Source organism: Alloalcanivorax mobilis (assembly GCF_002864685.1).
Classification (GTDB): domain Bacteria; phylum Pseudomonadota; class Gammaproteobacteria; order Pseudomonadales; family Alcanivoracaceae; genus Alloalcanivorax; species Alloalcanivorax mobilis.
The window spans coordinates 1-55,778 of sequence record NZ_NMQZ01000022.1 but is presented as its reverse complement, the minus strand read 5'-3'; the positions used below and the strand labels follow the sequence as shown (position 1 = coordinate 55,778).

55 protein-coding genes and 1 pseudogene (1 of these 56 running past the window's edge) are annotated in these 55,778 nt (G+C 63.2%); 29 read left to right on the top strand and 27 right to left on the bottom strand.

Annotated elements, in window-relative coordinates:
• The 10 genes from CGS25_RS12160 to CGS25_RS12120 form a co-directional block, all read right to left on the bottom strand.
• On the bottom strand, positions 1–672 hold the 5' portion of the coding sequence (locus CGS25_RS12160) for a major capsid protein P2 (RefSeq protein ID WP_101675631.1). The gene continues 177 nt to the left of window position 1, outside the view; only the first 672 of its 849 coding nucleotides appear in the window; it begins with the start codon at positions 670–672; its stop codon lies beyond the left edge, outside the window.
• A gap of 12 nt (positions 673–684) precedes the next feature.
• Positions 685–849 (bottom strand): hypothetical protein, encoded by a 165-nt coding sequence (locus CGS25_RS19020; protein ID WP_157933821.1) that lies wholly within the window; start codon positions 847–849, stop codon positions 685–687.
• A 296-nt stretch (positions 850–1,145) separates the two neighbouring features.
• Complete coding sequence (locus tag CGS25_RS12155; RefSeq protein ID WP_101675630.1) at positions 1,146–1,784, bottom strand: type IV secretory system conjugative DNA transfer family protein; 639 nt, start codon at positions 1,782–1,784, stop codon at positions 1,146–1,148.
• Positions 1,771–2,262 (bottom strand): hypothetical protein, encoded by a 492-nt coding sequence (locus tag CGS25_RS12150; protein ID WP_101675629.1) that lies wholly within the window; start codon positions 2,260–2,262, stop codon positions 1,771–1,773. The genes CGS25_RS12155 and CGS25_RS12150 overlap by 14 nt, the downstream gene beginning before the upstream one ends.
• 7 nt (positions 2,263–2,269) lie before the next feature.
• The gene (locus CGS25_RS12145; protein ID WP_101675628.1) at positions 2,270–2,638 is read right to left on the bottom strand and encodes a hypothetical protein; all 369 of its coding nucleotides are present in this window, start codon (positions 2,636–2,638) and stop codon (positions 2,270–2,272) included.
• Positions 2,622–2,783, bottom strand: coding sequence for a hypothetical protein (locus CGS25_RS12140; RefSeq protein WP_157933820.1), 162 nt, complete (start codon positions 2,781–2,783; stop codon positions 2,622–2,624). The genes CGS25_RS12145 and CGS25_RS12140 overlap by 17 nt, the downstream gene beginning before the upstream one ends.
• Before the next feature lie 56 nt (positions 2,784–2,839).
• Positions 2,840–4,636: a replication endonuclease gene (locus CGS25_RS12135; protein WP_198588779.1), complete on the bottom strand. Its 1,797-nt coding sequence runs from the start codon at positions 4,634–4,636 to the stop codon at positions 2,840–2,842.
• A gap of 246 nt (positions 4,637–4,882) precedes the next feature.
• Complete coding sequence (locus tag CGS25_RS12130; RefSeq protein ID WP_101675625.1) at positions 4,883–5,260, bottom strand: hypothetical protein; 378 nt, start codon at positions 5,258–5,260, stop codon at positions 4,883–4,885.
• The gene (locus tag CGS25_RS12125; protein WP_101675624.1) at positions 5,253–5,567 is read right to left on the bottom strand and encodes an ArdR protein; all 315 of its coding nucleotides are present in this window, start codon (positions 5,565–5,567) and stop codon (positions 5,253–5,255) included. The genes CGS25_RS12130 and CGS25_RS12125 overlap by 8 nt, the downstream gene beginning before the upstream one ends.
• Positions 5,560–5,814: a hypothetical protein gene (locus CGS25_RS12120; RefSeq protein WP_157933819.1), complete on the bottom strand. Its 255-nt coding sequence runs from the start codon at positions 5,812–5,814 to the stop codon at positions 5,560–5,562. The genes CGS25_RS12125 and CGS25_RS12120 overlap by 8 nt, the downstream gene beginning before the upstream one ends.
• A 221-nt stretch (positions 5,815–6,035) precedes the next feature.
• Here CGS25_RS12120 and CGS25_RS12115 point away from each other — a divergent pair, with 221 nt between their 5' ends.
• Positions 6,036–6,323, top strand: a complete 288-nt coding sequence (locus CGS25_RS12115) for a hypothetical protein (RefSeq protein ID WP_101675622.1) — start codon at positions 6,036–6,038, stop codon at positions 6,321–6,323.
• A gap of 273 nt (positions 6,324–6,596) precedes the next feature.
• Complete coding sequence (locus CGS25_RS12110) at positions 6,597–7,514, top strand: universal stress protein (protein ID WP_101675621.1); 918 nt, start codon at positions 6,597–6,599, stop codon at positions 7,512–7,514.
• 9 nt (positions 7,515–7,523) lie between these two features.
• Here the strand turns inward: CGS25_RS12110 and yaaA are convergent, their stop codons facing one another.
• Complete coding sequence (gene yaaA / locus CGS25_RS12105; RefSeq protein WP_101675620.1) at positions 7,524–8,306, bottom strand: peroxide stress protein YaaA; 783 nt, start codon at positions 8,304–8,306, stop codon at positions 7,524–7,526.
• 126 nt (positions 8,307–8,432) lie between these two features.
• Between yaaA and CGS25_RS12100 the strand changes: the two genes are divergently transcribed.
• Both CGS25_RS12100 and CGS25_RS12095 read left to right on the top strand, forming a co-directional pair.
• The gene (locus CGS25_RS12100) at positions 8,433–8,909 is read left to right on the top strand and encodes a hypothetical protein (RefSeq protein ID WP_101675619.1); all 477 of its coding nucleotides are present in this window, start codon (positions 8,433–8,435) and stop codon (positions 8,907–8,909) included.
• 125 nt (positions 8,910–9,034) lie between these two features.
• Positions 9,035–9,868: an MBL fold metallo-hydrolase gene (locus tag CGS25_RS12095; RefSeq protein WP_101675618.1), complete on the top strand. Its 834-nt coding sequence runs from the start codon at positions 9,035–9,037 to the stop codon at positions 9,866–9,868.
• Between the two features lie 89 nt (positions 9,869–9,957).
• Here the strand turns inward: CGS25_RS12095 and corA are convergent, their stop codons facing one another.
• A complete protein-coding gene (corA, locus tag CGS25_RS12090) occupies positions 9,958–10,908 on the bottom strand; it encodes a magnesium/cobalt transporter CorA (RefSeq protein ID WP_089031993.1) in 951 nt (316 codons plus the stop codon).
• A gap of 290 nt (positions 10,909–11,198) precedes the next feature.
• Here corA and CGS25_RS12085 point away from each other — a divergent pair, with 290 nt between their 5' ends.
• On the top strand, positions 11,199–11,825 hold the full coding sequence (locus CGS25_RS12085; protein WP_089031994.1) for an alpha-ketoglutarate-dependent dioxygenase AlkB family protein: 627 nt from the start codon (positions 11,199–11,201) through the stop codon (positions 11,823–11,825).
• Here CGS25_RS12085 and CGS25_RS12080 read toward each other — a convergent pair whose 3' ends face one another.
• Positions 11,826–13,049, bottom strand: coding sequence for a nucleoside recognition domain-containing protein (locus CGS25_RS12080; protein WP_101675617.1), 1,224 nt, complete (start codon positions 13,047–13,049; stop codon positions 11,826–11,828).
• A 253-nt stretch (positions 13,050–13,302) separates the two neighbouring features.
• Between CGS25_RS12080 and CGS25_RS12075 the strand changes: the two genes are divergently transcribed.
• The gene (locus tag CGS25_RS12075; RefSeq protein ID WP_089031996.1) at positions 13,303–15,411 is read left to right on the top strand and encodes a carboxy terminal-processing peptidase; all 2,109 of its coding nucleotides are present in this window, start codon (positions 13,303–13,305) and stop codon (positions 15,409–15,411) included.
• Between the two features lie 118 nt (positions 15,412–15,529).
• Here CGS25_RS12075 and CGS25_RS12070 read toward each other — a convergent pair whose 3' ends face one another.
• Both CGS25_RS12070 and CGS25_RS12065 read right to left on the bottom strand, forming a co-directional pair.
• Entirely contained in the window at positions 15,530–16,672 is a 1,143-nt protein-coding gene (locus tag CGS25_RS12070; protein WP_101675616.1) for an oxygenase MpaB family protein, read from the bottom strand.
• A 44-nt stretch (positions 16,673–16,716) separates the two neighbouring features.
• Positions 16,717–17,526: an alpha/beta fold hydrolase gene (locus CGS25_RS12065; protein WP_101675615.1), complete on the bottom strand. Its 810-nt coding sequence runs from the start codon at positions 17,524–17,526 to the stop codon at positions 16,717–16,719.
• A gap of 60 nt (positions 17,527–17,586) precedes the next feature.
• On the opposite strand from CGS25_RS12065, the gene CGS25_RS12060 reads away from it, so the two are divergent.
• From CGS25_RS12060 to CGS25_RS12045, 4 genes are all read left to right on the top strand, one after another.
• On the top strand, positions 17,587–19,017 hold the full coding sequence (locus CGS25_RS12060; protein WP_101675614.1) for an ABC1 kinase family protein: 1,431 nt from the start codon (positions 17,587–17,589) through the stop codon (positions 19,015–19,017).
• Positions 19,018–19,229: 212 nt separating this feature from the next.
• The gene (locus CGS25_RS12055) at positions 19,230–20,465 is read left to right on the top strand and encodes a Re/Si-specific NAD(P)(+) transhydrogenase subunit alpha (RefSeq protein WP_408608728.1); all 1,236 of its coding nucleotides are present in this window, start codon (positions 19,230–19,232) and stop codon (positions 20,463–20,465) included.
• A complete protein-coding gene (locus CGS25_RS12050; RefSeq protein ID WP_089032000.1) occupies positions 20,465–20,740 on the top strand; it encodes an NAD(P) transhydrogenase subunit alpha in 276 nt (91 codons plus the stop codon). The genes CGS25_RS12055 and CGS25_RS12050 overlap by 1 nt, the downstream gene beginning before the upstream one ends.
• 3 nt (positions 20,741–20,743) lie before the next feature.
• Positions 20,744–22,126, top strand: a complete 1,383-nt coding sequence (locus CGS25_RS12045; RefSeq protein WP_089032001.1) for an NAD(P)(+) transhydrogenase (Re/Si-specific) subunit beta — start codon at positions 20,744–20,746, stop codon at positions 22,124–22,126.
• Between the two features lie 131 nt (positions 22,127–22,257).
• Here CGS25_RS12045 and thpR read toward each other — a convergent pair whose 3' ends face one another.
• A complete protein-coding gene (gene thpR / locus CGS25_RS12040; protein ID WP_101675613.1) occupies positions 22,258–22,782 on the bottom strand; it encodes an RNA 2',3'-cyclic phosphodiesterase in 525 nt (174 codons plus the stop codon).
• 71 nt (positions 22,783–22,853) lie between these two features.
• On the opposite strand from thpR, the pseudogene rimO reads away from it, so the two are divergent.
• The 6 genes and pseudogenes from rimO to CGS25_RS12010 form a co-directional block, all read left to right on the top strand.
• Positions 22,854–23,021, top strand: a pseudogene (rimO, locus tag CGS25_RS12035) (30S ribosomal protein S12 methylthiotransferase RimO); the annotation flags it as partial.
• 47 nt (positions 23,022–23,068) lie between these two features.
• Positions 23,069–23,917, top strand: coding sequence for a DMT family transporter (locus CGS25_RS12030; RefSeq protein ID WP_089032003.1), 849 nt, complete (start codon positions 23,069–23,071; stop codon positions 23,915–23,917).
• A 144-nt stretch (positions 23,918–24,061) separates the two neighbouring features.
• Positions 24,062–25,024, top strand: a complete 963-nt coding sequence (locus tag CGS25_RS12025; RefSeq protein WP_101675612.1) for an alpha/beta fold hydrolase — start codon at positions 24,062–24,064, stop codon at positions 25,022–25,024.
• 79 nt (positions 25,025–25,103) lie between these two features.
• Positions 25,104–25,757: a class I SAM-dependent methyltransferase gene (locus tag CGS25_RS12020; protein WP_101675611.1), complete on the top strand. Its 654-nt coding sequence runs from the start codon at positions 25,104–25,106 to the stop codon at positions 25,755–25,757.
• A 107-nt stretch (positions 25,758–25,864) separates the two neighbouring features.
• Complete coding sequence (gene lon, locus CGS25_RS12015) at positions 25,865–28,246, top strand: endopeptidase La (RefSeq protein ID WP_101675610.1); 2,382 nt, start codon at positions 25,865–25,867, stop codon at positions 28,244–28,246.
• Complete coding sequence (locus CGS25_RS12010; protein ID WP_332872160.1) at positions 28,230–28,940, top strand: pseudouridine synthase; 711 nt, start codon at positions 28,230–28,232, stop codon at positions 28,938–28,940. The genes lon and CGS25_RS12010 overlap by 17 nt, the downstream gene beginning before the upstream one ends.
• A 67-nt stretch (positions 28,941–29,007) precedes the next feature.
• Here the strand turns inward: CGS25_RS12010 and CGS25_RS12005 are convergent, their stop codons facing one another.
• A complete protein-coding gene (locus tag CGS25_RS12005; RefSeq protein WP_089032008.1) occupies positions 29,008–29,331 on the bottom strand; it encodes an SET domain-containing protein in 324 nt (107 codons plus the stop codon).
• Between the two features lie 144 nt (positions 29,332–29,475).
• Between CGS25_RS12005 and CGS25_RS12000 the strand changes: the two genes are divergently transcribed.
• Together CGS25_RS12000 and CGS25_RS11995 are read left to right on the top strand one after the other, a co-directional pair.
• Entirely contained in the window at positions 29,476–31,140 is a 1,665-nt protein-coding gene (locus CGS25_RS12000; RefSeq protein WP_089032009.1) for an ABC1 kinase family protein, read from the top strand.
• Positions 31,141–31,172: 32 nt separating this feature from the next.
• The gene (locus tag CGS25_RS11995; protein ID WP_089032010.1) at positions 31,173–31,955 is read left to right on the top strand and encodes a M48 family metallopeptidase; all 783 of its coding nucleotides are present in this window, start codon (positions 31,173–31,175) and stop codon (positions 31,953–31,955) included.
• 60 nt (positions 31,956–32,015) lie between these two features.
• Here CGS25_RS11995 and nfuA read toward each other — a convergent pair whose 3' ends face one another.
• On the bottom strand, positions 32,016–32,609 hold the full coding sequence (gene nfuA, locus CGS25_RS11990) for a Fe-S biogenesis protein NfuA (protein ID WP_089032011.1): 594 nt from the start codon (positions 32,607–32,609) through the stop codon (positions 32,016–32,018).
• A gap of 268 nt (positions 32,610–32,877) precedes the next feature.
• Here nfuA and CGS25_RS11985 point away from each other — a divergent pair, with 268 nt between their 5' ends.
• From CGS25_RS11985 to CGS25_RS11975, 3 genes are all read left to right on the top strand, one after another.
• Positions 32,878–33,105, top strand: a complete 228-nt coding sequence (locus tag CGS25_RS11985; protein WP_089032012.1) for a DUF2970 domain-containing protein — start codon at positions 32,878–32,880, stop codon at positions 33,103–33,105.
• Positions 33,106–33,272: 167 nt separating this feature from the next.
• On the top strand, positions 33,273–34,922 hold the full coding sequence (locus tag CGS25_RS11980) for a nitrite/sulfite reductase (RefSeq protein WP_101675608.1): 1,650 nt from the start codon (positions 33,273–33,275) through the stop codon (positions 34,920–34,922).
• The gene (locus CGS25_RS11975; protein ID WP_101675607.1) at positions 34,915–35,442 is read left to right on the top strand and encodes a DUF934 domain-containing protein; all 528 of its coding nucleotides are present in this window, start codon (positions 34,915–34,917) and stop codon (positions 35,440–35,442) included. The genes CGS25_RS11980 and CGS25_RS11975 overlap by 8 nt, the downstream gene beginning before the upstream one ends.
• Before the next feature lie 154 nt (positions 35,443–35,596).
• Here the strand turns inward: CGS25_RS11975 and CGS25_RS11970 are convergent, their stop codons facing one another.
• The 6 genes from CGS25_RS11970 to CGS25_RS11945 all read right to left on the bottom strand — a co-directional run bounded on the left by CGS25_RS11970 (position 35,597) and on the right by CGS25_RS11945 (position 42,037).
• Positions 35,597–36,655, bottom strand: a complete 1,059-nt coding sequence (locus CGS25_RS11970) for a zinc transporter ZntB (protein WP_101675606.1) — start codon at positions 36,653–36,655, stop codon at positions 35,597–35,599.
• Positions 36,656–36,698: 43 nt separating this feature from the next.
• Positions 36,699–37,691 carry a YhdH/YhfP family quinone oxidoreductase gene (locus tag CGS25_RS11965; protein WP_101675605.1) on the bottom strand — a complete coding sequence of 331 codons (993 nt, stop codon included), beginning with the start codon at positions 37,689–37,691 and terminating at the stop codon, positions 36,699–36,701.
• Between the two features lie 29 nt (positions 37,692–37,720).
• Positions 37,721–38,773 (bottom strand): protease SohB, encoded by a 1,053-nt coding sequence (gene sohB, locus CGS25_RS11960; protein WP_101675604.1) that lies wholly within the window; start codon positions 38,771–38,773, stop codon positions 37,721–37,723.
• Between the two features lie 74 nt (positions 38,774–38,847).
• On the bottom strand, positions 38,848–39,495 hold the full coding sequence (locus tag CGS25_RS11955) for a hypothetical protein (protein WP_101675603.1): 648 nt from the start codon (positions 39,493–39,495) through the stop codon (positions 38,848–38,850).
• 12 nt (positions 39,496–39,507) lie between these two features.
• Positions 39,508–40,353, bottom strand: a complete 846-nt coding sequence (gene nudC, locus CGS25_RS11950) for an NAD(+) diphosphatase (RefSeq protein ID WP_232802389.1) — start codon at positions 40,351–40,353, stop codon at positions 39,508–39,510.
• Entirely contained in the window at positions 40,346–42,037 is a 1,692-nt protein-coding gene (locus tag CGS25_RS11945) for an Hpt domain-containing protein (protein ID WP_089032020.1), read from the bottom strand. The genes nudC and CGS25_RS11945 overlap by 8 nt, the downstream gene beginning before the upstream one ends.
• 420 nt (positions 42,038–42,457) lie before the next feature.
• Here CGS25_RS11945 and nhaB point away from each other — a divergent pair, with 420 nt between their 5' ends.
• Positions 42,458–44,062 carry a sodium/proton antiporter NhaB gene (nhaB, locus tag CGS25_RS11940; protein WP_101675602.1) on the top strand — a complete coding sequence of 535 codons (1,605 nt, stop codon included), beginning with the start codon at positions 42,458–42,460 and terminating at the stop codon, positions 44,060–44,062.
• A 30-nt stretch (positions 44,063–44,092) separates the two neighbouring features.
• On the opposite strand, the gene dnaQ is transcribed toward nhaB, so the two are convergent.
• From dnaQ to CGS25_RS11925, 3 genes are read right to left on the bottom strand one after another with little or no spacing between them, the layout of a single operon-like run.
• Positions 44,093–44,812, bottom strand: coding sequence for a DNA polymerase III subunit epsilon (gene dnaQ / locus CGS25_RS11935; protein ID WP_101675601.1), 720 nt, complete (start codon positions 44,810–44,812; stop codon positions 44,093–44,095).
• Entirely contained in the window at positions 44,809–45,252 is a 444-nt protein-coding gene (gene rnhA, locus CGS25_RS11930; protein WP_089032023.1) for a ribonuclease HI, read from the bottom strand. Before rnhA ends, dnaQ begins: the two co-directional genes overlap by 4 nt.
• Positions 45,249–46,055 (bottom strand): class I SAM-dependent methyltransferase, encoded by an 807-nt coding sequence (locus CGS25_RS11925; protein WP_232802388.1) that lies wholly within the window; start codon positions 46,053–46,055, stop codon positions 45,249–45,251. The genes rnhA and CGS25_RS11925 overlap by 4 nt, the downstream gene beginning before the upstream one ends.
• A 53-nt stretch (positions 46,056–46,108) precedes the next feature.
• Here CGS25_RS11925 and gloB point away from each other — a divergent pair, with 53 nt between their 5' ends.
• The 7 genes from gloB (at position 46,109) to CGS25_RS11890 (ending at position 55,317) form a co-directional block, all read left to right on the top strand.
• Positions 46,109–46,882 carry a hydroxyacylglutathione hydrolase gene (gene gloB, locus CGS25_RS11920; protein WP_101675600.1) on the top strand — a complete coding sequence of 258 codons (774 nt, stop codon included), beginning with the start codon at positions 46,109–46,111 and terminating at the stop codon, positions 46,880–46,882.
• A gap of 242 nt (positions 46,883–47,124) precedes the next feature.
• Positions 47,125–48,693: a LysM peptidoglycan-binding domain-containing protein gene (locus tag CGS25_RS11915; protein ID WP_101675599.1), complete on the top strand. Its 1,569-nt coding sequence runs from the start codon at positions 47,125–47,127 to the stop codon at positions 48,691–48,693.
• A 147-nt stretch (positions 48,694–48,840) separates the two neighbouring features.
• A complete protein-coding gene (locus CGS25_RS11910; protein ID WP_101675598.1) occupies positions 48,841–50,679 on the top strand; it encodes an extracellular solute-binding protein in 1,839 nt (612 codons plus the stop codon).
• Positions 50,679–51,764, top strand: coding sequence for a microcin C ABC transporter permease YejB (locus CGS25_RS11905; RefSeq protein ID WP_198588778.1), 1,086 nt, complete (start codon positions 50,679–50,681; stop codon positions 51,762–51,764). Before CGS25_RS11910 ends, CGS25_RS11905 begins: the two co-directional genes overlap by 1 nt.
• Positions 51,764–52,789: an ABC transporter permease gene (locus CGS25_RS11900; RefSeq protein WP_089032029.1), complete on the top strand. Its 1,026-nt coding sequence runs from the start codon at positions 51,764–51,766 to the stop codon at positions 52,787–52,789. The genes CGS25_RS11905 and CGS25_RS11900 overlap by 1 nt, the downstream gene beginning before the upstream one ends.
• Positions 52,786–54,399, top strand: coding sequence for an ABC transporter ATP-binding protein (locus CGS25_RS11895; RefSeq protein ID WP_101675596.1), 1,614 nt, complete (start codon positions 52,786–52,788; stop codon positions 54,397–54,399). Before CGS25_RS11900 ends, CGS25_RS11895 begins: the two co-directional genes overlap by 4 nt.
• A 108-nt stretch (positions 54,400–54,507) precedes the next feature.
• A complete protein-coding gene (locus CGS25_RS11890) occupies positions 54,508–55,317 on the top strand; it encodes an enoyl-ACP reductase FabI (RefSeq protein ID WP_101675595.1) in 810 nt (269 codons plus the stop codon).
• Positions 55,318–55,778: the final 461 nt, after the last annotated feature.

Here is a 55,778-nt window from a genome sequence, read left to right as displayed (position 1 = left end):
CTCCAGAATCACGCCGTTGTTGATCGCCCGGGAGCGGTCGAAAATGATCCGGTCATCCCGTTTGATTTTGATCCGGGAAATTTTATCGGTGGCCAGGAACATGCGGCGGATAAACGCCCGGTTGGGGCGGTTGTAATCCAAATCCTGGATGTCCAGCTCACCGGCGCCGCCGGCGTTGCGAGACGTTTTCACGAAGTGGCGCACAATGCCGGCGCCACCGGGCACCGCGTTGCTCACGGTGGCCCAAATTTTCAGTTGCGGGTCCACAGCCATGGCGCCGCTGATTTCAATCTGCACCTCGGCGTTAGTGATCTCGCCGGGTTGCGGATCGGCGCCAGCAGGGCGGCCCACGTTGAGCGCGGTTTCTTCCTCGGATTCGCGGATGCGACCGTGGATTTTATCGAACGGAACCAGCAGGTAACCGAGGTCACCGGCAGCCGGCAATTTGTCGGCCTGATTCATCATGTCCTGTTCGGTAAACGAGTAGCGGCGGACCGTCTCGGTGTTCGCCTTTACGCGGATTTCCGGGTAGTCGGCGAGCACGCCGGTGTACTCGATCCGCAGATGATGGAACCGCAGGCCGCGCGGCAACTGGAACGTGGCCACACCGCCCTTGCTCACCCCGTTCGGAGTGGTCAATTCAATTTCGTTACGCTCGATTGCGAGAGGCATTTTGCGTCCCTGCTATTTGCCGGCGGCGCGGGCCACCGCTTGGAGCGGGCCAACACCGGATTTACTCATTAACAACAGCACACCGCCCACGGCGATGGCTGCTATCACGGAACTGACCACGATCTTCGGGTCAGTGTTTTGTCGGACGTAGCCGACCGGATCGCTGAGCGCGTCCATTAGCCGTTCAGCAGGGTTTTACCCTGGCTAGTGCGGTTCAGCACGGCGATAACAGCAACGGCCATCGCGACGGTAATCAAACGTGACTTGTTCATCGGTAGTGTTCCCACGGTTGTTTAGCAAACCACCGGGTGAAAAAGGCGCACATCCCTGTGCCTCTCCATCCCTGTCCTGGTGCCGGCGGGTGCGAATCGCCGGCGGGTGCAGGACGCAGCGAACCATGGCGTTCAGGTTTCCGGTCAACAAAAAAAACGGCGCCGCAGCGCCGTTCACCTGTTTTTTAGGTTTAATTTAATTCAGCCGAGATATTTGAATTGCAGGTATTCGGGTGCTTCGCCATCCGACTTCCGCCAAAATCGCAACTGCTTGGGCGGGGTTTTCAGCAGGGTTTCCACCGGTATATCGGTCATCGCCATGGCCGCTTTTGCGTCCAAAGAACCCTGGAGCACGCCAATGTACTTGTGGGCGCTGTTCATGCGCATGGTGCTGGGAATCTCCGCTGCCCGCTGCCCCACCCCGTACAAGATGCCGCCGTATTTGCGCGACCGCAGGTAGAGGTTTGCCAGGGCATCGGTGGCTGGACCGCTGCCGCTTGTGAACTGCGCGGCCTCTTCCAAAATCACATGCGTATCGCGGTTGCCGTCCAGCACTGCCCACACACAGGAACAAAACCGCTGCAAATCGTCTGGACTGGTGGCGCCGGTGTAGGCCAGCCGATAATTGCGCCCCGACCGGTCCGCCCTCTTCAGCTCCCGGGCAAACGCCGGCAGGCTGGCGAACTCATGGCACCCGTGATCGCCGTCCGGATCGAACGCGATCACGCGCACACCCCGTCGCGGTATCAGGTTTTTAATGGCCTGAGATTTACCGGCGCCGGTGGCGCCCACCACCAGCGTGTGCCGGGCGTCGAGCGCTGGGTTTTTATTGACCGCCATCGCCCGCCTCCAGGCTGGCCGGTTCGGCTTGTTTCGGTTTTTCGTCCGGTTTTTTGCCACGATCCGCCAGGGTCAGCATGGCGCGGGGCGCGGTGATGATCGCCGCCGTCATCACCAACGTGAACTCCGGCCCCATCGCCATTCGGGCACCGTATTTGGCCAGCACAGCGTCGGTGGCCCGGCCCAGGTCATTGGCCTCGGTTTCGGTGATCGCCCAATGGGCGCCCAGGCGGGCCGCCGCGACGCCGTAAACCATGTGATACAGCATGGCCAGTTCCTTGGCGCCGACGCTGGCCGGTTCCGGTTTATCACCGCCCGGCTCCGGTTTGTAATCGTCGTTCGCGCTGTCTTCTCCGGCGATGGCCTCCAGCGCCGAGTAATCCGGTTTTTCCGGTATCGGTTCTGGCTTAGGCTCTGGTTTAGCGTGTTGGCCGTCCGTGGCCGGGGTTTCGGTTTTTTCCGGTTTTTTGGTCGCCATCCGTGGCTTACTCCTCGCTCAGTAGCGCGGACAGGAACCCGCGCCGTTTCGGTTTTTGATCGGTTTCCGCCGGCTCGCCCGGCGTGTATTCATCGCCGTTCGCCGCCGGCGCGGGATCGGCCACCGGTTCAGGGCCGGGCGCCGGGGCCGGATCGGCGGCGGGCGCGTCGATTGGCCGGTATCGGTCGCGGATAAACGCCTGCCCGGTGGGGCCGTAGGGCTGGATGCAGCCGCAGCCGTTCGAGACAGTCCCACACCGGATGTACAGCGCCTCACGCGCTCGCCCGCGCCCCACCATGCACGAATGCACCGTGGCGTTGCCGTTGCACAGCGGGCACTCGATGTGCCCTACCACCGCGTTATTTTTTACCGCCATCACCAATCCCCTTGCGTATCCGTTTCACCGTGAATCTCTCCCCGGGCTCCAGCGGCATTTCCGCGTATGCCCAGGCGTAGCAACCGCCGCGCCACCCGTTCGGTGGCGGATTGTCGGCCAGCCAGTGAATGACCCGCTCGACCATCAGCCGCTCCCCAAAATATTTTCTGTAATCCGCGTTCCGCATTGCTCACCGTACAGTTATTGACACAAGTCCAAGGCCGCGCCAGGGCGCGGCGGTCCAGCCCGCACCGCCGCGATTCTTTCGGCGGCGCGCAGCAGCTCCATGGGGGCGGTTAAAAACCACCCCGCAACAGGTTTAATTTCCGGTTTCTTTTCTGGTTTTCTGGCGTAGCTGATCGCCCAGCGATAAAACCGGGTCAGCACCGGTTTTGTGCCCGCCCATAAACCGAACAGCGCGCCGGCGGTGCGGTCGCCGTACTCGGTGGTCGCCCGGCCTGGTACTACCTCGCCGGTGTCGGTGTCGATTCCCGACTCCAGCCAGTAGCCGGGCGAGATAATCCGGTTTGCACGCGGCAGCTCCGGGCCGCCCATGGCCTCGACGTAAGCCGCCCAATCGCCGGCGTCGGCTGCCTCGCCGGCGGCCTCCAGGGCGTCTCCCGCGTCGAACAGGTCGCCGGTGGTGGGGCCACCGCTGGCCCACAGCCGGCGCAGCTCCCGCCACACGGTGACGCTGGGGCCGCCGATCTGCTGAAACTGACGGATGCCCCACCCGCTCGCCCATGCCTGGACGCGCTCGGCGGCGTTGCTCATGTCCAGGCCGCTATCGTCATCCTGCTCGCCCAGGGCGCCTCGCACGCCCCGGCCATCAATGTTTTTCGCGATGTACTTCGCGATGTAGCCGGCGGCAGTGCCCCGGCTGGCGTCCATCTGCACATGCTCGAATCGACGCCGGCGTGCACCGCGCTCGGTGGGGTTGTCGGCCATCACCAGCACCCGGCGAGCGATCCGGCGGGCGGCGCGCACGTCGCCCGGGCGCATGAACAGCAGCAGATGCCAATGGGGCGTGCCGTCATGGTGCGGCTCCGCCACCCGGAACCCGTAAACTCGGATTTCCGCACGGTGCAGCGCCGCCCGGATGCGCGCCCACAGCGTGCAGAGCTGGTTTTGCGCGTCGCGGGGCGTGCTGCCCTCCCACCGGCTGTTTTTCACAGCTTTGCCGGGTTTCGGTAGCCAGCGCATACGGTGCCAGCGGCTCGCGGTGGTGAACGTCCAGAACACGCCGGCGTGGCCCCTGGCGGTGGCCACTTCTTCGAATCCCCGAATGCGGGTCATCAGCTCATTGCGGCGGTTGCTCAGGTTCGCGGTGCCCAGATCGGCCAGCTCCGCCAGGGTGTATTCCTGGCCGTCATCATTGGTGGCGGTGGTGCTCTCCAGCATGTCGCGATTCCGGCGCGCCGCCGCCCGGCGGTTTTTCACCAGCCAATCGGAACAGTAGACCTCGCGGTATTTCGCGACGCGGCGGCGTTGCCGGGCGTATTGATCGACCTCCCGCGCCTGGAGCACGCGCACTCGGCGTCTCCACCATTTCGGGCACTGGAGCCGGGCGGCCAGTGGGAACAGGTCCACCGCCGGGCCATCAATCGGCGACGCCGGCGCGGGCCAGTCCAGTCCGTAGCGATCCAGGATGGCGGCGCAGTAGCGCAGCGCGTCTGTTTCGCTCTCGGCCATGATCCAGCGGCGACATTCCTGCACACGCTGATCGCAAAACGCCCGTATGCCGGCATCGGTGTCGGCCAGATACAGGTCATGGCGCACCAGGGGCGCGTAGTCGCTCAGGTAGCGGCTTGCGTCGGCGTAGCTGGCGCGCTGGGCGATGGCCATGTAGGGGCGCTGGAGCGCCGCCCAGGCCGGCCCGGCGGTGCGCTCGGCCCAGGTGCGGTTTTCATCCGCGAACCTCTGCTGGTCCAGCAGGTGCGCCCGGGCTCGGGCTGCCATCGCCGCCTGTTGGGTTTGTTGCCAGTGTGCGGTCAGCATCACGGCCCCACATAGGCGCAGGCCAGCATGCAGAGCACCAGGGTGATGCCGTGGCCGATCAGGCGGGCGCGGGTGATGGATTCGGGGCTGGCCATCATCGGCGCGTCCTCCGCCGGCGCGCCGCCCGCTTGGCAGCGGCAACACCGGTTTTTCCCGGGCGGCCCGGCCCCGGATGGTACGGGCCTGCCAGCAGGCGCGCCGGCGGCAGATACCCATCAATGATGCCGAGAGCCGAGTACATCGGGTTCATGCCGCACGCTCCCGGGGCGGTTGCTCGCCCTGGCCGCGCCAGTATTCCCGCAGGCGCGGGTCCAGGTCATGGCCGCGCACACGCTCCCAATGCGTTTCAAGGTTTTCGGTGGTGATCGACGCCATGAGGGTTTTCAGGCGATCAACGGTGCCCAACCACTCGGTGAGCACGCGCATGATGCGGTGGCGCTGGGCCACGGTGAGCACGGAATAGCTGTAACCGCACTCGGCGGGGCTCAGGCCCACGGCGCGCAGCAGCATGATGCGCTGGCGTATCGTCAGGTTGTCCCACAGGAGGGATTCAGATTCCCGGGCCGGGCGGCCCAGGCAGCGGTCAATTTCGGCGCGGCATTGCTGGTAGGTGGCGTCAGTCATCACACACCCCCTGAGCATCCAACTCCTGCTCCGGCATCACCTCGACCCACTGGCGGGCGCCGCTGTGATCGTCGCCGCCATGGGCACGCCACACACCGCCGAACTTTGTGACTGCCAGACAGCCAGGGCACCAATGCTGAGGATCGCGCAGCTTATCCATCCAGCCCGCCACCTCTGCGCCGTAAAAAATGACGACGCCGCCATTATGGCCCTCGGCCTCGCGCCACTCCCCAGCCCGCCGCAGCAAATACGGCAACGCCGCCTCTGCGATCAAAATACCCTGTTCGTGGAATTCGCGCTTATTCATCGGCCACCTCCACGCGCTCGACCACGACGCATTCGTAACGGCTGGCGAGCACCTGCACCCAGGTGGACATTGTTTTTGCGTCGTACAGGGCCGCATCGTCTACGGGCCTGTCCAGCGGGAACGGCTCGAACCTATCCCCGGTAAACGTCTTTTTGTTCGTTGGGTCCGAGTCGGGCATCAGGTAGGTGAACCCATCCTCTGGAAACTCGGTCCAGGGAACCCCCACTCGGTACATCGTTTTTTTCATGGCCGTGACCCCATGTTGTTTGTTTGAGGTGCCCCGGGTTCAGGCCGGGCGGCCATCCCCCGGGGTCACGGCAAACATCAAACGCCAAACGGCATCAGGTATGCAAACGGCGTCGCCCATTGGCTATGCGAGAGGAAACCACGTATTATTTTTTTCGGGTGCTCTACTCTTGACAGCCGGCGGGCTGTTTGTTCCTGGTGTAAAAACGAAGGTGCGATCACATGGAAATCATGACCACGGTTCAGCTTGCGGACCTCTGTAAGTCCGTGATTGGAAAGGAATCTTCCTATGCCCTGGCCAAGTGCTTGGACATGTCCCCGGAAGCCGTTCGCTGCTGGTATAAGCGCGGAACAGTGATGGATGACGAGGTAGGCTTAGACATCGCTGACCTGACCGGTTTAGACCCTGAGCTGGTCATTTTGTGGCTTCAAATTGAACGCTCCGAAAAGCGCGGCAGTGACAAAATGTCGCAGCACTGGCGCCACATTGCCCAGCAAATAGCCGCCTAAAATCAGTGGCTTAGCAATGGCCGGCCCCGCCCCCGGCCATTGACAAAACTATACATTACACGTAGTTATCGATGCCACGGCGGGGCTTACCCTGGGTTGTTCGGCCCCCGGCGATCTGGCCCGCCCGTGCCATGACACTCACCACCGCCATCGCCGTATGGCCGGTTGATATTTCGGGTCAGACGGACTCTATAATGGTTCACGCGGCTGGCATCCAATACGGCCACGCCGCAGTGCGCCAGATGGCGCTCGGCGAGCCTGCATGGAGGTCTTATGGCACAGTCACACGACGGTATTCTGGTGTTCCTCGATCGCGACTTGAAAGCGCCTCAGCCGGCGCTGAAAAAAGCGCTGCTGCTTGCTCAGGCGAGTTCTTTGCCGTTGACCGTGGCGGTGAACGCGGACTCCCCGGCAATGCGCCGGGCGGTGGGCGGTGACGAGCAGCGGCTGGAAGCGGCCGGCCAGCAGATACGCACCGCTTGGGAACGGCGTATCGAGGAGCTTGCCGGCGGCGCGGTGCTGGAGACGCGCGTCAATGTCAGCAAGGACGTGGAAGAAAGTCTGCGCGACACGGTGAAAGACTGCCGGCCCACTCTGGTGGTGGTCCACACCAGCGAAGAAGGCACCATTAAGCGCCACCTGTTCACCCCGCGTGACTGGATGCTGATCCGGCGCGCACCCTGCGCGGTGCTGTGCGTGCATTCGCGCCCCTGGTCGGCGGTGCCCAGGATCACCATGGCGGTGGAGCCGGAAGAACGGGAAGACGGCCTCGACGCCACCGTGTTCCACGCCGCCCAGCGCTGGGGCGACGCCCTGCAAGCGGAACTGGATGCGGTGCATGTGCTCGAGCACCCGGACGAAACCCTGTTGCTGGTGGCCGGTGAAGCGTTACCGGAATACGCCGCCAGCAGTGCCAATATCCGTGACTATCATCGCAAAGCGCTGGATCAGTTCGCCCACCGCCATCAGCTCGATGCCGACAAGACCCATCTTCTGGAAGGTCCGATCTCAAGCACTCTGGCGGAATACTGTGAGGAACACGGCTCCGACATTCTGGTGGTGGGCACGGTGCGCCGTAACACCTTTGAGCGCCTGCTGCTGGGTGCCACCGCCGAAGCGCTGCTGACCCGCGCCAGCAACGATGTGCTGGTGATCAAACCGGACGGCTTCGAGTCGGACTGGAGCGCCTGAGCCGCGAGGTCAGGCGCTTGCGCCCTCGGCGCGCCGGAACAGCGGTCGGTTGTCGGTGGAATGCTGCTTGTCGTAGCGGTAGCCCGCTTCCCGGAATTTTTTCAGATCGGCGGGCTGGTCGACGCCGTTGCGTAGAATCCAGGCGGCCATCAGCCCACGCGCTTTCTTGGCGTAGAAGCTGATCACCTTGTATTGGCCGTTCTTTTCGTCGTGAAACACCGGCTCGATCACCGGCCCGGGCAGGCGCTTGGGGCGCACCGCTTTGAAATATTCGTTGGAGGCCAGATTCACCAGCACATCGGTGCCGGCGGCGTTCATGTCCTTGCGCAGCAAATCGGTGACGATGTCACCCCAGAACTGGTAGAGGTCCCCTCCCCGCTCGTTGTCCAGCCGGGTGCCCATTTCCAGCCGATACGGTTGCATCAGATCCAGCGGCCGCAGCAGGCCATACAGACCACTGAGGATGCGCAGGCGCCGTTGCGCGGCTTTCAAGTCGTCGCCATTGAAGCGATTCACATCCAGGCCGGTATAGACATCGCCCTTGAACGCGAAGATCGCCGGGCGGGCGTTGTCTTTATCAAACGGGGTCGACCATTGGGCGAAGCGCTCCACGTTCAGATGCGCGATGCGGTCGCTGACTTTCATCAGGCTGGAAAGCTGCGCGGGAGAGAGCCGCCGGGCCCTCTCAATCAGAATGGCGCTATCCTCAAGCAGGCGCGGGCGGGTGGCCCGAAGGGCGGGTAACGGTGATTCGTAATCCAGCGTTTTCGCCGGGGATACCACGATCAGCATGCGACTTCTCCTTTGCGTGGCGAGGATTATAAGAAGGAATGGCGGATAAAAAAGCCGGATTCCTTCATCATGGCGATGGCGAGCGCCTATCCACACCCCTCACTGACCAGGGAGACCAGGCTCACCATGCGTTTTTTGTTGATTGCGATTGTGATTCTCGCCGTGGCGGTACTGCTGCGCGGAAGTTGGCAGGCCGGCCGACGGCCCTTCTACCTGACCCTCGGCGCGGTGGTGGTCGCCGCGCTGGTGTTCATCGCCGCCTGGCTGTTCACCGAACGTGAACGTCAGGTGGCCGCGGACCCGTCCACCGTGCAGGTGTCCATCGAACGGGTGCGCACCACCGAGACCGGCTTCCGGCTGGTGGGAGACGTAGCCAATCTCGGTGAACACGCGGTGTCCGGTCTGCGCGTGCGGGCGCAGGCTTTGCGCTGCCCGCCGGCCAGCGCCTGCGAGGTGCTCTATCAGCAGGAGGTGCCGGTGCTGATGCACATCCCTCCCGGCGGACGCTACCCGCTGTCCCTGTTGGTGGATCGGCCGGCGCAGCCGATCAGCCCGGATCGCTGGCGGGTCAGCGTGCTCAGTGTGAACGCCTACCAGGGCTGATCCTCATCCTGCCCTGCCCTACGTGATGCGCCGCGACCTGTCATCGGGGCGCGGGACTTTGCAATTATCGACTAAATGGTCACAATGCCGGCTCGCTGACCCTTTCACCGGCTGCAGGAGAGTTCATGGCGGCGTTGATTCCCGGGGAGCCGACTCCGATCGTCCCCCATGCCTGGCGTGTTCTGGGCCGTAATCCCGGCATGATGACCGGGCCGGGCACCAACAGTTATCTGCTTGGCGAACATGCCCTCACGGTGATCGATCCCGGTCCCGTGGACGAAGAACACACCCGCGCCCTGCTGGCCGCGGCAAAACAGATCGGGCGTCCGATCGAGCAGATTCTGGTGACGCATACGCACCGGGATCACTCCCCGGGTGCCCACGCCCTGGCGCGGGCCACCGGCGCCCGCCTTCTTGGCCCCACGGTGCCCGATGACGGCCTCCAGGACGATACCTGGCAAGCTGAGCGCGTGCTGCGGCACGGCGAGCATCTGGATTGTGGCGGTATCGACGTGGAAGTGATCGCGACCCCCGGCCACGTGGGCAACCATCTGTGTTATTTGATGGTGGACCAAGCGCTGTTGTTCACCGGCGATCATCTGATTCAGGGCTCCACGGTGGTGATCGCGCCGCCGTCCGGTTCGATGAGCGCTTACCTGAATTCCCTGGCGTTGCTCAACGACTATGCCATCACCCTGATGGCGCCTGGCCATGGCGACGTGATCAGCGACCCCAAAGGTACCGTGGAACACACCATTGCCCATCGCCTGGAACGCGAGAAAAAAGTGTTCGCCGCCCTGGACGCCAACCCGGCCACGGTGCAGGAACTGGTCACTCGGGTTTACGCCGACGTCCCGGCCTTCCTTCACGGCGTCGCCTGCCTGTCGCTGGAAGCGCACCTGATCAAACTGCGCGAAGACGACCGCGTGCGCCACGATCAGGGCAAATGGTCGGTGTGAAAAGCAGTTGAAAGTGACAAGTTAAAAGTTGAAAGGGGCACGGGTGTGATCCGAAGCCGCCCTTTTAACTTTTAACTTTCAACTCGCCTCTACAACCATCCCTTGCGCTTGAAATACCAATACGGCGCGCAGCCGGAGAGAATCATCAAACCGATCACCGCCGGGTAGCCGAATTCCCAGTTCAGTTCCGGCATTACCTGGAAGTTCATGCCGTAGATGCTGGCGATCATGGTGGGGGGCAGGAACACCACCGCGGCGATCGAGAAAATCTTGATGATCTGGTTCTGTTCGATGTTGATGAAGCCCTGGGTGGAATCCATCAGGAAGTTGATTTTCTCGAACAGAAACGTGGCGTGGGACATCAAGGTATCCAGGTCGTGCTGGATCTCCGAGCAGGTGCGGCGGCGTTCTTTGTCGGCGCGCACGTAGCGCTGAATGAAGGAGATCGAGCGCTGGGTGTCCATCAGACACAGGCGGATCTTGCCGTTGCTGTCTTCCAGGTGGGCCAGTCTCTCGATGCCGTCTTCGAGCTCCGACTCCTCATCCTCCAGCACCAGGTAGCTGACGTCTTCCAAATCCCGGTGGATGTCTTCCAGGGTATCCGCCAGGTTCTCGGTTTTCTGTTCGAGAATGCTCAGCAGGATATCCAGCGGCTCCTGCACCCGTACCCAGCCGCGCCGCATGCGCATGCGCATCAGACGGAAATCCGGCAGACGGGAATCGCGGAAGGTCAGCAGCCGGCCGGGCTGCAGAACGAACGCCACGGTGGAGGTGCGGTGGCGGCCCTCGGCCTGGTAGGCAAACAGGGAGTGAACGTGCAGGCCGTGTTCGTCGTGGAAAAACCGGGCGGACGCCTCGATCTCCTCGACGTCGTCGGACTCGGGCAGAGCCTGACGGAACAGGTGCTGAACCTGATGCCTCTCCTCATCGGTGGCATCAACCAGATCGATCCAGGCGGCGGCCTCCGCGGTGGCCGGAGTCAGTTCCGCCACGTCGCGCTCGCGCAGCACTCCTCTTTCGATGTCGTAGACGTGCAGCATGCTAGGGCCTGTTCACGTTAAGTTTGATGGTCTCGCCGAAGGTCGTTTCCGCGTAAGCCAAGGCGCTGGGCGGTAGTTTGGCTTGCCAGCCAGGCGAATCGCAACGCGGCATTGCGTGAAAATGGCTCCGGCGTTGCTCACCGTTCATTCCGCACGCTAAACTTTCCTCCTCGCGCCTTGCCAGGCCAGTCCGGGACGGCCCGTCCGGGACGGCCTGTCCGGGACGGCCCGTCTGGGACAGCCCGTAACGCAAGGGGCTTCCAGCAGCCTGCTAGATAGAGCAGTGCGCAATGACTGTCAACTCCACCGAACAACGACTTAACCGCCACGGCACACCGCTGGTGCTCGACGGTGGCGCCCGGGTATGGCTGATCACGGGGCTTTTGGGCGCATCGGCCACGGCGTTGTTCAACACGCTTTGTAACCAACTTCCTTGGCGGCAGCCACGGCTGAAACTGTACGGACGCGAACACCCGGTGCCTCGCCTGACCTGTTGGCTGGGCGAGGCCGGCGTGCGCTACCGCTATTCCGGCATCGATCACCACGCCGATGGCTGGCCGGCGGCGCTGTCGCCGTTGCTGGTGGCGCTTGGTGAATGCAGCGGCCGCCACCCCAACGGCGCCCTCGCCAATCTTTACCGCGACGGCGACGACGCCATGGGCTGGCACCGCGACAACGAACCCGAGCTGGGCGCGGCGCCGTGGATTCTGTCTTATAACCTGGGTGCCAGCCGCGATTTCGCTTTCCGCCGCTACGGCAGCGGCCGGCAAAGCCATGTGCTCAGCCTTGCCCACGACAGCCTGTTGGTGATGTCGCCGAGGGTCCAGCAGGATTTTGAGCACGCCCTGCCCCGCCGCCGCCGCGTCGTGCAGCCCAGGCTGAATCTCACCTTCCGCGACATCGTCGCGCGCCGCTGATCAGCCGAAAAACACATAGCTGAGCAAAATTGCTGAAACCAGCCCGGCCGCGTCGGCCGCCAGACCACACCACAGCGCATAGCGGAAATCGCGTATGCCGACGCTGCCGAAGTACACCGCGAGCACATAGAAGGTGGTCTCGGTGGAGCCCTGCATCACCGCCGCCATGCGCCCCGCCAGGGAATCCACGCCATGGGTCTGCATTACATCGAGCATGGCGGCACGGGCGCCGGAGCCGCTCAATGGTTTGAGCAACGCCACCGGCAGCGCGTCCACGAAGCGGGTGTCCCAGCCCAGGGCCGCGGCCCCTTGGCGAATCACGCCGAGCGCCAGTTCCAGCACGCCGCTGGCGCGCAGCATGGCGATCGCCACCAGCATCGCCACCAAATAGGGAATCAGCCTGACCGCCAGGGTAAAGCCCTCTTTGGCCCCCTCCACGAAGCTGTCGTAGCTGTCCACGCCGGCGCGCCAGGCGGCGATGAAGAACAGGGCGATCACCGCCAACAGAATCAGATTACCGACCAATCCGGAAAGGGTGGCGCCCAGTTCCGGTGGTGCCAGCCACACGCCCAGGCCCATCAGCGCCAGCAGCGCCAGCCAGCCCAGCGCCACCGCCAGCAATAACGGATCGCGCAGGGAAATGCGCTGAATGCGCGCCACCAGCCAGACGCCGACAAAGGTGGAGACGGTGGTTGCCATCAGCATGGGCAGATAGACCGCCGCCGGATCGGCGGCGCCCTGCTGGGCCCGGTAGAGCAGAACAGTGACCGGCACCAGGGTTACCGAAGAGGTATTGAGCACCAGAAACATGATCTGGCTGTCGCTGGCGCGGTGCGGCTGCGGATTGCTTTTTTGCAGGTCCTCCATGGCGCGCAGGCCCAGCGGCGTGGCGGCGTTATCCAGGCCCAGCATGTTGGCGGCCAGATTCATCGACACGCCGGCGCCGGCACCCGGGTTATCGTTCAGCGAGGGCATCAGCCGCGACAACAACGGCCGCACCCGGGCGGAAAGCCGGTCGGCCAGGCGGCTGTGTTCGGCAAGCCGGAACAGACCGCTCCACAACGCCAGCACACCGACCAGACCGAGGCTGACGGTGACCGCCAGATCGGCCGCTTCCCACAATGCCGCCACCACCCGCCCGGGCGCTTGCAAATCGCCGCCAATCAATTGGAACAAAGCGCCGGCAATGCCGATCAGAAAGAAAGTGGTAAACAGACGATGCACGAAAACTCCTGGGGGTCGGCGTTGCGCACAGTATGTCGTCAGCCCGGCCGTTTGCCTATGCGTGGTCACGGGCCCGTGCGATGATCCGCGGGCGCCAGGCGCGGCAACCGCCCTCACCAGCCGGCGATACCGCCAGCGGGGACGGTATTTTTACCGCCATTTAATAAAGTGGCCGTTTATCGGCCTGACCGGTCAGAGCGTTTTTTAAACGGCCTGCTATACTGCCCTACAAAACAAGCCATTGAGTCAGCCCATGTCCGTGTTTCGAAAGTTGTTTGGTGTGCTTCTGGCAATCGTACTGCTGTGTGGCGCCCTTCAGGTCGGCGGCAGCCTGCGCCCCGCTCCGGAGGTCGAGGGGGCTCTCAAGCCCACCGAGGTGCAGCGCGAAGCCACCGAGGAAATCGTTGACCGCCTGGACCTGCATTACCTGCGGCTGAAATTCAATGATGCACTCTCCGAGCGGATCTTCGCCCAGTATCTCAAGGACCTGGACCCCAATCGGCTGTTTCTCAGCCAGCAGGACATCCAGGCGTTCCAGGTGTATCGGGACAAGCTTGACGATCAACTCGGCGAGGGCGTGCTGGAGGGCGGCTACACCATTTTCAACCGTTACCAGAGCCATCTGGAAACAAGGCTTACCGCCATCGTCGCCGAACTGAACGCCGGGTTTGATGATTGGCGCTTCGATGATGACACGCCGGTGGAACTGGATCGCACCAAAGCGGATTGGGCATCGGATCAGGACGCTCTTGGCCGGATCTGGGATCGGCAGCTGAAAAACGCGGTGCTGTCCATGCGCCTCAACGGCACCGACGAGAAAGAGATTCAAAAGCGCCTGGTCAGCCGCTATCAAAGCCAGCTTGATCGGGTTCGCCAGAACACCTCCGAGGATGTGTTTCAGCTTTATATGAACGCGGTGACACAAAGCTTTGATCCGCACACCACCTACTTTACCCCGCACAATTCGGAAAACTTCGACATCAGCATGAGCCGCTCCCTGGAGGGCATCGGCGCGGTGCTGCAGTACGAAGACGGCTACACCAAGGTGGTGCGCCTGGTGCCCGGCGGGCCGGCGGCCAAGTCCGGCCAGCTTAAGCCGGCGGATCGCATTGTCGGTGTGGGCCAGGAAGACAAGGACATGGTCAACATCATCGGCATGCGCCTGGACGAGGTGGTGGACAAGATTCGCGGACCCAAGGGTTCCAAGGTGCGCCTTGAAGTGATCCCGGCCGGCGGCGCCGGCGAGCACGACACCCACACGCTGTCGATTACCCGCAACAAGGTGGTGCTGGAAGAACAAGCGGCCAAGAAGGCGGTGATCGATATCACCCGTGATGGCAAACCGATGAAACTCGGGGTGATTGAAATCCCGGCATTCTATCTGGACTTCAACGCCTTTCACCGTGGCGACCCGGATTACACCAGCACCACCCGCGACGTGGCGCAACTGTTGATGGAGCTGCGCAAGGAAAACGTCGACGCGCTGGCCATTGATCTGCGCAACAACGGCGGCGGCTCCCTGCTGGAGGTGAACAAGCTGGTCAGCCTGTTCATCAATCGCGGGCCGACCGTGCAGGTGCGTGAAGCCGGTGGCCGCGTCAGCGTCGAAAGCGATCAATACCCGGGGATTCTCTATGCCGGGCCGATGGCGGTATTGGTGAACCGCTACAGCGCCTCGGCCTCGGAGATTTTCGCCGGCGCGATGCAGGATTATGGCCGGGCATTGATCGTTGGCGATCAGACCTACGGCAAGGGCACCGTGCAAACCCTGCTGGATCTGAATCACGGCAAGCTGAAAATGACCAACGCCAAGTTCTATCGGGTGTCGGGCTCCAGCAACCAGAATCTGGGCATCGTGCCGGATGTCACCATGCCTTCGCTGATCAACAAGGATGAGGTGGGTGAGAGCACCCAGCCCAACGCCATGCCCTGGGATGAGATCGATCCGGCCAAATACACACCGGTGCACGACTTGGTGCCGTTGCTGCCCGATCTGCGCAAGCGTCACGAAGCGCGCATCAAGAGTGATCCGGAGTTTGTCTATGTGGAGAAGCTGCGTGGGTTGCTCGACCAGGCTCGCGAGCGTCGCGTGGTCACTCTGGATGAGAAAAAGCGCCGCGCCTGGCAACAGCAATTCGATCAGCAGCGGCTGGCCATCGAGAACGCGGTGCGCAAGGCTCGTGGTGAAGAGCCAATCAAAAAGATGGCCGATCTGCGCACCCTCGAAGAGCAGCGCGCTCTGGACCCGGAATCCGCGGAAGAGCCGATGAGCAAAGACCCCTACCTGAAAGAGGCCGGCGAGATTCTCGCCGACCTGGTGAGCCTGATGAGTCACCAGCGGGTGGCCGACAAAGGCGCCTGATCAAACCCGCCGCCGGGACAACCCGGCGGCCCTCCCCGTTATTCACGCCTCCCCGCCGGCCTTGGCCGGAATCCTGTTGGCTCGCCCGTTTGCCGTGCTTTGCCCTTCGATGGCGGCGTCAGGCCATTGCCTTGAATCCCCAGCGGGCCGGTGTTTTGCCCAGGCCCACGTTCAGCGTGCGCCGCCCAAGGCCATGGTTGATGTCTTCCAGGCGTCGTTTGGCGCGTTCCGGCAGCAGCCGTTGCCCCAGGCTGGCCACGCCCAGGGTGGCCCTGAGCATGCGCACCGCCGCCGCCGAAGAGACCCGGTTGTGAATGCGCAGATCATCGGCCATGGCATCGCCAATTAAGAAACGGCTGATCGCCAGCAGCACATCGTAGGGAAGGTGAAACGGAGGCTTGTTGGCCATGTCGCGGAGCAGCGCCTTGGCCAGCGCTTCGCTGTCGGCGGTGGGTTCATAGAGGTGGGAGGTCAGTTGCAGCGCCAGAATTTCCTGCTCTTCGATGGTGGCCGTCAGCAGGGCTTCGTCCACGCCGAGAAGATAGCCGGCATAGCGCCAGAAATAATGCATCGCCTCGTGCTCACGGCGGCTTATATACAGGCCCAGTCGCCGTAAGCCTCGCACCACCATGTAATCGAACTCCAGCACGGTGCCGGCCATGTCTTCCTGGTTGATCGGCAGGTCATAGAGATCGCTGTTCCAGCGGCCGCTGTCGTCAAGATGACGGCGCACAGCGGCGTGCAGCAGTCGCACTTCCATCAGGGTGCGGTGGCCAAGACCGCCCGGGCGCAGCCCCTCGGGCGCGGCGATGTTGTGCAGCATCTGGCCGGTTTCATAGATGCGCCGGGAAACGTCTTCCTGCAGACGCCCGGTGGCCACCAGCACCTGGCTGGGTTTGTTGTGGGCGTAGCCTTCCACCAGGCTCGAACACATCAGCACCAGCCCCTGCAAGGCGCCATGGCGGCGGTACATACGCCGCCCCAGGTCCATCGCCTGGAAATCCACCCAGGCCGGCACGCTGTGGCAGTGTTCGAGAAAATCGCGGTAAACGCCGCCCTGCTCCACCGCGCGCCGTTCCACCTCGTCCAATAAGCCGGAGGGCCGGCGAAACGAAATCGACGCCAGGCAGGCATCCGCCAGCGGGTCCTGCACTTGGCGCCAGCGCTGCAGATTGGGGTGGCTGTAACGATCAAACCAGATGCGCTCGCGCGGGTTGCGCGGCCCCAGGGTAAGGCGGCGTTGTTCCTCGGGGGTGGCCATTGATGTTCTCCGGCGGTCAGCGCAACGGGTCGGTTTTCATGAAGCTAGGCGAGACGCTTGGAGCCGTCAACCGGAGACATTTGGCCCTGCTCTGTCCACCAGCGGAGCAGGGTTCGCGCCAGCCATTCCGGGGCGTCCAGCGACAGGTCGTGGCCGCCGTCCGGGTGCGCCAGCAACGGCTGTTGCCAGTGGCGTGCCAGGTCCCGGGAGCAATCCGGGTGGACCAGGCGGTCGCCGGCGCCGTTGATCACCAGCACCGGCACCGCCGGTGGCAGCGCCACTGGCGCCCGGAAGCGCAGCGCCGCCCATAATTGCCGCACCGTGTTGGCGGCGCTGACCGGCCGCAGCCGATCCACCTCGGTGAACCGCTCGGCCAGGCGCTCGCGTTGTTCCGGGTTGAGCAGGTTGGTACTGATGCGCAGAATCATCCGCTCGCGGCGCAAACGGTCACGGCCCAACAGCCCCTGGAACACGATGCTCGCATAGTTCATCGGCCGCAGCCGCTTCCAGAACGGGCTGAAGCGCGCGGCGCTGGAATTGATCAACGCCACCGCTTCGATCTCGTCGGGGTGGTTGCAAAGCCACTGCACGGCCACCATCCCTCCCAGGGACAGCGCCACCAGACGCAGTGGCCCACGGATGCCCCGTTCACGCACCTGCTGGCGCGCGGCGTCGACCATGGCGTCAACCCGCGCCGGGCTGGGCTGTGCATGCAATTGCCCGTTGCCGGGCAGGTCCAGGCAGACAATCCGGTGGCCGCTGCCGAGGGCGTGAGCAAAGCGCTCGGGAAAGTCATCCCAATGGGCCTGCTCGCGCACCAGGCCGCGCAGCAGAATCCAGGTGGTGCCGGCCATACATCGATCCCCAAATCAGCTAGAATGCAGGGCGTTCAGCTGCCCTTCGCGCGAGGAACTATGGCACGAAAAACCGTTAAACGGGTAAAAACAGGCTCACTGGAACGTCGCTTTTCCATGGCCCGCGCCGGCTTTCTGGCCGGGGCGCGCTACGCGACCTCCAGCGCCGGAAGTCTGTTCGCCTCGGCTGACCAGCGCGAACAGCGGCAGCGGCAAAATCTGTCCCTGCGCGCTCGTGAACTGGTGGATGAACTGGGCCAGTTAAAGGGATCGGTGGTGAAGATCGGCCAGATGATGGCCCTGTTTGGCGAGCACTTTTTGCCCGAGGAAGTGACCGCCGCTTTGCACACCCTGGAAAACAACACCACGGCACTGGAATGGAGCGCCGTGGAGAAGCATCTGCGCAAGCAGCTCGGCGCCGTCAAATTGCGTGAGCTTGAGGTCAACCCGGAACCCCTGGGCGCCGCCAGCCTCGGCCAGGTGCACCGTGCGCGGCGCAAAAGCGACGGTCGCGAGCTGGTACTCAAGATTCAGTACCCGGGTGTCGCCGATGCCATCGACTCCGATATGCGCGCGCTGGTGCGGCTGCTCAAACTCAGCCGCCTGGTGCCGATCACCGAACAGTTCAATCAATGGCTCAACGAAGTCCGCGACATGCTCGGCAGAGAGGTGGATTACGATCTTGAGGCGCACACCACCCGGCATTTCCGTGAGGCGCTCAAGGACGATCCGCGTTTCGTGGTGCCGGAAGTGTTTGGCGAGTATTCCACCCACAACATTCTTTGCCTCTCCTACGAAGAAGGCGTGCACATCAGCGACCCGTCGGTGGTGTCGTTGAGCCAGGAGCGCCGCAATTTTCTCGGCCGCGCGATCATGGAACTGTGCTGCCGGGAGGTGTTCGAGTGGAACAAGATGCAGACCGATCCGAATTTCGGCAACTATCTGCTGCGGGTCGGCGACGACGGCAAGGACCACATAGTGCTGCTCGATTTCGGCGCCATCCGTGATTTCGATGACCAGGTGCTGGGCCCGGGCCGCGAGATGATCCGTGCCTCCTGGTATCATGACAGTGATCGGCTGCAACGGGCCATGCGAGCGTTGGAGTTTCTCTCCGGTGATGTGCCCAAGCGTTTGCTGGACGACTTCGCGGCGCTGTGTTTCGAGGCCATCGAAGCCCTTCAGGACCCGGACCGGTTCCCGCCTCCGGACGCGGTGATCAATGAGCGTGGTGAATACCTGTGGGGGGAAAGCGATCTGCCCAACCGGGTTATGAATCGGGCCAGCCGCACTGCTCTGTCGGTGCATTTCGATGTGCCACCGAAGGAGTTTATTTTTCTGTTTCGCAAACTGCTGGGGGCTTACACATTTTTACACGTGATCCGCGCGAAAGTTCGTGGAAACACCATTCTGGAGCCGTTCGTGCACATGCGCGAGGAAGAGGATCAGCAACGGGTTGCTCAAAAAATAGGCGCCAAGACGGAAAAAACATGATCATTTCGATCATTTATTGACCATTTATCAGTTCAATAACCATTTCTTATTTGCCAAGTTCGCAACTCCACCATATGGTTAGCACCCTGCTCTGCGGCCGGTTAAAAGTCTGTACGTTTGTACAGTCTCTATAAACCGGCCGTTTTTCGAGGTCCCCCGAAAAAACGGCTGCACTCAGCCGCTTTGGGGGCCCGTATTTACGAACCATACAAATGGGGGTAACGCAGGTGATTATCGGTGTTCCCAAGGAAATCTGCCCCGGTGAGGAGCGCGTCGCACTGACGCCCGCCAACGTCGGTGTGCTGCTGAAAAAAGAAGGCCTGGAAATTCTCATTGAGCGCGGTGCGGGCGAAGCCGCCGGCTTTACCGATGCCGAATACGAGAAGGCCGGCGCTAAACTGGCCGGTCGGGACGACCTCTTCTCTTCCGCTCAAGCTATCCTCCAAGTTCAGACCCCGGGTAGCAATACGACCAATGGCGATAAAGACCTGGACAGCCTCAAGGCGGGACAGTTCCTTATTGGCATGACCGATCCGCTGGCCAATGCCGCGTTCGCGCAAACCCTTGCCGAGCGTAAGGTCACCGGTCTGGCGTTGGAACTGGTGCCGCGCATCACTCGCGCGCAGTCCATGGACGTGCTTTCTTCCATGGCCATGATCGCCGGTTATAAGTGCGTGTTGCTGGCCGCCAGTGCCTCACCCCGTATGTTCCCGATGAACATGACCGCGGCCGGCACCCTGAACGCCTCCCGGGTGTTCGTGATGGGCGCTGGCGTGGCCGGGCTTCAGGCCTGCGCCACCGCCAAGCGTCTGGGTGCCATCGTCGAAGCCTACGACGTGCGCCCCGCCGCCCGTGAACAGATTCTGTCGGTGGGCGCCAAGCCCGTGGAGCTGGATCTGGACACCGGTGAAGCGGAAGGCAGCGGCGGCTACGCCAAGGCCCAGGGCGAGGATTTCCTCAAACGTCAGCGTGAGCTGATGACCGAGGTGATCCGCGAGATGGATGTGGTGATCACCACCGCCGCGGTACCCGGCGCCAAGAGCCCGATCCTGGTCACCGCCGACATGGTCAAGGCGATGAAACCCGGTTCCGTGGTGGTCGATCTGGCCGCCGAGCGCGGAGGCAACTGCGAGCTCACCCAGGCCGGTGAAACCATCGTCGAACATGGCGTGACCATTATCGGCCCCACCAACGTGCCCTCCACGGTGGCGTTCCATGCCAGCCAGATGTTCGGCAAGAACATGGAAAACCTGCTTAAGCTGCTGCTGGACGACAACGGTGACCTGCAACTGGACTTTGAAGACCAGATCGTCGCCGAAACCGTTATCAGCCACGATGGCGATGTGCCGCAAGCGCGCCTGCGCGAAATGCTGGGCCTGCCGGAAATCAAGAAAGCCGAACCCGAAGCCGACACCAGCGAAGCCGGTGCCGGGGAGGAGGAGAAGTAATGGATTTCGTAGCGCAACTTACTCTCTTTGTGTTGGCGATCTTCCTGGGTGTGGAACTGATCACCAAGGTGCCGCCGACTCTGCATACGCCGTTGATGTCCGGTTCCAACGCGATCTCCGGCATTACCCTGGTAGGCGCGCTGATCGCCGCCGGTTCCAATGACAGCGTTCTGGTCCAGGTACTGGGTTTCATCGCTGTGGTCCTCGCGACCATCAACGTGGTTGGCGGCTTTATGGTCACCAATCGAATGCTGGCGATGTTCAAGAGGAAGTAACCGATGAATCTTTCCCAGAACTGGATCGATATCGCCTACTTGATCGCCGCCGTACTGTTCGTTCTCGGCATCAAGGGCCTGACCAAACCGAAAACCGCGGTACGCGGCAATCTGTTGGCCGCCACCGGCATGGGCGTGGCCTGCGTGATCACCCTGCTCCACCACGACATCGTTTCCTACGGCACCATCATCGCCGGTGTGGTCATCGGTGGCGTGATCGGCGCCGTGATGGCGAAAAAAGTACAGATGACCTCCATGCCGCAAATGGTGGCCCTGCTCAACGGTTTCGGTGGCGGTGCCTCGTTCGCCGTGGCGGCGGCCGAGTTCTATCGCGGCGGTTACCCCGACACGGTTGGCATTATCGCCGCGGGCCTGGCGGTGCTGATCGGCGCGGTCACCCTGACCGGCTCGCTGGTGGCGTTCGCCAAGCTGCAGGAACTGATCGACGGCAAGCCGTTGGGGTTCCCGGGCATGAAGGCGGTCAACGCCGTACTGCTGCTCGGCTCCCTGCTGGCGATTGCCGTACTGGTGCAGAACCCCGGCGCCCACGGCATTTTCTGGGCCATGGCGGTGGCTGCCCTGGTGCTGGGCGTGCTGCTGGTGATCCCGATCGGCGGCGCCGACATGCCGGTGGTGATCTCCCTGCTCAACGCCTACTCCGGGGTGGCCGCGTCCGCCGCCGGTTTCGTGATGGGCAACAGCGCTCTGATCATCACCGGTTCCCTGGTGGGCGCGTCGGGCCTGATCCTCACCCAGATCATGTGTAAGGCGATGAACCGCTCTCTCACCAACGTGCTGTTCGGCGTGATGGCCGAAGGCGGCTCGGTGATGGACCAGGACGAAGTCTACGAAGGCAAGATCAAATCCACCTCCGCCGAGGAAGTGGCGATGCTGCTGGAAACCGCCCAACGCGTGGTGATCGTGCCCGGCTTCGGTCTCGCCATGGCACAGGCGCAGCATGCGGTGCGTGATCTGGCCGATACCCTGGAAGCGAAAGGGGTGGAAGTGGAGTATGCGATCCATCCGGTGGCGGGTCGTATGCCCGGTCACATGAACGTCCTGTTGGCGGAGGCGGAAGTGTCCTATGACAAGCTCAAGGACATGGACGCCATCAACCCGACCTTCGAACAGACCGACGTGGCCATTGTCCTGGGCGCCAACGACGTCACCAACCCGATGGCCCGCGAAGACAAAGGCAGCCCGATCTACGGCATGCCGATTCTCAACGTGGACAAAGCCAGAACCGTGGTGGTGGTGAAGCGCTCCTTGAGCCCCGGTTTCGCCGGTTTGCCCAACCCGCTGTTCGCCATGGACAACACCCTGATGTTGTTCGGCGACGGCAAAGGCGCGGTGGTCGACATCAACGCGGCCCTCAAGGAAGGCTGACCGAACCGGTCAACCCGACCTGGCAAGCCCGCGCAAGCAGGCCTGCACCGACAAAGCCCTGGCCATTGGCCGGGGCTTTGTCGTTTTCGGGCAGGTGTTCAGGGCGGTGCGGGCGACGGCGGCTGAGGATCTCATGCCGGGTGGAGGTGGCCAGCACCGAGCGGAAACACCGCCAGCGGGCGGTAGGCCTGCCCGGCGCCGGGGCTTTCATAAAAGATCACTTCCCGCACCGGCATGGTCCAGGGGCCGGGCAGCGGCGTGGCGGTGAGGGGCGCCCTGCCCCGCCCCAGGGTGACGTGGGGCGCGAAGTCGTGCTGGTCCGCCGGCACGCCAGCGTGATCCAGCACCCCACGCACCGCCCGGTGAAGGGCGAGCAGCGGCGCTTCGGCGAGCGCTCTGGCCGCCCAGATCGGGCCACCGTGGTCCGGAAACGCCATCACCGAGGCGAGAGTCAGGGTAAAAGGCGTCAGTGGCGCGACGGCTGCCTGCAGGTCGGGCCACAGGTGTTTCGCGCCGGTCTCGTTCTGGTCACCGAGAAACGCCAGGGTGAGATGGTAGTCAGCCAGCGGCACCGGCCGCACCCCGGCTGGCATCGGCAGGCTCCGCAGACGCCGCGCCGTCGCATCGGTGACATTGAGGCCGATAAAACAACGCATCGACGGGTTCGCTCCATGGTCAGGCCGGGACACTGGCGGTAGAATGCCGCACCCTGAGTTCGAGGTGGCGTATGTCCGGAAAAGTTGGCTTTAGCAGCCTGGGTTGTCCGAAGGCGCGGGTGGACTCCGAGCGCATTCTTACCCAGTTGCGCCCCGAAGGTTACCAGGTCACCGCCCGTTATGATGACGCCGACGTGGTGGTGGTCAACACCTGCGGTTTTATCGACGACGCCAAGGCCGGCGTTCATGATCTCTGGGCACGCCCGCTGACCGCGCGGTCGGAGCCTTGAAGGCGGATCAGCCCCTCAAAGGCGCCCTGCTGCTGATTCTCGGCGAGGGCTTGCTGGCGGTGATGGCGGCGCTGATCAAGCACCTGTCGGAAACGCTGCCCACCGAGACCATCGTGTTCGGCCGCAATCTGGTGGGCCTGGTGGTGTTGATTCCGGTGCTGATGGTCAGCGGTGGCATCCGCGACCTGGGCACCCGCCATCTGCGTCTGCATTTCGTGCGCGGCTTTACCGGCGTCGCCGCCATGTTCTGTTTTTTCTATACCATCGGCCACATTCAGCTGGCGGAAGCGGTACTGGTGAAAATGACCGTGCCGTTCTTTCTACCGCTGGTCGCCTGGTTGTGGCTGCGCGAAGGCCTGAGCCCGCGTACCGCGCTGGCCATCCTGCTGGGTTTTGTCGGCGTTGGAATCATCATGCGCGCCGATCGCGGTGTGATCGAGCCGGTCATGTTGGTGGCGCTGGCCGGCGCCGCCATCATGAGTGTCGCCAAGGTGAGCATTCGCCGCATGGCGGTCAGCGAGCCGCCGCATCGGGTGGTGTTCTACTTTTCCCTGTTCGCGACGCTGTTTTCCGCGTTGTCACTGCTCTGGCACCGTGACCTGCCTTCACTGGAACAAATGTTGTGGCTGCTGGCGATCGGCTCGGTGGCGATCGCCGGTCAGTTCGCCATGACCACCGCCTATCAAATCGCCCGCCCCGGCCAGGTTGGCGTGTACAACTACGCAGCGGTGATCTGGGCGGCGTTCATGGGATGGCTGTTCTGGGGCGAAACCCTGGCGCTTTCCACCCTGCTGGGCACCTTGCTGGTGATCGGCGCCGGCGTCTGGAACCTGAAGAGTCGCTAGGGAGCCTTGAAGTTTTACCTATTTTGTCCTCTTGGGCCGTATTGGCGCCGCGCCCGTTCCCTGAAAAGCCGCTACAGTGATGAGCAAAGGCGGTTTTCAAGCCGATAAGCAACAACAATCAAAAGCCATGAAGAGGGACATTTCATGCATTCAAAAACAATACGCGTTTTTTTGCTTTGCGCGACACTGCTGCTGCTGGGCGGTTGCGACGGCATGCGCCAGTGGGCCTATCACAATGGCATGGGTTTCGAGAAATGGCGGGCCGGCCTGCACGACCAGACCCTCGACACCGATGACGGCATCAGCTGGCACCTGCTGCGCTCCAAGGCGCCGGATGACGTGCCCACGGTGCTGCTGATTCACGGGTTTGGCGCGGATTCCAGCAATTGGATTCATTTCGCCAACGAGCTTGAGGGTGAATACGGCTTTGTGATTCCGGACATGCCCGGCCACGGCCAGAGCACCCGGCGCACGGACATGAACTACGGCATCAGCGAACAGGCCGAGCGGCTGTTCACACTGATGGACACCCTGGGTGTTAAGCGCTTCCACGTTGCCGGCAACTCGGTGGGCGGTGCCATCGCCATTGAGATGGCGCGCCGCCAACCGCAACGGATCGTGTCGTTGGGGCTGGTGGATTCCGCCGGCCTGACCCTGGAAACCCCGGAATTTCTCAATACCATCGAACGCAGCGCCGGCAACCCGCTGATTCCACACACCGCCGAGGAATTTCATGAAACCCTGGATTGGGCCAGTGAGCAGTCCGTGGGCGTGCCGGGCTTTGTGATTACCGCCATGGGCGAGGAAAAAGCGGCCAACGCCGAGGTGGCGGAAAAAGTGTGGCAGGACATCAATCTCGACCCGGCCATGCGCTTGCGCGGTCGCGGCGTGTTGCCGGAGGTGAAGACCCCGGCGCTGGTGATCTGGGGCCGCAAGGACCGGCTGCTCAGTCTGGAGAACGTGGACGGTTTCAAGCGCGAGCTGCCCGATGTGCGCGCCATCATCTTCGATGACGTGGGCCATGTGCCGATGGCGGAAGCGCCGGAGAAAACCGCCGACGCCTTTCGCGCCTTCTGGCAGGAGGTGGACGGCGACCAGGACCAATAAGCACAACGGTGCCGGCGGCGCTTGAACCCGCCGCCCGGCGCCCGTAATGTCTTCTTTTTTTAGCCGCCCGGAAACCCAGATGAGCGCTTCTTCCATCCCCGTGATCCGTCGGGGAGAACCCCACACTCTCAGTACTCGCGGCATTACTCTGCTGCGTGCCGGGCACCGCGAAGTCCGCCGCCTCAAGCGTGAGCACATTCCTTCGATCCACGGCAATAAAGTGTGGAACTCCAGCTTTCTGATCATGGATGAACTGAACCGCACCCGCGCCGGGCTGGGGCTGGGCGCGGATACCCATCTGATGGACATCGGTTGCGGTTGGGGGCCATTGTCGATCTATGTGGCCAAGCGCTTCGGTGCGCGGGTCACCGCGGTGGACGCGGATCAGGATGTATTCCCCTACCTTGAGTTGCACGCCGCCATCAACCGGGTGGAAGTGACGCCATTGCGCTGCCGGTTCGAAAAGCTGACCCGCCAGCGTCTGGACGGCGTGGACGTGATCACCGGCGCCGACATCTGCTTCTGGGATGAACTGACCCCGGTGTTGTACAACCTGATCCGCCGGGCCCTTGGCCAGGGCGTGCGCCGCATCATCATTGCCGATCCTGGCCGTTCACCGTTTTACGCCCTGGCCGAGCGTTGCCAGGCCCATCTTAATGCGCGTCTGGTGGAGCGCCGTACCCAAACACCGAAAGCACTCAGCGCCGAGTTGTTGATCATAGACCGGGATTGAAAATGTGATCCCGGGCACCATCTTGCTGTCTGTGTCCGTTTTCTTTCGCCGTGCATTTTTCCGGCGGCCGGGCACTTGAATCCCCGCTTACTCAGCGAGTCGAGATCATGAGTCAGGACGATAATCAGACCATCGAACAAGCTTCCACTCCGCAGGGCGCCCTGGCGCTGCCCGATCAGAACCTGCCGCAACGGGTTTATCTGATTCCGGTGCGCCACCGGCCGTTCATGCCCGGCCTGGTGCAACCCCTGTTGCTGGACCCTGAGCAGTGGCAGAGCACCCTGGAGCGCGTCGGTCAGACTCCCCATCACGCGCTCGGGCTGGTCTACATCGGCGACCGCGACCCGGATCAGGTCAGCACCGAGGACTTTCCGGCGTTCGGGTGTCTGGTGAAGGTGCACGCGGTGAACATGGAGCAGAACCAGATTCAAGTGGTTGCCCAGGGGCTCGCCCGCTTCCGCATCGAAGGTTTCATGAGCCGTAAACGGCCGGTCATGGCGGAAGTCAGCTACCCGGAATCCAAGGACCAGATGGATGATAATCTGCGCGCCTACGCGATGGCGATCACCAATACCATCAAGGAACTGCTGCCGCTTAACCCGCTGTACAACGAAGGTCTGAAGCATTACCTGCAGAATTTCTCCCCCCGCGACCCGTCGCCGCTCACCGATTTCGCCGCCGCGCTGACCAGCGCCGAAGGCGACGAGCTGCAAAAGATACTCGAGACCGTGCCGCTCAAGGCGCGCATGGAGCGGGTGCTGACGCTGGTCAAGAAAGAGGTGGAGGTCGCGCGTCTGCAGAATCAGATCCGCGACGAGGTGAACGAAAAGATCAACAAGCATCAGCGCGAGTTTTTCCTTAAGGAGCAGCTTAAGGTGATCCAGCGCGAACTGGGGTTGGAGAAAGACGACCGCACCGCCGACGCCGACGAATTCGTGGAGCGCATGGCGGCGCTGGCGCCGCCACCGGCGGTGCAAAAGCGCTTCGATGAGGAGCTGCGCAAGTTCAAGGTATTGGAAAGCGGATCGCCCGAATACGCGGTGACCCGCAATTACCTGGATTGGCTCACCAGCGTGCCCTGGGGCCGCTACTCCGACGACAACCTGGACCTCAAACACGCGCGCACGGTACTGAGCGAGCATCACAGCGGCCTGTCCGACGTCAAGGACCGGATCATCGAGTTTCTGGCGGTCGGCTCGCTGCGCGGCGAAGTGAAAGGCTCGATCATTCTGCTGGTCGGCCCTCCCGGGGTCGGTAAGACCAGCATCGGCCGCTCCATCGCCGAGGCGCTGGGCCGTAAGTTCTACCGTTTCAGCCTTGGCGGCATGCGCGACGAGGCGGAAATCAAGGGCCACCGGCGCACCTACATTGGCGCCCTGCCCGGCAAGTTCACCCAGGCACTCAAGGAAGCCGGCACCGCCAACCCGGTGATCATGCTCGACGAGATCGACAAGCTCGGCCAGTCGTTCCAGGGCGACCCGGCCTCGGCATTGCTCGAGGTACTCGATCCGGAGCAGAACCAGGATTTTCTCGACCATTATCTGGATGAGCGGCTCGATCTCAGCCATTGCCTGTTCGTGTGCACCGCCAACACTCTGGATTCGATCCCCGGCCCGTTGCTTGATCGCATGGAGATGATCCGCCTGAGCGGCTACATCACCGAAGAGAAAGTCGAGATCGCCCGCAACCACCTGTGGCCACGGGCGCTGGAACGCGCCGGCGTGAAGCCCTCGCAACTGAAGATCAGTGACAGCGCGTTGCGGCAGATCGCCGAGGGCTACGCCCGCGAAGCCGGCGTGCGCAACCTGGAAAAGCAGCTCAACAAGATCATCCGCAAGGCGGCGGTCCGCTTGCTCTCGGGCGAGCAGAAACTGAGCGTCACTGGCAAGAATCTCACCGAGTTTCTCGGCCAGCCGTATTTCCAGAAAGAACGCACCCAGCGTGGTATCGGCGTGGTCACCGGCCTGGCGTGGACGTCCATGGGCGGCGCGACTCTGTCCATCGAGGCCAGCCAGGTGCACGCCCAGCGGCGTGGTTTCAAGCAGACCGGCCAGCTTGGTGACGTGATGAAGGAATCCGCTGAGATCGCCTACAGTTATGTGGCCAGCCATCTGCCCGAATTCGGCGGCAGCGGCGACTGGTTCGACGAATCGTTCGTGCATTTGCACGTTCCCGAAGGCGCCACCCCCAAGGATGGCCCCAGCGCCGGTGTCACCATGGCCACCGCGCTGGTGTCGCTGGCCACCGGCAAACGCCTGCCTCGTAAGCTGGCGATGACCGGCGAACTGACGCTGACCGGACAGGTTCTGGCGGTGGGTGGCATTCGCGAGAAAATCATCGCCGCGCGCCGCGCCGGCCTGCGCGAAGTATTGCTGCCCAAGGCCTGCGAGCGCGATTACCAGGAATTGCCGGAGTACATCAAACAGGGTATGACCGTGCACTTCGCCGCGCACTACAGCGATGTCCACCGCATTGTCTGGGGAGAATGACGCGGGCGCCCGGCGCCTGACCCGCGCCGAACAGCCCGAGCACTATATCGTGCCGGTATGCCCGGACCCGGTGACGCCTATTTATCAGGACAGCGACATTCTGGTGATCAGCAAGCCCGCCTTCCTGCTGAGCGTGCCCGGCCGTGCGCCGGAAAATAAGGATTGCGTGATTCGCCGGCTGGCCCGCGACCATGAGGACGTGCGCCTGGTGCACCGGCTTGATCTGGACACCTCGGGGATCATGGTGTTCGCCCTCAATCGGGCGGCGCAAAGCCAACTCAGCCGTGCGTTCCAGCGCCGGCAGGTGGCCAAGGAATACCAGGCGGTGGTGGCGGGCCTGGTGGGCGAGGATCACGGTGAAGTCGCCCTGCCACTGATCGCCGACTGGCCCAAACGGCCACTGCAAAAAGTGTGTTTCGAAACCGGCAAACCGGCCCTCACCCGCTTTCAGGTGCTGGGACGCGATTCACGTGGCGATACCAGCCGCTTACGGCTTCGCCCGGTGACTGGACGCAGCCACCAATTGCGGATTCATTGCCGCGAGCTGGGCCACCCGATACTCGGCTGTGATCTGTACGCGCCGGCGGACATCCTCAATCGCAGTGATCGCCTGCTGCTGCACGCGCACCGACTGGCCTTCAATCATCCGCGCACCGGCCTGTGGCGGGAGTTCGTTTCAGCGGTGCCCTTCTAGGGAATCGTTGAAACCCGTTGCGCTTCGGGCCGCGCTCTTCGCGGCACGCTACGGTTTTAGAGGCTTCCTAAGCCCATTCTTCCCCGTAATCGTGCAGCAACTCCTGGCCGGCTTTGATCCGTTTCAGGGCCACCACGGTGAGGTCGTCGTAGTAGGCGACATTGGGTTTTTTGCCGTGGTTGATAAAGCGCAGATCGCAAAGCACCCGATAACGCTCCTCGCCCTGATCGTCGATCCACAGCACATAGGGGCCGTTGCCCTTGGCCGGCTGGGTTTTCACCCGGCCCAGCAGGGTCTCGCGGGGAATGTCGGCGCGGGCGAATAAACCGCGACCGTGGATCGGGCTGTTGCGCACTTCCACCAGATCGTCGCGCAGAAAAGGTTTGCTCATCTCGGCTCCGTGCTTGCAGTGGTGATCGGGGCCGTGGCATCTTGCCAGAAAAGCCGCCCGGACGCATGGCATGGGTTTCGCCCTCTTCCGTTTGATCGCCGCCGTTTTTTCCGCCCGCCAACGTCACCCGCACGGAGTTCGGGCATGAGCCTGTTGCACACCGGTAAGGATCTGCGCCGCCTCAATCAAGTGGCCGGCATTCTGCTGAAATACGGTTTCACTGATGTGCTCCGGCGGGTCGGGTTGGCGACGCCGGTGGAGCAAGCCGGCCGCCTGATGCGTCATGGCGGCGAGAGCCGTTTTCTGCGCATGGGCACCGCCGAGCGGTTGCGCCATGCCCTGGAGGAAATGGGCCCCACCTACGTGAAACTCGGCCAGTTGCTGGCCACCCGGGTGGATCTGTTTCCGCCGGACTGGATCGCCGAGTTCGAGCAACTCCAGGACCGCGCCACCGCCCTGCCCTTCGCGGCGCTGCGTCCGGGGCTGGAAGCCACCCTTGGCGAGCCACTGAACCGGTTGTTCTCGTACGTGGATGAAACGCCGGTGGGCGTGGCCTCGATTGGCCAGGTGCACGCGGCGATTACCCTTACCGGCCAGCGCGTGGTCCTGAAAATTCGCAAGCCCGGCATCGCCGCCATGATCGAATCGGATCTGCGCCTGCTCGATCAACTCGCCAAGCTGGCCTCGGACAATTCCGTGGAGCTGCGCCGTTACCGGCCGGTGGAGCTGGTGCGCGAATTTCGCCGCTCGCTGATGCGCGAACTGGATTTCACCATCGAGGCGCGCAACGCCAGCCGCATTCGCAAGAACCTGCGCGGCTTTAAGTGGCTGATCGTGCCCCGGGTGATCTGGCAGTACAGCAGCGACAGCCTGCAGGTGCAGGAGCGCATCGAGGGCATTCCGGCACGGGCACTGGGGCAGTTGGACGCCGCCGGCCTGGATCGCGCCCTGATCGCTCGCCGTGGCGCCACCCTGGCCTGGAAGATGGCCCTCGAAGACGGTTTTTTCCACGCCGACCCGCACCCTGGCAATTTTCTGATCCTGCCTGGCAACCGCATCGCCATGCTCGATTTCGGCATGGTCGGCAAACTCAGCGATGGTCGCCGCGAGCAGATCGTGCGGCTGGTGCGCGCCATCATCACCCGCGAGCCGGAACAGGGCGCCGCCGTGCTCTCGGCCTGGTCCGATGGCCAGCCGGTGAACTTTGAGCAACTGGTGGCGGACGTGGAAGACGTGATCTCCCGGTATTACGGCCTGCCACTGGCGGAACTGGACATCAGCGCGCTGATTGGCGACATCACCGCTCTGGTGCGCAACCACGGGCTGGTGCTGCCCAGCGACATTGCTCTGTTGCTGAAGACATTGATTACCCTGGAGGGGTTCGGCCGGCTGCTGAACCCGGGGTTCGATCTGATCGAGGAGGCCCGGCCGCTGATGCAGCGCCTGGTGCGCCACCGCTATTCGCCGCGCCGTCTGGCCCGCAATCTGGGCCTGCGGGCGCTGGACGTGGTGGACCGCGCCTACGCACCGCCGGACCCGCCCGGCGCGGTGCGTCCCGGTGCCGACAGCGGCCTGGACCCGCGTCACCTGGAAAGGCTGGTGGCCAGGCTGGAACGGGGCCAATATCGTCAGATCCAGGCGCTGCTGGTGATCAGTGGCATCCTCAGCGGCACCATTTTACTCGCCGCCCGGGTGCCGCCGGCGCCGTGGGGCATCTCCGCGCTGGGTGTGCTGGTACTATTGGGGGCCGGCGTCTGGTCCACCTGGCTGTTGTGGGTCAGCCGGCGCCACCTGCGTGAATGGGAATAACGAAACACAGGGAACCGAGGAGTCCGATTTTAATGAAACGCATGCTGTTAACGCCGCTCACGGTGCTGATATTGACCGCCTGTGCCACCTCGCCGCTGGGTCGCCACCAGTTCCTGCTGCTGCCGGAATCGGAAATGGATCAGATGGGGGTCACCGCCTACGCACAGATGAAGGAGGAACAGCCTACCGTTTCCGGTACGTCGCAAAGTCGTTATGTGCAGTGCGTGGCGGATGCCATCACCGCCGTGGTCGACGACGGCCAGACCTGGGAAGTAACCGTGTTCAAGGACGACACCGCCAACGCCTTCGCTTTGCCGGGCGGCAAGATCGGCGTGCATACCGGCCTGCTTAAAGTGGCCAAGAATCAGGATCAGTTGGCGGCGGTGCTCGGCCACGAAGTGGGCCATGTGATCGCCCATCACTCCAACGAGCGCATGTCGTTGCAATACGCCACCCAGACCGGCGCCCAATTGCTGGCCGCCCTGGCCGGCTCCGAGAGCGGCGAGAAATCCACCCTGTTCGCCTTGCTCGGCGTGGGCACGCAATACGGCATCGCGCTGCCGTTCAGCCGCAAGCACGAATCCGAGGCTGACGTGATCGGTCTGCAGTTAATGGCGGAAGCGGGCTTCAACCCGGAACAGAGCGTGGCGTTGTGGCGGAACATGGCGCAGGCCAATGGCAACAGCCCGCCGGAATTCCTTTCCACCCACCCCTCCAACGAGAGCCGCATCAAGGGCCTTGAGGCCAACATGCCCAAGGCGCAGGGGTTGTATCAGCAAGCGAAAACGGCCGGTAAACGGCCAAGTTGCGGTTGATCAGCTGCAAGCTGCAGGCTACAAAATGTAGCTTGTAGCTTGCGGCTTGTAGCAATCTTCTCAGCTGTAGTAGGCGTTTTCGGTAACGGTGTGGTCGGTCTTGTCGCGGACTCCGGTCAGTTCCGGCAGGCGTTCCTTAAGCGTGCGCTCAACGCCGTCGCGCAGGGTCACATCAACCACCGAACACCCCTGGCAACCGCCGCCAAACTCCAGCACCGCCACATTGTCCTCGGTCAGTTCCAGTAACTGAACGTTGCCACCGTGGGAGGCCAGGTTGGGGTTGATCTCGGCGTACAGGATATAGTTGATGCGTTCTTCCAGGGAGGCATCGGGGCTGATGTCGGGCACCCGGGACTTGGGTGCGCGGAAGGTAAGCTGGCCGCCCATGGAATCCTTCTTGTAATCGATCACCGCGTCTTCCAGGTAGCGAACGCTTTTGCCTTCGATCCAGGCGTGAAAGCCTTCGTAGTCGAAGCGCACATCGTCGTCTTCCTGCTCGCCATCCGGGCAATAAGCCATGCAGCACTCGGCGTGAGGGGTACCCGGGCGCTCCACGAAAATACGTACGCCGATGTTGTCCTGGTCTTGACGGGAGAGCAGATCCCGCAGGTAATCCTGGGCTGAATCGGTGATGCTGATCAGTGTTTCGCTCATTCCAGTTCCTGGTTGGGGCTTTCCTGACTATTTTAGTCAGGTATTGCCCGGTTGCAATGGGCGAAATCAATCGCTGCGACAGCCCGCGCCACGCCACCGCCGGAAATGCTCCCGGTGGGAGGCCCGGCGCCGGGAAAAGCGCCAGAGAGGTTTTTCTTTGCCGCGCCGGCCACTATCATGCAGCCCTGTCCGGAAGCGGCCCCGCCGGGCAAGCGCAACCACAATGCGTGGGTTCAACGCGAATTGACGTGTGAGAGGCATGATCGCTATGAGCGACAAAGACGACGAACAAGGCCAGAAACCGGGTTTTATCCATGTCCTGCAAAGCTCGCTGGCGGCGCTGTTTGGTGTTCAGAGCAGCGCCAACCGGGAGCGTGATTTCAAAAAAGGACGCGCCGGCGATTACATCGGCGTGTTCGCGATCATGGTGATCGCCGTGGTGATTACCATGATCGTGGTGGTGAGCATGGTGATCAACTCGGCGGGCACGCCCTGACCCAGCACCTTGTCGCGGTGTGAAAACGCGCCCCTTTATCACGGGATACACTAGGGATATAGCAATATATTTCTTTTAAGTATAAGCCGCGTTTGCTACATTTCCCGCCGATCCTCCTTATAAAGGTGATTAGCCTTTATAAATCAATGAATTAGCGACGGTGCAACATGTACGTCTATCAGGATTACGACCAAAGACTTCTGCAAGAGCGGGTCGCCCAGTATCGCGATCAGACCCGCCGCTATCTGGCCGGCGAGCTCAGCGAAGACGAGTTCCTGGCCTTGCGCCTGCAGAACGGCCTCTATATTCAGCGTTATGCGCCGATGCTGCGCATTTCGGTGCCCTACGGCATGCTCGCCAGCCAGCAGTTGCGTACTCTGGCCAATGTGGTGCGCGAATACGACAAAGGCTTTTGCCATGTCAGCACCCGCCAGAACATTCAACTGAACTGGCCGGAGTTGGAGGACGTACCGGACATCCTCGAGCAGCTCGCCGGTGTGCAGATGCACGCTATCCAGACCAGCGGCAATTGCATCCGCAATATCACCACCGACGAGCTGGCTGGCGTCAATCCGAAAGAGATTGAAGACCCCCGCCCGTGGTGCGAAATCATCCGTCAGTGGGCCACCTTCAACCCCGAGTTCGCCTACCTGCCCCGTAAATTCAAGATCGCCGTGAACTCGGTGCCCGACGCCGACCCGGCGCTGATTGGCGTGCACGACATCGGTGTTCAGGTGCTGCACGACAGCAACGGTGAAACCGGCTTCCAGGTATGGGCCGGTGGTGGCCTGGGCCGCACGCCGATGACCGGCGCCGTGATTGGCGAATTCGTGCCGTGGCAGGATCTGCTGCCCTACCTGGAGTCGATCCTGAGGGTCTACAACAAGTACGGCAACCGGGACAACAAGTTCAAGGCGCGCATCAAGATCCTGGTCAAGGCACTGGGACCGGAGAAATATCGTGAATTGGTGGAGGCGGAGTTCGCCGAGCTGAAAGGCGGCGCCATGACCCTCACCGAAGAGGAAGTGGCGCGCATCAAGAACTGCTTCCAGACCCCCGAATACCGCTCCGGGGTGGACAGCACCGCGCTGCAGAGCGCGCTGGACGAGAATCGGGCGTTCAACCGCTGGTTCCACACCAACACCCGCGCGCACAAGCAGGCCGGTTATCGGGCCGTGGTGCTGACCCTGAAAAAGACCGGGCGGGTGCCCGGCGACGTCAGCGACGAGCAGCTCGACGCGATCGCCGACCTGGCGGACCGCTACAGCTTCGGCGAGGCGCGCAACACCCACCAGCAGAACATGGTGCTGGCCGATGTTGCCGCCGATCAACTCTTTGAGGTGTGGCAGCAACTGGACGCGCTCGGCTTCGCCACCCCCAACCTGGGGCTGATCACCGACATCGTCGCCTGCCCCGGCGGTGACCTGTGCTCGCTGGCGAACGCCAAATCCATTCCCATCGCCGAGGGCATTCAGCGTCGCTTCGACGACATGGATTTCGTGCACGACCTGGGGCCGCTGGACGTCAATATTTCCGGCTGCATGAACGCCTGTGGCCATCACCACATCGGCCACATCGGCATTCTCGGCGTCGACAAAAAAGGCAAGGAGTTCTATCAGATCACCCTGGGTGGACGGGGCGATAAGCTCTCTCACATCGGTGAGAAGATGGGCCCCTCCTTCGAGGCCGACGAAGTGACCGGGGTGATCGATAAAATCATCCGGCTTTATGTGGACAACCGCTTGGAAAACGAACCGTTCATCGATACCTACGAGCGCATCGGTATGGACCCGTTCAAGGAGGCGGTCTATGGGTAAGCTGATTCTCGACGGTGAGATCGTCGACAACCAATGGCAGCGCTTCGATGCCGGACAACTGGAACAGGAAAGCCTGCCCGACAGCGGCGCGGTGATCGTGCCGCTGGCCTACTGGAAGGAGCACAAGGCGGCCCTGCTGGAACGCAGCGACCCGGTGGGCGTTTGCCTGGAACCCGGCGAAGAACCGGTCGATCTGGCCGAGGATCTGGCCGCCCTGCCCCTGGTGGCGATCCACTTCCCGGCCTTCAAGGACGGCCGTGGCTACTCCTACGCCCGTGAACTGCGCACCCGCTACGGCTTCACCGGTGAGGTGCGCGCGGTTGGCGACGTGCTCCAGGACCAGCTCTTCTACATGCACCGGGTTGGCTTCAACGCTTTCGAAGTGCGCGCTGACCGGGATATCGAACAAGCCCTTAACAATGGCCTGCGCCCGTTCACCGTGACTTACCAGGCGGACGTTCACGACAACCGCCCGATCTATCGGCGCCGGCATGAGTTGGAAGAGGTGTCTGACGTCTGACGTCTGACGTCTGACGTCGGACGTCTGACGCTCAACAACCCGCCACTCAAAGTCTGGCGCCAGGTGAGATCCGTTCGCGTAGTCGCAAGGCTCTAAACAACGGCTTTTGACCTTGGCGTCGGACATCCGACGTCAGACGTCCGACACAGAAAACCTACTTCTTCCTAAGCAACCAGTTGGTGCGCGGCAGAATCCCGAGCCGACCCAGGCGTACCGCCTTGCTGGCGCGGTTGCCGAACCAGCGGCGGCGGATCATCCAGAACAGCAAGCCCAACGAGATCACCACCAGGAAGCCGACAAACCACCAGAACGCGTGGGGGTCTTCAACGCCGGGCATGCCGCCGATATTGATGCCGAACAGCCCGGTGAGAAAGCCCAGCGGCAGGAAAATGGCGCTGATAATGGCGAGCAGATACATGCGGTCATTGATCGCTTCGTTCTGAATCGCGAACACTTCTTCCTGCAACAGCGTGGCCTGGTCGCGGGCGGCGTCCAGATCTTCCACCAGGCGCTGCAGCCGGTCGCCGGCTTCCCGGATCAGCTCGCTGTCGTGGCGTTCCAGCCGCGTGTCGCTCTGCAGGCGGGTGATCGCCTCCCGTTGCGGCGCCAGGTAGCGGCGCAGGGCAATGGCGCGTCGGCGCACGCTGCTGATCGCGTGGGTCAGCGCCCGGTCCGGGGAGTGCTCCAGGCTGTCCGAGCACTCGCCCACCAGATCCTCGATGCGTTCGATCACCTCTTCCATGCGCCAGATCAGGCCGTCCACCAGCCAGGCCAGCAACTGGGACGCCGACGTCGGCCCCTGCCCCTTGGCCAGGTCCTCGGTGATTTCAGTAAGGGTGAACAACTGCCGTTTCTGGGTGCTGATGACGAGACGATCCTTGACCCACAGACGCACCGCGATCATGTCCTCGGGGCGCGCATCCGGGTACAGATTCACCCCGCGCAGATAGACCAGTAGGCCGCCGCCCACGTCGGAGACCCGGGGCCGGGTCTCCTGGGCCAGCAAGGCTTCCACGGCGGCTTCCGGCACCGCCGTCTGCCGTTCAAGCCATTCGCGGGCCTCGCTGAAGGTGTAATCCAGGTGCACCCAGACCGGGCTGCCGGTATCCGGCAAACGCTCTTGCAGAGTGAAAGGAACGGCGCCACCGGCGCCGTCCAGTTGCAGCGAGAATTTGACCCAGCCCGGCGTGCCGGGCGACGACGTTGCGCTCATGGGACGCTCCTTATCGCTCATGATCGATGTTCAGCGGTTGGCTTTAGCCAGCCACCTTGACCACCACCCGGCCACGCACCCCACCGGCCAGGATGCGCTCGAACCACTGCGGCAAATCGGCGCGCTCCACTTCGGCGGCCTCCAGGGTTTTCAGGTCCGGGGTCCAGTCACTGGCCAGCAACTGCCACATCTGCTGCTTCACTTCGCAGGGCAATTCCACGCTGTCCACGCCCAGAAGATTGACGCCGCGCAGAATAAAGGGGAACACGCTCAGATTGGCCAGGCTGGGGGAGCCGGCCAGGCCGCAGCAGGCCGCGCTGCAGCCGTACTTGAGGCTTTTCAGAGCCCCCACCAGGGTATCGCCGCCCACGCAGTCCACCGCCCCGGCCCAGCGCGGTTTCAGCATCGGCTTTTCGGTGCCCTCCAGCAGCGCTTCGCGGCCGATGATGTCGCTGGCACCCAGCTCACGCAGCCAGTCGTGAGCCTCCGCCTTGCCGGTGACCGCGACCACTTGAAAGCCCAGCCGTGACAGGATCGACACCGCCGTGCTGCCGACGCCGCCGGTGGCGCCGGTCACCAGGATTTCGCCCTGATCGGGTTGCAAACCGGTATCCAGCAACGCTTCCACGCACAGCGCGGCGGTCAGGCCGGCGGTGCCAAGCACCATGGCGTCACGGGGTTGCAGCCCCCGCGGCAGCGGCACCAGCCACTCCGCCGGTACGCGGATGTAATCGCCGTAGCCGCCGGCGGTGTTCATGCCCAGGTCGTAACCGGTGCAGATCACCGCGTCGCCGACGCTGAACGGGCCGTTCGCCGCCTGCTCCACCACGCCCACCGCGTCAATGCCGGGAGTGTGCGGGAAAGACCGCGTGACGCCCTTGTTGCCCGATGCGGACAAAGCGTCTTTGTAGTTCAAGGACGAATAGGCGACTTTAACCAGAACCTCGCCCTCGGGCAGGTCTTCCAGGTTACGCTCGCCGATATGGCTCTGATAGCCGCTGTCGGTTTTGTCGGTAATCAATGCCTTGAAGGCCATGCCTCTCTCCTACCGGCCAGCCAGCCGGATCAGTGCAAATGACGCTGGGAACCACGGTGCCAGAAGCGGTCAACCAGACGCAGCCCGGCCGCCTCCATGGAAAAGCCCAGCCGCTCGGCGAGCTTGCGACGCTGCTCCCAGCTCAATTCGTAAATATCGAGCTGTTCTTTGCGGGTTTGCAGATACTCATCACTGGTCATGATCTCATCCACCAGCCCCAGCTCCCGGGCGCGGGTACCGAACCAGTGCTCGCCGGTGGCCACCTGGTCGATGTCCAGACCACGGCGGTGTTCGCGCACGAAGCTCTTGAATAACTGGTGCGTCTCTTCCAGCTCTTCCTGGAATTTGCGTTTGCCCTTCTCGGTGTTCTCGCCAAGCATGGTGACGGTGCGCTTGTACTCGCCGGCGGTCATCATCTCCACGTCGATGTCGTTTTTCTTCAACAGACGATGGAAATTCGGCACCTGGGCGACCACGCCAATGGAACCGATCACCGAAAACGGCGCGGCGATGATGCGGTCCGCGATGCAGGCCATCATGTAACCGCCGCTGGCCGCCACCTGGTCCACCGCCACGGTCAGCTTCAGGCCACGGCCGCGCAGCCGTTTCAGCTGGGAGGCCGCCAGGCCGTAGCTGTGCACCAGGCCACCGGGGCTTTCCAGCCGCAGCAGCACTTCGTCGTCTTTGTCGGCGACTTCCAGCAAGGCGGTGATCTCGTTGCGCATGCGCTCCACGTCACTGGCGTGAATGTCGCCGTTGAAATCAAGCACGAACAGGCGCGGCTTGGCCTTGGTGTCGCCACCGGCCTTTTTGCGTTGCTTGTCCAGAGCCTTTTGTTCCTTGCGCTTCTTTTTGGCCTGCGCCTTGCGCAGGCCGGCGGGCAGAACCTGACTTTCGATGCTGTCACGCAGATCCTCGAACTCTTCGTTGAGGTGTTTCACCTGCAGATCGCCCTCGCGGTGGGCGCGCTGGCGGCTGCGCGCGGCGGCCGTGGCGATGCCACCGATCACGAACAGAATCGCCACCACCAGGGTCGCGACCTTGGCCAGGAACATGCCGTACTCAAACAGAAACTGGATCACCGTCTACTCTCGCAGATTGTTGCGCACAGGCAGATTGTTGCGCACGGATGGATGCGCACGGACCGCCGCGCGCGTTATTGCCACCCCGACACGGCTTGCTGGGCACTGCCGTTCAGGGGGCGGCCCATCAGACCGCCCGGGGTCACGGTTACTTCGAAAATGGCGCCATCGGCCATTGGCAGATAAGCGGCGCTACCATAGCGCGCATCGACCAGGAAACTCCAGCCCTCGCGCGCCTGGCGCCAGATATCCAGCCCCACTGCCTGGTCGCGCAGGCCATAGACGGTGCGTTCCTTGGAGCGCTCGTCTTCAAGGGCGAAATAGCGCCCCTGAAGACGATCCAGCTGGTAACCGGGTTTCAGGCCGAGCAGGGCAAAAGGCGTTTTCCATTTGATCACCCGGGCATCCAGCTGCCATTGATCACCGCGCAGCCGGTAGTCCCGGGCGGTGCCGTCGGCCCGCGTGAGCGTGGCGATATAGGCTTGCTCGCCGGCGGCACGAAAACTGACGGTGGCCACCGGCGTTTCACCGTTCAGCTCCTGAAAGCTGTACAGATTGATCGCCACCAGCACCAGGTAGACCGCCATCGCCAGCACCGCCAGGCCGAGCGTGCCCTTGATCCACTGCAGCACCCAGCGGTGGCGCAGCAGTATCCAGGCGCCGAGCAGAACCAGAACGAGGCTGATCGCCAGAATGCCCACGGGTGCGAGATTGAAGCTCATTAAAGGCGCCCTCTAGCGGCCGTCGTGTAATGGCTGAAAGGCGCCGCGCCAGTCATCGATCAAGGTACGCGCGATGCTGCCCGGCGGCGGTATGCGTGGCAGATCGTTGTAGTGGAACCAGCGCGCGTCGACGATTTCATCGTCATCGATATGAATATCGCCGCCGGCGTAGCGAGCCTGAAAGCCGATCATCAGCGAATGGGGAAACGGCCACGACTGGCTGCGCGCGTAACGCAGCTCATCGACGCGCACGCCGACCTCTTCCATTACCTCCCGACGCACCGCCTGCTCGGCGGTTTCACCGGCTTCCATGAATCCGGCCAGGCAAGAATAGAACCCGGATGGAAAGCGCGCCGAGCGGCCCAGCAGCGCGTACTCACCGTCGCTGACCAGGGCGATGATGCAGGGCGTGATGCGTGGGTACTGGCGGTAATCGCAGGCGCTGCACAGCATCGCCAGCTCACGCTCATGCGGCTCGGTGGGCGCGCCACAACGGCTACAGAAGCGGTGATTGCCGAGCCAGCTCAACACCTGCAAGGCGCGCGCCGCCATGGTGAACAGGGCCTCGTCCATCTCGCCCATCAATTCGCGCAATTGCACCGGATAGAGCGGCCCATCGGAGAGCTCGTGGTCCGCCTGCCGGCAGACATAGCACGGCTCGCCGTTGAGCAGGCCGAGGAAGCGGTAGCTCGGGTGCTGACGCAGCAAAAACGCCGGCGCGCGCGGCAAACCGGCGTCCGGAGCGCGCTCCGGGGAAACACACAGCTGTTGGTCGTGGATCACGAACAACCAGGCCTGATCGGCGTCGCGCGGTTCCGGCGACGACAGGTCCATCGGATTGATATCACTTTCAGACACGCTCACTCCCCGTGGCGTCGTGGGTCACCGGGTAGCCCAGCTCGGCCACCGCTTGTTCGGCCACGTCCAAGACGCCATCACCAATCGGTTTTTGCTCTTCCATGCTCTCCAGATAGTAATCGATCCCGGTGAGCGCGTCGGCAAGGGTTTCCATGACTGGCTGGCCGGGCGGCTGGCTGGCGCCGATCAGTTGTTCCTCGATCTGCGCCCGGCACGCCTTCACCACCTGGCAGGCGCGCTCCAGCTCCAGAAACATCAGCCCGCCGGAAATGCTCGCGAAGGTGCCCGGCAGGTTGCTCAGGTGCATCGGGTCCCACTGGTTTTCCATATACGCGGCCAGCGAACGTTTCGCCAGCGCCAGCCCGGCGCGGCACTCGCCCACCACGGTCATGCGCGCCTCATCCAGTTGATACAGTGAAATACGGCTGTTGGTGGCTGCGCGGCGCACGTCGTCCGAGGGCGCCAGGCTGCGCTCCAGAGAGGCAACGATGTTCTCGGCGGCGAGCAGATCATCGACCAGGGCATGGAAGTCGCCGCTGTCCACGTCCGTGTCGGCGGGCCAGCCCGCCACCTGGGTGGCGCGCTCACGCAGGGCGGCGGCTTCTGATTCCTTACCGACCATCTCCAGAGTGCTGGCGACCCGGCGCATGCCTTCGGCGACCGCCCGGTAATCGACATCCGCCACGCCCTGGGCGGCCAGGTCCAGGGTCTCCTTGATCTGATTGATCTCATCCTTGAGGGCGCCGGCGACGGAACGGATCACCGAGCCTCTGGAGCCGGTCATCAGCGCCAGCTCGCGCTGCAAATCCGCGTCGCTGGCGCCGCGTTCCAGGGCGAAGGCGGCACGCACCTCGGCGGCGGCCGGCCCGCTGCCGGCACCCAGGCTGGTCAGATAGAGGCTCTCTTTGATCAACAGCAGTGGCGCTTCCTGTTGCAGGGCATGGTCGCCGTCGTAGATCAGTTTCTTCAATTGCCGATCATACTGGGCCAGCAGCGCCTTGCGCGCGGGGGTGATCACCAGGCCATCCACCGCCAGGGTTTCGGTGGCGGCCCGGGCCACCCACCAGAAGCGGCTGTTGGCGCCTGCGCCAGACAGGCCATCGACGCGCTCCAGGGCTCGCGCCATCAATCTCAGGTGCGCGTCCCGGTTCTGGCCGCGCAGCAGGCCCAGCAGGCCGACCTGATACATATGCCGCAAGCGCCGGCTTTGCCGGGCCAGGGCGATGTGGTCACCGGGCGCCGCCGGCGGCGTGCGCGGCCTCGACAGGTCGACGCTGAAGAAATGGCTTTCTTGAATCAGCGCCTTGCCGGCGGCGCGGCGTAACTCATTAATGCCGCCGATCAACATTTCCGGCAGCGTGCGGTCCTTAAGCTGAACGTATTCGAAATAGCGCCCGAGCAGCACCACGGCATTGCTCAGCGCCTGCATCAGCGGCCGCTCGCCATGGCGCTTCAGCTCCTGGCAGGCCAGCTCCATCTCTTCACTGAGCAAGGCGGCGGCGGACAGCTCCAGCATCTGCGAGATACCGCGCAGCTGATGAAACGATTCCGCGCATTGATCCAGCACAGCCGGCTGAGCCTGATCTTCAGCGAACGCCTCGACGTTCGCCTCCGCTTCGCCAAGCGTGGTATCGATGGCGTCTTTCAGAAAAGTCAGCGAGGTGGTGTTGGTAATGGCGACCATGGATTCTCCGCGAACACCCGATGTTTATTATAACGGCGCCCGGGCCACGCAACCCGGTACCCCACCGGAGCACCGGCCTGACCGCCGGCGCGTGCCGGGATGACTCAATGTTTCCCTAAACAATGCGTCAACTTTCTTTCCTAAGCAACTGATTTAAAGGAAAAATGATAACCCTGCCACAGGCAACGGGGGAGCCATCACGGAGCCGCGAAACCGCCTGCGCAAGCCCTTGGGATGTACGCCGTTTTGCAAGTGCCCGGGAAGTGCTTATGATTGCCGCGCCCGGTAAACCTCTGAATACGCCCCATGGGCCCGGCTGTTCCGGCGCGGACGTGAGCCGGAAAACCCTAGCAGGAAAACCACGGCGGAGATTCAGAGGATTCCAGAGCCTCCCAATAATAACCGGCAGGAAGTCGTGTCATGACCACCCACGTTGGTCGCGCTTTTGCGCAGAATTTCCTCGGTCAGGCGCCCGCCTGGTACAAAGCCACCATTGTTGGTTTCCTGATCATCAATCCCCTGGTCGCTTGGACCCTCGGCGAAGTGACGGCCGGTTGGCTGTTGATGGCGGAGTTCATTTTCACCCTGGCGATGGCGCTGAAATGCTATCCACTCCAGCCTGGCGGCCTGCTCGCCATCGAGGCGCTGATCATCGGCCTCACCACCCCGGAAATGGTGCTCCACAAGGTTGAGGGCAACATGGAGGTGCTATTGCTGCTGATCTTCATGGTCGCCGGCATCTTCTTCCTCAAGGACCTGCTGCTCTACACCTTTACCCGCATTCTGCTGGGGGTGCGCTCCAAGGTGGTGCTTAGCCTGCTGTTCTCGATCGCCGCGGCGGCGCTGTCGGCGTTTCTGGATGCCCTGACCGTGACCGCGGTGGTGATCGCCGTGTGCACCGGCTTCTACGGCATCTATCACAAGGTCGCCTCCGGCAACAGCCAGCAAAGCCACGACCACGGCGACGACACCGCCGTTCAGGAACTGCATCGTGAGGATCTGCGGCGCTTCCGCGCTTTCCTGCGCAGCCTGCTGATGCACGCCGCCGTGGGCACCGCGCTGGGCGGCGTTTGCACCCTGGTGGGCGAGCCACAGAACCTGCTGATCGCCACCCAGGCGCAGTGGGAATTCGGTGAGTTTTTCCTGCGCATGGCGCCGATCAGCCTGCCGGTACTGGTGATGGGCCTGCTCACCTGCGCGTTATTGGAAATCAGCGGCGCCTTCGGCTATGGCGAAGGCCTGCCGGACAAGGTGCGTTCGATCATGGCGCAGCACGCCAGCGAACTGGCCCGGCGGCGCACTTTGCGCGACAAGGTCAATCTCGCCGTGCAGGCGCTGATCGCGCTGTGGCTGGTGGTGGGGCTGGCCACCCATGCGGCGGCGGTGGGACTGGTGGGGCTGAGCGTGATTATTCTCGCCACCTCGTTCTGCGGCATCATCGAGGAGCATCGCCTCGGCCAGGCGTTTGAAGAGGCGTTGCCGTTCACCGCCCTGCTCACCGTGTTCTTCGCGATTGTCGCGGTGATCGCCGATCAGCAGTTGTTCACGCCGCTGATCGAGTTCGTGCTGCAGCTTGAGCGGCATGTCCAGGCGCCGGCGTTCTATATCGCCAACGGCCTGCTCTCGGCAATCTCGGACAATGTGTTCGTGGCCACCGTCTACATGGACGAAGTGAGCAAAGCGTTACTGAACAACGAGATCAGCCGCGACACCTTTGACCTGCTGGCGATCGCGATCAACACCGGTACCAATATTCCTTCGGTGGCCACGCCGAACGGCCAGGCGGCGTTCTTGTTCCTGCTCACCTCGGCGTTGGCGCCGCTGGTGCGGTTGTCCTATGGGCGCATGGTTTTGATGGCCCTGCCCTACACCGTGGTCATGAGCCTCACCGGCCTGCTGATGGCGTCGGTGGCGCTGGAACCGGCCACCCAATGGATGTACCAGCAAGGCTGGATCGAACATCACCAGGCGCGCGACCTGAATCTGGAGGCCGGCGCCGACCACCGCGCCCCCGGGTCGCTTTGATCAAGGCGCCGCGCTGGGGGCGCGGCGGTTTTACCCTTCCAGCTGCTGCCAGAGGGTGAGCTGATCGTTGTTGCCGGCCATCGTTTCAAGCTTATGGCGATGGCGCTGCAGATCGTCTTCGCTGGCGCGAATCACGGCAATGGCCGGCCGGTCGGCGCTCAGCCGGCGGATCGTTTCCGCCACCTGGCCGTGCTGGCCGCCGGTGTCGGCGCCGCCCAGCGACAGGCGCGTCTGGCCACCGGTCATCGCCAGATAGACGTCGGCGAGGATCTCCGCGTCCAGCAACGCGCCGTGCAGCTCGCGGTGGCCATTTTCCACATGGTAGCGCCGGCACAGCGCATCCAGGCTGTTCTTTTGGCCCGGGTGCATTTCGCGCGCCATTCTCAGGGTGTCGAGAATCCCGCAGCGCTGCTCCACGGTGCCCAGGCCGCGCTTGAGCAGCTTGAACTCGTGGTTGAGAAAGCCGACGTCGAACGGCGCGTTGTGAATCACCAGCTCGGCGCCGTCGATGAAACCGATCAGTTCATCAACGATGTGTTCGAAGACCGGCTTGTCGGAGAGGAATTCACGGGTAATGCCGTGCACTTCCAGCGCGCCTTCGTCGATGTCCCGCTCCGGGTTGATGTAGAGATGCAGGTTATTGCCGGTAAGCCGGCGGTTCTCCACTTCGACACAGCCAATTTCGATGATACGGTGTCCGCCGAGCGGGTCCAGGCCGGTGGTTTCGGTATCCAGAACAATCTGTCTCACGCGCTTGTCTCCATCTCATCGATGCCCCGGTTGGCCAACTGGTCGGCCCGCTCGTTGTCGACGTGGCCACTGTGCCCCTTGACCCAGCGCCAGTCGATCTGGTGCCGCTGGCAAGCCTGGTCAAGACGCTGCCAGAGGTCCACGTTCTTGACCGGCTGCTTGCCGGCGGTGCGCCAGCCGCGTTTTTTCCAGTTGTGCATCCACTCGGTGATGCCTTTGCGCACGTATTGGGAATCCGTGGTCAGCACCACCTTGCAGGGTTCGCGCAGCGCTTCCAGAGCCTGAATCGCCGCCATCAATTCCATGCGGTTGTTGGTGGTCGGGGTCTCGCCGCCAAACAACTCTTTCTCGTGGCTGCCGGCGCGCAGTATCGCCCCCCAGCCACCCGGCCCCGGATTACCCCGGCAGGCGCCGTCGGTGAAAATGTCCACTTCTCTCATTCGGGTCTCTCAAGCTCCCAGTTTCGTTGTTGTCGCCAGCGCGCCACCGGCACCGAAATCACCGTGGGTGGCGGGCGCTGAAAGCGCCGCGCCGGGGCCGCCGGCCGCAGCATCGCCGCGCGCTTACGCGCGACCAACAGGTACACCCCGCCGTAGCGCCACCAGAAATGCTCACCGAGCCATTCCAGCCAGCGCAGCCGCGCCCGGCCACGGTCGGAGAGCGGCAGATTATGAAAGCCGCTGGCCAGCCCCTCGACCTCGAAGCCCAGAACATGCAGCCAGTCGCTGACCCGATAGGGGCGGAAATAACGTCCGTTCCAGCCCGGGCGGTTGGCACCGGTACGCACCCAGCGCGCCAAGCCCATGGGGCTGAGCGGATGGAATCCGACCACCGCGAGAACGCCGCCCGGGGCCACGCACCGGGCCGCTTCGCGCAGCACCTGGTGGGGGGCGTCGTGAAATTCCAGGCCATGGTGCAGCAGCATCACATCCACGCTGTTTTTGGCCACCGGTAACGCCTGCGGCAGAGCCTGGACCTGGCCGTTGGCGAAGCCGCTGGCGGTGATCGCGCAGCGCCACGGCAGGCGGATGCCGGCCAGCATGTCGCGGCCGCGCCCGCTGGCCACTTCGACCGCGCGTTGGCCGACCATGCGCGGCAACAGATCGGCGAGCATGGCCCGTTCCGCCGCCAGTACGGCGGCGCCGGCCTCGCTGTCGAGCCAGCGATCAAAGCGTTCCGGCATGTCCTCCGGATGGCGGCGGAAAGGTCGCCGGGCGAGCGGCGGCAGGCGCATGTCTGACATTTTTCGAGCGGGTCCTGTAACCTTGGCAGTGAATACGGCAAGGGTAGCACGTCATGTTGAAAGCCCCTACGGCGATCCCGGCGTTCCGGGACAACTACATCTGGGCCATTGTTGAGGGCGACCGGTGCGTGGTGGTCGATCCCGGGGACGCGGCGCCGGTGGAAGCGTGGCTGAGCGAACAGGGTCTGACCCTGAGCGCGATTCTGATCACCCACCATCACCCGGATCATGTCGGCGGTGTCAGTGCCCTGTGCCGGCAGCGTTCGATTCCGGTGTACGGGCCAGCGCGGGAATCGATTCCGGAAATTGGCCACCCGCTCAATGATGGCGACCGGGTGCGCCTGAGCGGGCCGGACCTGGAACTGGACGTACTGGAGGTGCCCGGACACACCCTCGGGCATATCGCCTTTTACGCCGCCGGCCAGGGCTGGCTGTTCTGCGGCGACACCCTGTTCGCGGGCGGCTGCGGCCGGCTGTTCGAGGGCACGCCGGAACAGATGCACCACTCGCTGACGCGCCTGGCCGCGCTGCCGGAAGAAACCCGGGTGTTCTGCGCCCATGAATACACGCTCGCCAATCTGACCTTCGCGGCCAGCGTGTCGCCGCAAGACAACAACGTGCTGGCGCGCCTGGAGCAAGTGCGCGCACTGCGCGAGCAGGATCGCATTACCCTGCCCTCCACGATTGGCGAGGAGCGGCGCACCAATCCGTTCTTGCGCTCCGCCGAGCCGCAATTGCGGCATGCCTGCGAGACCCATTTCGGCGTGGCGCCGGACAGTTGCGTGGAGAATTTCGCCGCCCTGCGGCGCTGGAAGGATTCCGCCTGAATAAGCCGGCCCGCCACGCCGGGGTCGGCGGTGGCGCGACACCGGAGCACGGGGATCGGGGCGTTTTCAGGCACGACTTTTGCTGAATCGATTCGCGTCCAGCGTCTTTTCGCTGGATCGTGATGGGGATACCAATTCCAACAAAGAGGCACGCCGGGAGGGCTGCCTAAGCGCTTTTTTGCTTGCCGGTTCGGGAGGGGATGCCTAGAATCGGCTCGAAATTTAATCTGTATCTTATTGTTATGAATAGACTTATTGGTTGTTTCGCCCTGGGGATCATTATGCTGTCTTCCGGCTGTGCGGTGGCGCCGCCGGTGGATGAGCTGCCGCCCATGCCGGCCGCCGAGCCAGCGCTGGATCAGCCGGATCTGGCCAACGGCATGGCCGAGCCGGCGCCGGTGAAAAAACCGGCGCCCCTGGAAGACCAGGACATCTGGGACCGAATCCGCGCCGGTTACGCGCTTGATCCGCATCAGGATAATCAGCGCATTCGCTTGCAGCGCGAATGGTATGCCCGCCACCCGGCTTACTTCACCCGCGTCACCACCCGCGCCGAGCGCTATCTGCACTTTATTGTCGAGGAAGCCGAGCGGCGCGACATGCCCGCCGAACTGGTGCTCCTGCCGGTGGTTGAGAGCGCCTTCGATCCGTTCGCCTACTCCCACGGCCAGGCCGCCGGGCCCTGGCAGTTTATTCCCTCCACCGGTGAGTATTTCGGCCTCGATCAGACCTGGTGGTACGACGGCCGCCGCGATATCGTGCGCTCCACCCGGGCGGCGCTGGATTACCTGCAGCAGCTCGCTGATCGCTTCGACGGCGACTGGCTGCTGGCGTTGGCTTCGTACAATGCCGGCGGCGGCACGGTGTCACGGGCGATCCGCCGCAACGAAGAGGCCGGCGAGCCGACCGATTTCTGGCACCTGAACCTGCCCCGCGAAACCACCGCCTATGTACCGAAGCTGCTGGCCGTGGCCCAGATCGTGGCCGATCCGCGGGAATACGGCGTGACACTCCATGAGATTCCCGATGAAGCCTACTTCAAGGCGGTCGACGTGGGCGGCCAGATCGATCTGGCCGAGGCCGCTCGGCTGGCGCAGATTTCCACCGAAGAGCTGTACCTGTTGAACCCGGCGTTCAACCGCTGGGCCACCGCCCCGGATGGCCCGCATAAATTGCTGGTACCGGTGGACAAGGCCGCGCTGTTCAAAAGCCGCCTCGCCGATCTACCCGATGACCAGCGCCTGAGCTGGCAGCGATACACCATTCGCCGGGGCGACACCCTGGTGGCCATCGCCCGCCACAATCGCACCACCCCGGCGGTGTTGCGCAATATCAATCGCCTTCACAACAACACCATCATCGCCGGCCGGGTGCTGTTGATCCCCGCCGCCGCCGGTAGTGCGGCCAGCGCCGGTGAAGCGCTGGCCGGCCAGGAACAATCCCGCCAGCGCATTGATTACCGGGTCAGCCGCGGCGATACCCTGTGGCGCATCGCGCGGCACCATGATGTGACCGTCAACGCCTTGGCGAAATGGAACGACCTGTCCCCGGGCAAGCCGCTGCAAGTCGGCCAGACCCTGGCGATCTGGCGGCAGGGAGGCGACAGCGGCGCCAGCGAAAGTGCGCGCCAGGAAATGATCCGCAAGGTGCGCTACTCAGTGCGCAACGGCGACTCGTTGTACGCCATCGCCGATCGTTTCAATGTCTCGGTCACGCAGATCCGCGATTGGAATCACACCGTGGAACGCCGACGCTATCTGCGCCCCGGCGACCAACTGACTTTGTACGTGGATATCCGTAACGCGCCCTGATCACGGTGGCCATTGCGTTTCGATGCGGCCCTCGGGGAACCCGGCGCCCCGTTGCGGTCCAATGCTGCGGGTCCCGGCACGGTTGGTGAACCGGCCGCGCTGGGCTATGGTGTCGCAAACGCCCTCAGCCAGGAGTCCACAATAACGATGACAGGCGTCGCCTTTTGTTTCCGGGTTTTCTTGCCAAGCCGTTTCTGGCTGTGTGCCGCCGCCATTTTGCTGGCCGGCCCCGCCTTCGCCGAGGTGCACCGCGCCCACGCCATCGCCATGCATGGTGAGCCCAAATACGGGCCGGATTTTTCCCACTTCGACTACGTCAACCCGGATGCCCCCAAAGGCGGGCAACTGAAACTGCACGTGATTGGCGGGTTCGACAGCTTCATGCCCTGGTTGCCCAAGGGCAACTCGGCCTCCGGCATCGGCGCCCTGGGCAACAGCTATCTTTACGACAGCCTGGTGGTGCCCAGCCTGGACGAACCGTTCACCGAATACGGCCTGCTGGCCAAGACCATCGAGTGGCCGGACGATCGCAGCTGGGTCGCCTACACCCTGCGTGAAAACGCGCGCTTCGCGGACGGTGAGCCGATTCTCGCCGACGACGTGGTGTGGACCTTCGAGCAGCTCAAGGAGCACGGGGCGCCCTTCTACGCCTATTACTATGGCGACGTCACCCAGGTTGAAGCGCTCTCCAAGCGCAAAGTGAAATTCACTTTCCGTTCCGGTCGGAACCCGGAGCTGGCGATGATCGTCGGGCAGATGCCGGTGCTGCCCAAGCACTATTGGAAAGACAAGAATTTCGAGAACGCCACCCTGGTGCCCCCGCTGGGCTCCGGCCCCTACAAAATCGCCAGTTTCAAAGCCGGCAAGCGGGTGGTTTACGAACGCCGTGACGATTACTGGGCCAGGGATCTGCCGGTGATGCGCGGGCACAATAATTTTGGCCGCATCGTGTTCGAGTACTACCTGGATGACACCGTGGCGCTGCAGGCCTTTAAGCGGGGCGATTACGATTGGCGCTTTGAGACCAACGCCAAATACTGGGCGACCTCCTACACCGGCGAGGCGTTTCGTGACGGCACCCTGCTGACCGAGGAGGTGGCGCACAGCAACCCGGCGGGCATGCAGGGCTTTATCTTCAACACCCGGCGGCCGGTGTTCCAGGACCCGGTGCTGCGTGAAGCGATGGCCTACGCGTTCGATTTTGAATGGTCCAACAAGCATCTTTTTTATGGCGAGTACAAACGCACCCGCAGCTATTTCGAGAACTCCGATCTGGCCGCCTCCGGCCTCCCGGACCAGGCTGAGCTTAAATTACTGGAGCCGCTGAAAAAGGACCTGCCGGCACGGGTCTTCACCGAAAGTTACCAGCCGCCCTCCTCCGATGGCTCCGGGCGCCCCCGCGACAATCTGCGCCATGCCCAGGCGATGCTGAAGCAGGCCGGTTATCGGATTGAGGGCAATCAGCTGTACAACCCCGAGGGCAAGCCGGTGCGTTTTGAGTTTCTGCTTTACAGCCCGGCCTTCGAGCGCGTGGTGCTGCCATTCACCCGCAACCTCAAGGTGCTGGGCATCGACACCAGCGTGGTGCGCGTGGATGAGTCCCAGTATGTTCAGCGCCTGCGCAGCTACGACTACGACATGGTCGTCGGTGGTTGGGGGCAATCGCCGTCACCGGGCAACGAGCAGCGCGATTACTGGAGCTCGGCTTCCGCCAAGCGGGAAAGCAGCCGCAACACCGCCGGGGTCAGCAACCCGGCGATTGATGCGCTGGTGGAAAAGGTGATTTCCGCGGACAGCCGCGAAGCGCTGGTGACCCGTTGCCACGCTCTTGACCGGGCGTTGCAGTGGGGCTTTTATGTGATTCCCAACTGGTATCTGGATCACCACCGCTTCGCCTATCAATCGCGGCTCAAGCATCCGCCCCTGCCACCCTACGTGAACGTGGACGGCGCCCTCGACATCTGGTGGGATAAAAGCGCGCAATAATGCTGATCTATATTCTCAAACGGCTGCTGCTGATCGTCCCCACCCTGTTCGGCATCCTGCTGCTCAATTTCGTGATCGTGCAAGGCGCCCCCGGCGGCCCCGTGGAGAAGGCGCTGGCGCAGCTTCAGGGGCTGGGCGGTGGCGGTGGTGCCGGCGGCGGCTTCGCCGGCACCACCGCCGATGTGGTGACCAGCGGCAACCATAATTACCGTGGCTCCCAGGGCCTGCCCGCGGATCTGGTGGAGCGCGTCGAGAAGCTTTACGGCTTCGACAAGCCGGCGCCGGAACGATTCTGGCTGATGGTCAAGCACTACCTGAGCTTTGATTTCGGTGAATCCTACTATCGCGATCGCCCGGTCAGCACGCTGATCGCCGAGCGCCTGCCGGTGTCCATCTCGCTGGGCTTGTGGAGTACGCTGATCACCTACCTGGTGGCGATCCCGCTGGGCATTCGCAAGGCGGTGCGCGACGGTTCGCGCTTCGACGTGTGGACCAGCACGGCGATCATTGTCGGTTACGCGATTCCCAGCTTCCTGATCGCCATTTTGCTGGTGGTGCTGTTCGCCGGCGGCTCCTACTTCGACTGGTTCCCGCTGCGCGGGCTGACCTCGGACAACTTCGCTCAGCTCTCCGGCTGGCAGAAGCTGCTCGACTACGCCCGCCATATCTTCCTGCCCACGGTGGCCATCGTGGTGGGCAATTTCGCCACCCTGACCATGCTCACCAAAAACTCCTTCCTCGACGAGATCGGCAAGCAATACGTACAAACCGCCCGCGCCAAGGGACTCACGGAAAACCGGGTGCTCTACGGCCATGTGTTCCGCAACGCCATGTTGATCATCATCGCCGGCTTTCCGGCCGCCTTTGTCAGCATGTTCTTCACCGGCGTGATGCTGATTGAATACATTTTCTCCCTGGACGGGCTCGGCCTGCTCGGCTTCGAATCGGTGATCAACCGCGACTACCCGGTGGTGTTCGGTACTCTCTTTATCTTCACCCTGCTGGGAATGGTGCTTAAGCTGCTCTCCGATCTCACTTATATGTGGGTGGACCCGCGCATCGATTTCGAGCGGAGGGCGCGCTGATGCCGATGCGCAATCCGGTACTGCAACGGCAATGGCGGGCGTTTCGGCGCAACCGGCGCGGCTACTGGTCCATGTGGGTGTTCGCGGTGCTGTTCGTGCTCAGCCTCGGCGCCGAGTTCGTGGCCAACGACAAACCGTTGCTGGTCAGCTATCAGAACGAACTGTACCTGCCGGTCTTCAACACCTATCCGGAAACCGTGTTTGGCGGGCTGTTCGAGACCGAAGCGAATTACCGCGACCCCTACGTGCGCGATTTGATCAACGCCGACGGCTGGATGCTGTGGCCACCGATCCGCTACAGCTACAACACCATCAATTACGACCTCCAGGTGCCGGCGCCGGCGCCGCCGTCGGCGGAAAACTGGCTGGGCACCGACGATCAGGGCCGCGACGTGCTGGCGCGTCTGATTTACGGCTTTCGCACCTCGATCCTGTTTGGCCTGATGCTGACCATCGGTTCCAGCCTGGTGGGCGTGGTGGTTGGCGCTCTGCAAGGCTACTACGGCGGCTGGCTGGATCTGGCCGGCCAGCGCTTTATGGAAGTGTGGTCGAGCATGCCGATTCTCTACCTGATTATCGTGCTCTCCAGTTTCATGGTGCCGGGGTTCTGGAGCCTGCTGCTAGTGATGTTGCTGTTTTCCTGGATGACCCTGGTGGATCTGGTGCGCGCGGAGTTTCTGCGCGGCCGCAACCTGGACTACGTGCGCGCCGCTCAGGCACTGGGTGTGCGCACGCCGGTGATTCTGTTTCGCCATATGCTGCCCAACGCCATGGTCGCCACCCTGACCTTCCTGCCCTTCGTGCTCAATGCCTCGGTGGTGCTGCTCACCTCGCTGGATTTCATCGGTTTCGGTCTGCCACCCGGCGACCCGTCGCTGGGCGAACTGCTCGGCCAGGGCAAGGCCAACCTGCAAGCGCCCTGGCTGGGCCTCAGTGCCTTCGCCACGCTGGCGCTGATGCTGTCGCTGCTGGTGTTTATCGGTGAAGCGATCCGCGATGCCTTCGACCCGAGGAAGTACCAATGAGCGCGCTGATGCGGTTGAACGACCTGAGCGTCTGGTTTGACGACCCGGCGCGCCCGGCGGTGGATGGCGTCAGCCTGACCGTGGAGGCCGGGCGCATGCTGGCGCTGGTGGGGGAATCCGGCTCCGGGAAATCGCTCACCGCCTTGTCGATTCTGGATTTGCTGCCGGCCGGCGCCCACCACCGCGCCGGCGCCATCGAACTGGATGGCGAGGACGTCCAGGGCTGGCCCGACGCCCGCCGCCGCCGGCTGCGCGGCGGCGACATCGGCACCATCTTCCAAGAACCGCTCACCGCGCTCAATCCGCTGCACAGCGTCGGCAAGCAAATCGGCGAGGCGATCCGCGTGCACCAGGGGCTGGGGCGGCAGGCGGTGCGCGCGCGCAGCCTGGAACTGCTCGCCCAGGTGGACCTGCCGGCCAGCGCCGAGACGCTGGCGCGTTATCCGCATCAGCTCAGCGGCGGCCAGCGTCAGCGGGTGATGATCGCCATGGCGCTGGCCAACAATCCGCGTTTACTGATCGCCGACGAGCCCACCACGGCGCTGGATGTGACCATCCAGGAAACCATTCTGGAACTGCTCAAGCGCCTTCAGCGTGAACTGAACCTGGGCATTCTGCTGATCAGCCACGACCTCGGCCTGGTCAGCCGCTTCGCCGAGGACGTGGCGGTGATGCACCGCGGCAAACTGGTGGAGAGCGGCCCGGTGGACGATGTTCTGGAGCGACCGAAGGCGGACTACACCCGCCACCTGATCGCCGCCGAGCCCGGCGGCGCGCCGCGCCCCCTGCCCGCTGACGCGCCCCTGTTACTCAACGCCGAGGATCTTCTGGTACGGTTCCATGGCCGCCGCCGCTTCGGCGGCTTTGGTGGCCGCGACAGCCTTAACGCAGTGGACCGGGTGTCGCTGCAGGTGCGGCGCGGCGAGACGCTCGGGGTAGTGGGCGAATCCGGCTCCGGAAAGTCGACGCTGGCGCTGGCGCTGCTCAGGCTCACCCACGCCGCCGGCCGCATTACCCTGCTCGACCAGCGCCTGGATACCTTGCACGGCGCGGCGTTGCGCCCCTGGCGGCGCCATCTGCAGGTGGTGTTCCAGGACCCCTACGGCAGCCTCAATCCGCGCCTGACCGTGGGCCAGGCGGTCAGCGAGGGGCTGCGGGTGCATCACAAAGACCTGAACGCCGCCCAGCGCCAGGCGCGCACCCGCGCCCTGCTGGAGGAAGTGGGCTTAAGCGCCGAGGCCGTGGATCGCTACCCCCACGAATTTTCCGGCGGCCAGCGCCAGCGCATCGCCATTGCCCGGGCCCTGGTGGTGCAACCGGACCTGCTGATTCTGGACGAACCCACCTCGGCGCTGGATCGCAGTGTGCAGGCGCAGGTGCTGGAACTGCTGAAAACACTGCAGGACCGCCACGGCCTGAGCTATCTGTTTATCAGCCATGACCTCAAAGTGGTGCGCGCCATCAGCCATCGCCTTATGGTGATGCGGCATGGCAAAGTGATCGAAGCGGGCGACACCGAGCAGCTGTTCACCGCGCCGGCGCAGGATTACACCCGGCAACTGATCGACGCGGCGTTCAGCCGCCACAGGAAACAAGCCGTTGCACATTGACGCCGGCACCGGCTTTTTCCGGCCTGACAATCTCCTATACTAGGGCGAATGACGCCTTGCTCGGCGCTTTCCGCCGGCCCTCCGGCGCACACACTTTGAGGATATGACATGGGTTTTCTCACCGGTAAGCGATTCCTGATCGTCGGCATCGCCAGTGACCGCTCCATCGCCACCGGCATCGCCGACGCGATGCACCGTGAAGGCGCCGAGCTCGCTTTCACCTACCAGAACGACAAGCTGAAAAGCCGGGTATTGAAGGTCGCCGAGCGCTGCGCCAGCAATGAAGCCCTGTGTTTTCCCTGCGACGTCACCTCCGACGACGAGATCGCGCAGGTGTTCGCCGGCCTTGGCAAACAGTGGGATGGACTCGATGGCGTGGTGCACGCGGTCGGTTTCGCGCCCGGCAGCGAGCTGGACGGCAACTTCGTCGACGTCGCCACCCGCGAGGGCTTCCGCATTGCCCACGACATTTCCGCGTACAGCTTCGTGGCGCTGGCGCAGGCCGCCAAGCCGCTGATGCAGGGCCGCCAGGGCGCGCTGTTGACGCTCAGCTACCACGCCTCCCGCCAGACCGTGCCCAACTACAATGTCATGGGCCTGGCCAAAGCGAGCCTGGAAGCCTCGGTGCGCTACCTGGCCTCGAGCATGGGCCCCGAAGGCGTGCGCGTGAACGGCATTTCCGCTGGCCCGATCCGCACTCTGGCCGCGTCCGGCATCAAGAAGTTTCGCATGATGCTCGATTACAACGCCGCCAAGGCGCCGCTGCGCCGCAACGTCACCATTGAGGAAGTGGGCAACACCGCCGCCTTCCTGTGCTCGGACCTGGCCTCCGGGATCACCGGCGAAATCACCTACGTGGACGCCGGCGCCGCCACCGTTTCCATGCCCTTTGATGAGCAGGAAGGCGGAGCCGCGTAGGAACAGGCCAGATAAAGCCATCCTTAAAGCATAGAAAAGGTTCATCGCGGACTAGCGGGAATTGTCTTTTGGGATCGTGTCTGGGTGGCGCTATTGAGGACGCGGGACAAGGGCGGTGCCTTCCGGGACCGCTCAAGCCATCCATGGCCGCTGTTTGTTTGGCCATCCCTGGCCACACAGCTCCCTCCAGGCACCGCCCTTGTCCCGCTCACTGAGCAGCGTCACCGCCACGGGTCATAGTACCGCCAGGACCGCGACGGCGCGGTTTGGTGTCGATAATGACTTTTGAGCAGCGAGCGACCCGACGATGGGCTTAAGGTTGGCCTATTGGTTTACCGGGAAATCGCTTTACTCACAGGGTTGCTGGCAGAGCCATCAATGCCCTTTGGTTAAGTTCCTCGGTCTGGTCACGTCCTCTAGTCGCCACGATCCTACCGTACCGCTCTGGAGGGCCCTTCCCC

What these genes read in the sequence shown, in the direction of transcription:
- CGS25_RS19020 (WP_157933821.1), bottom strand. Translation starts at nt 849, where the DNA reads ATGGACGCGCTCAGCGATCCGGTCGGCTACGTCCGACAAAACACTGAC.
- CGS25_RS12155 (WP_101675630.1), bottom strand. Translation starts at nt 1,784, where the DNA reads ATGGCGGTCAATAAAAACCCAGCGCTCGACGCCCGGCACACGCTGGTG.
- CGS25_RS12150 (WP_101675629.1), bottom strand. Translation starts at nt 2,262, where the DNA reads ATGGCGACCAAAAAACCGGAAAAAACCGAAACCCCGGCCACGGACGGC.
- CGS25_RS12145 (WP_101675628.1), bottom strand. Translation starts at nt 2,638, where the DNA reads ATGGCGGTAAAAAATAACGCGGTGGTAGGGCACATCGAGTGCCCGCTG.
- CGS25_RS12140 (WP_157933820.1), bottom strand. Translation starts at nt 2,783, where the DNA reads ATGGTCGAGCGGGTCATTCACTGGCTGGCCGACAATCCGCCACCGAAC.
- CGS25_RS12135 (WP_198588779.1), bottom strand. Translation starts at nt 4,636, where the DNA reads ATGCTGACCGCACACTGGCAACAAACCCAACAGGCGGCGATGGCAGCC.
- CGS25_RS12130 (WP_101675625.1), bottom strand. Translation starts at nt 5,260, where the DNA reads ATGACTGACGCCACCTACCAGCAATGCCGCGCCGAAATTGACCGCTGC.
- CGS25_RS12125 (WP_101675624.1), bottom strand. Translation starts at nt 5,567, where the DNA reads ATGAATAAGCGCGAATTCCACGAACAGGGTATTTTGATCGCAGAGGCG.
- CGS25_RS12120 (WP_157933819.1), bottom strand. Translation starts at nt 5,814, where the DNA reads ATGAAAAAAACGATGTACCGAGTGGGGGTTCCCTGGACCGAGTTTCCA.
- CGS25_RS12115 (WP_101675622.1), top strand. Translation starts at nt 6,036, where the DNA reads ATGGAAATCATGACCACGGTTCAGCTTGCGGACCTCTGTAAGTCCGTG.
- CGS25_RS12110 (WP_101675621.1), top strand. Translation starts at nt 6,597, where the DNA reads ATGGCACAGTCACACGACGGTATTCTGGTGTTCCTCGATCGCGACTTG.
- yaaA (WP_101675620.1), bottom strand. Translation starts at nt 8,306, where the DNA reads ATGCTGATCGTGGTATCCCCGGCGAAAACGCTGGATTACGAATCACCG.
- CGS25_RS12100 (WP_101675619.1), top strand. Translation starts at nt 8,433, where the DNA reads ATGCGTTTTTTGTTGATTGCGATTGTGATTCTCGCCGTGGCGGTACTG.
- CGS25_RS12095 (WP_101675618.1), top strand. Translation starts at nt 9,035, where the DNA reads ATGGCGGCGTTGATTCCCGGGGAGCCGACTCCGATCGTCCCCCATGCC.
- corA (WP_089031993.1), bottom strand. Translation starts at nt 10,908, where the DNA reads ATGCTGCACGTCTACGACATCGAAAGAGGAGTGCTGCGCGAGCGCGAC.
- CGS25_RS12085 (WP_089031994.1), top strand. Translation starts at nt 11,199, where the DNA reads ATGACTGTCAACTCCACCGAACAACGACTTAACCGCCACGGCACACCG.
- CGS25_RS12075 (WP_089031996.1), top strand. Translation starts at nt 13,303, where the DNA reads ATGTCCGTGTTTCGAAAGTTGTTTGGTGTGCTTCTGGCAATCGTACTG.
- CGS25_RS12070 (WP_101675616.1), bottom strand. Translation starts at nt 16,672, where the DNA reads ATGGCCACCCCCGAGGAACAACGCCGCCTTACCCTGGGGCCGCGCAAC.
- CGS25_RS12065 (WP_101675615.1), bottom strand. Translation starts at nt 17,526, where the DNA reads ATGGCCGGCACCACCTGGATTCTGCTGCGCGGCCTGGTGCGCGAGCAG.
- CGS25_RS12060 (WP_101675614.1), top strand. Translation starts at nt 17,587, where the DNA reads ATGGCACGAAAAACCGTTAAACGGGTAAAAACAGGCTCACTGGAACGT.
- CGS25_RS12055 (WP_408608728.1), top strand. Translation starts at nt 19,230, where the DNA reads ATGGGGGTAACGCAGGTGATTATCGGTGTTCCCAAGGAAATCTGCCCC.
- CGS25_RS12050 (WP_089032000.1), top strand. Translation starts at nt 20,465, where the DNA reads ATGGATTTCGTAGCGCAACTTACTCTCTTTGTGTTGGCGATCTTCCTG.
- CGS25_RS12045 (WP_089032001.1), top strand. Translation starts at nt 20,744, where the DNA reads ATGAATCTTTCCCAGAACTGGATCGATATCGCCTACTTGATCGCCGCC.
- thpR (WP_101675613.1), bottom strand. Translation starts at nt 22,782, where the DNA reads ATGCGTTGTTTTATCGGCCTCAATGTCACCGATGCGACGGCGCGGCGT.
- CGS25_RS12025 (WP_101675612.1), top strand. Translation starts at nt 24,062, where the DNA reads ATGCATTCAAAAACAATACGCGTTTTTTTGCTTTGCGCGACACTGCTG.
- CGS25_RS12020 (WP_101675611.1), top strand. Translation starts at nt 25,104, where the DNA reads ATGAGCGCTTCTTCCATCCCCGTGATCCGTCGGGGAGAACCCCACACT.
- lon (WP_101675610.1), top strand. Translation starts at nt 25,865, where the DNA reads ATGAGTCAGGACGATAATCAGACCATCGAACAAGCTTCCACTCCGCAG.
- CGS25_RS12005 (WP_089032008.1), bottom strand. Translation starts at nt 29,331, where the DNA reads ATGAGCAAACCTTTTCTGCGCGACGATCTGGTGGAAGTGCGCAACAGC.
- CGS25_RS12000 (WP_089032009.1), top strand. Translation starts at nt 29,476, where the DNA reads ATGAGCCTGTTGCACACCGGTAAGGATCTGCGCCGCCTCAATCAAGTG.
- CGS25_RS11995 (WP_089032010.1), top strand. Translation starts at nt 31,173, where the DNA reads ATGAAACGCATGCTGTTAACGCCGCTCACGGTGCTGATATTGACCGCC.
- nfuA (WP_089032011.1), bottom strand. Translation starts at nt 32,609, where the DNA reads ATGAGCGAAACACTGATCAGCATCACCGATTCAGCCCAGGATTACCTG.
- CGS25_RS11985 (WP_089032012.1), top strand. Translation starts at nt 32,878, where the DNA reads ATGAGCGACAAAGACGACGAACAAGGCCAGAAACCGGGTTTTATCCAT.
- CGS25_RS11980 (WP_101675608.1), top strand. Translation starts at nt 33,273, where the DNA reads ATGTACGTCTATCAGGATTACGACCAAAGACTTCTGCAAGAGCGGGTC.
- CGS25_RS11975 (WP_101675607.1), top strand. Translation starts at nt 34,915, where the DNA reads ATGGGTAAGCTGATTCTCGACGGTGAGATCGTCGACAACCAATGGCAG.
- CGS25_RS11970 (WP_101675606.1), bottom strand. Translation starts at nt 36,655, where the DNA reads ATGAGCGCAACGTCGTCGCCCGGCACGCCGGGCTGGGTCAAATTCTCG.
- CGS25_RS11965 (WP_101675605.1), bottom strand. Translation starts at nt 37,691, where the DNA reads ATGGCCTTCAAGGCATTGATTACCGACAAAACCGACAGCGGCTATCAG.
- CGS25_RS11955 (WP_101675603.1), bottom strand. Translation starts at nt 39,495, where the DNA reads ATGAGCTTCAATCTCGCACCCGTGGGCATTCTGGCGATCAGCCTCGTT.
- CGS25_RS11945 (WP_089032020.1), bottom strand. Translation starts at nt 42,037, where the DNA reads ATGGTCGCCATTACCAACACCACCTCGCTGACTTTTCTGAAAGACGCC.
- nhaB (WP_101675602.1), top strand. Translation starts at nt 42,458, where the DNA reads ATGACCACCCACGTTGGTCGCGCTTTTGCGCAGAATTTCCTCGGTCAG.
- rnhA (WP_089032023.1), bottom strand. Translation starts at nt 45,252, where the DNA reads ATGAGAGAAGTGGACATTTTCACCGACGGCGCCTGCCGGGGTAATCCG.
- CGS25_RS11925 (WP_232802388.1), bottom strand. Translation starts at nt 46,055, where the DNA reads ATGTCAGACATGCGCCTGCCGCCGCTCGCCCGGCGACCTTTCCGCCGC.
- gloB (WP_101675600.1), top strand. Translation starts at nt 46,109, where the DNA reads ATGTTGAAAGCCCCTACGGCGATCCCGGCGTTCCGGGACAACTACATC.
- CGS25_RS11915 (WP_101675599.1), top strand. Translation starts at nt 47,125, where the DNA reads ATGAATAGACTTATTGGTTGTTTCGCCCTGGGGATCATTATGCTGTCT.
- CGS25_RS11910 (WP_101675598.1), top strand. Translation starts at nt 48,841, where the DNA reads ATGACAGGCGTCGCCTTTTGTTTCCGGGTTTTCTTGCCAAGCCGTTTC.
- CGS25_RS11905 (WP_198588778.1), top strand. Translation starts at nt 50,679, where the DNA reads ATGCTGATCTATATTCTCAAACGGCTGCTGCTGATCGTCCCCACCCTG.
- CGS25_RS11900 (WP_089032029.1), top strand. Translation starts at nt 51,764, where the DNA reads ATGCCGATGCGCAATCCGGTACTGCAACGGCAATGGCGGGCGTTTCGG.
- CGS25_RS11895 (WP_101675596.1), top strand. Translation starts at nt 52,786, where the DNA reads ATGAGCGCGCTGATGCGGTTGAACGACCTGAGCGTCTGGTTTGACGAC.
- CGS25_RS11890 (WP_101675595.1), top strand. Translation starts at nt 54,508, where the DNA reads ATGGGTTTTCTCACCGGTAAGCGATTCCTGATCGTCGGCATCGCCAGT.